The organism is Sphingomonas oligoaromativorans, assembly GCF_011762195.1.
In the GTDB taxonomy this organism is placed as follows: domain Bacteria; phylum Pseudomonadota; class Alphaproteobacteria; order Sphingomonadales; family Sphingomonadaceae; genus Solisphingomonas; species Solisphingomonas oligoaromativorans.
In genome coordinates this window covers 1-54,303 of record NZ_JAASQK010000007.1, presented here as the reverse complement: position 1 = coordinate 54,303, position 54,303 = coordinate 1, and the positions used below count along the sequence as shown (strand labels likewise).

General features: G+C 68.1%; 59 protein-coding genes and 1 rRNA gene. 36 read left to right on the top strand and 24 right to left on the bottom strand.

What is annotated here, in order from left to right:
- Positions 1–83: 83 nt before the first annotated feature.
- Positions 84–377 (bottom strand): 50S ribosomal protein L28, encoded by a 294-nt coding sequence (gene rpmB / locus FHS98_RS14090; RefSeq protein ID WP_167106271.1) that lies wholly within the window; start codon positions 375–377, stop codon positions 84–86.
- Positions 378–478: 101 nt separating this feature from the next.
- Here rpmB and FHS98_RS14085 point away from each other — a divergent pair, with 101 nt between their 5' ends.
- From FHS98_RS14085 to FHS98_RS14070, 4 genes are all read left to right on the top strand, one after another.
- Positions 479–763 (top strand): YciI family protein, encoded by a 285-nt coding sequence (locus FHS98_RS14085; RefSeq protein ID WP_167106268.1) that lies wholly within the window; start codon positions 479–481, stop codon positions 761–763.
- Positions 764–824: 61 nt separating this feature from the next.
- On the top strand, positions 825–1,049 hold the full coding sequence (locus FHS98_RS14080; RefSeq protein ID WP_167106265.1) for a hypothetical protein: 225 nt from the start codon (positions 825–827) through the stop codon (positions 1,047–1,049).
- Between the two features lie 49 nt (positions 1,050–1,098).
- Positions 1,099–1,551, top strand: coding sequence for a nucleoside deaminase (locus tag FHS98_RS14075; protein ID WP_167106262.1), 453 nt, complete (start codon positions 1,099–1,101; stop codon positions 1,549–1,551).
- A 64-nt stretch (positions 1,552–1,615) separates the two neighbouring features.
- Positions 1,616–2,944, top strand: coding sequence for a hemolysin family protein (locus FHS98_RS14070; RefSeq protein ID WP_167106259.1), 1,329 nt, complete (start codon positions 1,616–1,618; stop codon positions 2,942–2,944).
- Here the strand turns inward: FHS98_RS14070 and FHS98_RS14065 are convergent.
- Both FHS98_RS14065 and purD read right to left on the bottom strand, forming a co-directional pair.
- Positions 2,941–3,444, bottom strand: a complete 504-nt coding sequence (locus FHS98_RS14065; RefSeq protein ID WP_167106256.1) for a hypothetical protein — start codon at positions 3,442–3,444, stop codon at positions 2,941–2,943. The two genes, FHS98_RS14070 and FHS98_RS14065, sit on opposite strands and share 4 nt — an antisense overlap.
- A 60-nt stretch (positions 3,445–3,504) precedes the next feature.
- Entirely contained in the window at positions 3,505–4,773 is a 1,269-nt protein-coding gene (gene purD, locus FHS98_RS14060; protein WP_167106253.1) for a phosphoribosylamine--glycine ligase, read from the bottom strand.
- Between purD and xseA the strand changes: the two genes are divergently transcribed.
- From xseA to FHS98_RS14045, 3 genes are read left to right on the top strand one after another with little or no spacing between them, the layout of a single operon-like run.
- On the top strand, positions 4,772–6,289 hold the full coding sequence (xseA, locus tag FHS98_RS14055) for an exodeoxyribonuclease VII large subunit (RefSeq protein ID WP_167106249.1): 1,518 nt from the start codon (positions 4,772–4,774) through the stop codon (positions 6,287–6,289). The genes purD and xseA overlap by 2 nt on opposite strands.
- A 28-nt stretch (positions 6,290–6,317) precedes the next feature.
- The gene (locus FHS98_RS14050) at positions 6,318–6,518 is read left to right on the top strand and encodes a DUF2093 domain-containing protein (RefSeq protein WP_167106790.1); all 201 of its coding nucleotides are present in this window, start codon (positions 6,318–6,320) and stop codon (positions 6,516–6,518) included.
- Positions 6,518–7,435 (top strand): M23 family metallopeptidase, encoded by a 918-nt coding sequence (locus FHS98_RS14045; protein ID WP_167106246.1) that lies wholly within the window; start codon positions 6,518–6,520, stop codon positions 7,433–7,435. The genes FHS98_RS14050 and FHS98_RS14045 overlap by 1 nt, the downstream gene beginning before the upstream one ends.
- 29 nt (positions 7,436–7,464) lie before the next feature.
- Here the strand turns inward: FHS98_RS14045 and FHS98_RS14040 are convergent, their stop codons facing one another.
- A complete protein-coding gene (locus FHS98_RS14040) occupies positions 7,465–7,989 on the bottom strand; it encodes a hypothetical protein (protein WP_167106243.1) in 525 nt (174 codons plus the stop codon).
- 505 nt (positions 7,990–8,494) lie between these two features.
- Here FHS98_RS14040 and FHS98_RS14035 point away from each other — a divergent pair.
- Positions 8,495–11,413, top strand: coding sequence for a TonB-dependent receptor domain-containing protein (locus tag FHS98_RS14035; RefSeq protein WP_341786071.1), 2,919 nt, complete (start codon positions 8,495–8,497; stop codon positions 11,411–11,413).
- Between the two features lie 172 nt (positions 11,414–11,585).
- Here FHS98_RS14035 and FHS98_RS14030 read toward each other — a convergent pair whose 3' ends face one another.
- The 4 genes from FHS98_RS14030 to FHS98_RS14015 all read right to left on the bottom strand — a co-directional run bounded on the left by FHS98_RS14030 (position 11,586) and on the right by FHS98_RS14015 (position 17,153).
- Positions 11,586–12,626: a hypothetical protein gene (locus FHS98_RS14030; RefSeq protein WP_167106240.1), complete on the bottom strand. Its 1,041-nt coding sequence runs from the start codon at positions 12,624–12,626 to the stop codon at positions 11,586–11,588.
- A gap of 14 nt (positions 12,627–12,640) precedes the next feature.
- Positions 12,641–13,939, bottom strand: coding sequence for an aspartyl/asparaginyl beta-hydroxylase domain-containing protein (locus tag FHS98_RS19100; RefSeq protein WP_167106237.1), 1,299 nt, complete (start codon positions 13,937–13,939; stop codon positions 12,641–12,643).
- Positions 13,940–13,997: 58 nt separating this feature from the next.
- The gene (gene clpB / locus FHS98_RS14020) at positions 13,998–16,577 is read right to left on the bottom strand and encodes an ATP-dependent chaperone ClpB (RefSeq protein WP_167106234.1); all 2,580 of its coding nucleotides are present in this window, start codon (positions 16,575–16,577) and stop codon (positions 13,998–14,000) included.
- Between the two features lie 66 nt (positions 16,578–16,643).
- Positions 16,644–17,153, bottom strand: a complete 510-nt coding sequence (locus FHS98_RS14015; RefSeq protein ID WP_167106231.1) for a DUF1003 domain-containing protein — start codon at positions 17,151–17,153, stop codon at positions 16,644–16,646.
- A gap of 130 nt (positions 17,154–17,283) precedes the next feature.
- On the opposite strand from FHS98_RS14015, the gene FHS98_RS14010 reads away from it, so the two are divergent.
- Together FHS98_RS14010 and FHS98_RS14005 are read left to right on the top strand one after the other, a co-directional pair.
- Positions 17,284–20,115, top strand: a complete 2,832-nt coding sequence (locus FHS98_RS14010; protein WP_167106228.1) for a M16 family metallopeptidase — start codon at positions 17,284–17,286, stop codon at positions 20,113–20,115.
- Positions 20,116–20,152: 37 nt separating this feature from the next.
- The gene (locus FHS98_RS14005; RefSeq protein ID WP_167106225.1) at positions 20,153–20,458 is read left to right on the top strand and encodes a hypothetical protein; all 306 of its coding nucleotides are present in this window, start codon (positions 20,153–20,155) and stop codon (positions 20,456–20,458) included.
- A 51-nt stretch (positions 20,459–20,509) separates the two neighbouring features.
- Here the strand turns inward: FHS98_RS14005 and FHS98_RS14000 are convergent, their stop codons facing one another.
- The 3 genes from FHS98_RS14000 to gpmA all read right to left on the bottom strand — a co-directional run bounded on the left by FHS98_RS14000 (position 20,510) and on the right by gpmA (position 22,960).
- Positions 20,510–21,574 (bottom strand): 5-(carboxyamino)imidazole ribonucleotide synthase, encoded by a 1,065-nt coding sequence (locus FHS98_RS14000; protein ID WP_167106223.1) that lies wholly within the window; start codon positions 21,572–21,574, stop codon positions 20,510–20,512.
- Positions 21,571–22,056, bottom strand: coding sequence for a 5-(carboxyamino)imidazole ribonucleotide mutase (gene purE / locus FHS98_RS13995; protein WP_167106220.1), 486 nt, complete (start codon positions 22,054–22,056; stop codon positions 21,571–21,573). Before purE ends, FHS98_RS14000 begins: the two co-directional genes overlap by 4 nt.
- Positions 22,057–22,273: 217 nt before the next feature.
- Entirely contained in the window at positions 22,274–22,960 is a 687-nt protein-coding gene (gene gpmA, locus FHS98_RS13990) for a 2,3-diphosphoglycerate-dependent phosphoglycerate mutase (protein WP_167106217.1), read from the bottom strand.
- 103 nt (positions 22,961–23,063) lie between these two features.
- Between gpmA and FHS98_RS13985 the strand changes: the two genes are divergently transcribed.
- A complete protein-coding gene (locus FHS98_RS13985; RefSeq protein WP_167106214.1) occupies positions 23,064–23,768 on the top strand; it encodes a dienelactone hydrolase family protein in 705 nt (234 codons plus the stop codon).
- A 47-nt stretch (positions 23,769–23,815) separates the two neighbouring features.
- Here the strand turns inward: FHS98_RS13985 and FHS98_RS13980 are convergent, their stop codons facing one another.
- Together FHS98_RS13980 and FHS98_RS13975 are read right to left on the bottom strand one after the other, a co-directional pair.
- The gene (locus FHS98_RS13980; RefSeq protein WP_167106211.1) at positions 23,816–24,937 is read right to left on the bottom strand and encodes a M14 family metallopeptidase; all 1,122 of its coding nucleotides are present in this window, start codon (positions 24,935–24,937) and stop codon (positions 23,816–23,818) included.
- Entirely contained in the window at positions 24,934–25,569 is a 636-nt protein-coding gene (locus FHS98_RS13975) for a DUF4136 domain-containing protein (protein WP_167106208.1), read from the bottom strand. Before FHS98_RS13975 ends, FHS98_RS13980 begins: the two co-directional genes overlap by 4 nt.
- 228 nt (positions 25,570–25,797) lie before the next feature.
- On the opposite strand from FHS98_RS13975, the gene ykgO reads away from it, so the two are divergent.
- From ykgO to FHS98_RS13960, 3 genes are read left to right on the top strand one after another with little or no spacing between them, the layout of a single operon-like run.
- Complete coding sequence (ykgO, locus tag FHS98_RS13970; RefSeq protein WP_004210176.1) at positions 25,798–25,923, top strand: type B 50S ribosomal protein L36; 126 nt, start codon at positions 25,798–25,800, stop codon at positions 25,921–25,923.
- Positions 25,924–25,947: 24 nt separating this feature from the next.
- Entirely contained in the window at positions 25,948–26,559 is a 612-nt protein-coding gene (locus FHS98_RS13965; RefSeq protein WP_167106784.1) for an HAD-IA family hydrolase, read from the top strand.
- 47 nt (positions 26,560–26,606) lie between these two features.
- Positions 26,607–27,968: a serine hydrolase domain-containing protein gene (locus tag FHS98_RS13960; protein WP_167106205.1), complete on the top strand. Its 1,362-nt coding sequence runs from the start codon at positions 26,607–26,609 to the stop codon at positions 27,966–27,968.
- Between the two features lie 30 nt (positions 27,969–27,998).
- Here FHS98_RS13960 and pyk read toward each other — a convergent pair whose 3' ends face one another.
- Positions 27,999–29,471: a pyruvate kinase gene (gene pyk / locus FHS98_RS13955; RefSeq protein ID WP_167106202.1), complete on the bottom strand. Its 1,473-nt coding sequence runs from the start codon at positions 29,469–29,471 to the stop codon at positions 27,999–28,001.
- 84 nt (positions 29,472–29,555) lie between these two features.
- Here pyk and FHS98_RS13950 point away from each other — a divergent pair, with 84 nt between their 5' ends.
- From FHS98_RS13950 to ruvB, 7 genes are all read left to right on the top strand, one after another.
- A complete protein-coding gene (locus FHS98_RS13950; RefSeq protein ID WP_167106199.1) occupies positions 29,556–29,861 on the top strand; it encodes a DUF1244 domain-containing protein in 306 nt (101 codons plus the stop codon).
- 55 nt (positions 29,862–29,916) lie between these two features.
- On the top strand, positions 29,917–30,159 hold the full coding sequence (locus tag FHS98_RS13945) for a DUF2312 domain-containing protein (protein ID WP_019834504.1): 243 nt from the start codon (positions 29,917–29,919) through the stop codon (positions 30,157–30,159).
- A 127-nt stretch (positions 30,160–30,286) separates the two neighbouring features.
- Positions 30,287–31,030, top strand: coding sequence for a YebC/PmpR family DNA-binding transcriptional regulator (locus FHS98_RS13940; protein WP_167106196.1), 744 nt, complete (start codon positions 30,287–30,289; stop codon positions 31,028–31,030).
- 10 nt (positions 31,031–31,040) lie between these two features.
- Positions 31,041–31,538: a crossover junction endodeoxyribonuclease RuvC gene (gene ruvC, locus FHS98_RS13935; RefSeq protein ID WP_167106193.1), complete on the top strand. Its 498-nt coding sequence runs from the start codon at positions 31,041–31,043 to the stop codon at positions 31,536–31,538.
- A gap of 16 nt (positions 31,539–31,554) precedes the next feature.
- Positions 31,555–32,154: a Holliday junction branch migration protein RuvA gene (ruvA, locus tag FHS98_RS13930; RefSeq protein WP_167106781.1), complete on the top strand. Its 600-nt coding sequence runs from the start codon at positions 31,555–31,557 to the stop codon at positions 32,152–32,154.
- A 63-nt stretch (positions 32,155–32,217) separates the two neighbouring features.
- Positions 32,218–32,706, top strand: a complete 489-nt coding sequence (locus FHS98_RS13925) for a homogentisate 1,2-dioxygenase (protein WP_167106189.1) — start codon at positions 32,218–32,220, stop codon at positions 32,704–32,706.
- A 44-nt stretch (positions 32,707–32,750) separates the two neighbouring features.
- On the top strand, positions 32,751–33,773 hold the full coding sequence (ruvB, locus tag FHS98_RS13920; protein ID WP_167106186.1) for a Holliday junction branch migration DNA helicase RuvB: 1,023 nt from the start codon (positions 32,751–32,753) through the stop codon (positions 33,771–33,773).
- On the opposite strand, the gene FHS98_RS13915 is transcribed toward ruvB, so the two are convergent.
- From FHS98_RS13915 to FHS98_RS13905, 3 genes are read right to left on the bottom strand one after another with little or no spacing between them, the layout of a single operon-like run.
- Entirely contained in the window at positions 33,770–34,069 is a 300-nt protein-coding gene (locus FHS98_RS13915; RefSeq protein WP_167106183.1) for a hypothetical protein, read from the bottom strand. The two genes, ruvB and FHS98_RS13915, sit on opposite strands and share 4 nt — an antisense overlap.
- A 1-nt stretch (position 34,070) precedes the next feature.
- Positions 34,071–34,277 carry a helix-turn-helix transcriptional regulator gene (locus FHS98_RS13910; RefSeq protein WP_167106180.1) on the bottom strand — a complete coding sequence of 69 codons (207 nt, stop codon included), beginning with the start codon at positions 34,275–34,277 and terminating at the stop codon, positions 34,071–34,073.
- On the bottom strand, positions 34,270–34,692 hold the full coding sequence (locus FHS98_RS13905) for a hypothetical protein (protein ID WP_167106177.1): 423 nt from the start codon (positions 34,690–34,692) through the stop codon (positions 34,270–34,272). The genes FHS98_RS13910 and FHS98_RS13905 overlap by 8 nt, the downstream gene beginning before the upstream one ends.
- A gap of 104 nt (positions 34,693–34,796) precedes the next feature.
- Between FHS98_RS13905 and FHS98_RS13900 the strand changes: the two genes are divergently transcribed.
- From FHS98_RS13900 to pal, 6 genes are all read left to right on the top strand, one after another.
- Positions 34,797–35,261, top strand: a complete 465-nt coding sequence (locus tag FHS98_RS13900; RefSeq protein ID WP_167106778.1) for a YbgC/FadM family acyl-CoA thioesterase — start codon at positions 34,797–34,799, stop codon at positions 35,259–35,261.
- Complete coding sequence (tolQ, locus tag FHS98_RS13895; protein WP_167106174.1) at positions 35,258–35,947, top strand: protein TolQ; 690 nt, start codon at positions 35,258–35,260, stop codon at positions 35,945–35,947. Before FHS98_RS13900 ends, tolQ begins: the two co-directional genes overlap by 4 nt.
- Positions 35,947–36,393, top strand: a complete 447-nt coding sequence (gene tolR, locus FHS98_RS13890; protein WP_167106171.1) for a protein TolR — start codon at positions 35,947–35,949, stop codon at positions 36,391–36,393. Before tolQ ends, tolR begins: the two co-directional genes overlap by 1 nt.
- Before the next feature lie 3 nt (positions 36,394–36,396).
- Entirely contained in the window at positions 36,397–37,281 is an 885-nt protein-coding gene (locus FHS98_RS13885) for a TonB C-terminal domain-containing protein (protein ID WP_167106168.1), read from the top strand.
- 53 nt (positions 37,282–37,334) lie between these two features.
- Positions 37,335–38,672, top strand: coding sequence for a Tol-Pal system beta propeller repeat protein TolB (gene tolB, locus FHS98_RS13880; RefSeq protein ID WP_425057349.1), 1,338 nt, complete (start codon positions 37,335–37,337; stop codon positions 38,670–38,672).
- A gap of 87 nt (positions 38,673–38,759) precedes the next feature.
- A complete protein-coding gene (pal, locus tag FHS98_RS13875) occupies positions 38,760–39,281 on the top strand; it encodes a peptidoglycan-associated lipoprotein Pal (RefSeq protein WP_167106162.1) in 522 nt (173 codons plus the stop codon).
- Positions 39,282–39,354: 73 nt separating this feature from the next.
- On the opposite strand, the gene FHS98_RS13870 is transcribed toward pal, so the two are convergent.
- Both FHS98_RS13870 and FHS98_RS13865 read right to left on the bottom strand, forming a co-directional pair.
- The gene (locus tag FHS98_RS13870; RefSeq protein ID WP_167106774.1) at positions 39,355–40,248 is read right to left on the bottom strand and encodes a S1/P1 nuclease; all 894 of its coding nucleotides are present in this window, start codon (positions 40,246–40,248) and stop codon (positions 39,355–39,357) included.
- A 154-nt stretch (positions 40,249–40,402) separates the two neighbouring features.
- Positions 40,403–41,320: an isoaspartyl peptidase/L-asparaginase gene (locus tag FHS98_RS13865; protein ID WP_167106159.1), complete on the bottom strand. Its 918-nt coding sequence runs from the start codon at positions 41,318–41,320 to the stop codon at positions 40,403–40,405.
- An 87-nt stretch (positions 41,321–41,407) separates the two neighbouring features.
- On the opposite strand from FHS98_RS13865, the gene ispG reads away from it, so the two are divergent.
- On the top strand, positions 41,408–42,535 hold the full coding sequence (gene ispG, locus FHS98_RS13860) for a flavodoxin-dependent (E)-4-hydroxy-3-methylbut-2-enyl-diphosphate synthase (protein WP_019834522.1): 1,128 nt from the start codon (positions 41,408–41,410) through the stop codon (positions 42,533–42,535).
- 37 nt (positions 42,536–42,572) lie between these two features.
- Positions 42,573–43,058: a GNAT family N-acetyltransferase gene (locus FHS98_RS13855; protein WP_341786070.1), complete on the top strand. Its 486-nt coding sequence runs from the start codon at positions 42,573–42,575 to the stop codon at positions 43,056–43,058.
- Here FHS98_RS13855 and FHS98_RS13850 read toward each other — a convergent pair.
- Entirely contained in the window at positions 43,055–43,720 is a 666-nt protein-coding gene (locus tag FHS98_RS13850; protein ID WP_167106156.1) for a DUF1345 domain-containing protein, read from the bottom strand. The two genes, FHS98_RS13855 and FHS98_RS13850, sit on opposite strands and share 4 nt — an antisense overlap.
- Positions 43,721–43,788: 68 nt before the next feature.
- On the opposite strand from FHS98_RS13850, the gene FHS98_RS13845 reads away from it, so the two are divergent.
- On the top strand, positions 43,789–44,106 hold the full coding sequence (locus FHS98_RS13845) for a DMT family transporter (RefSeq protein WP_167106153.1): 318 nt from the start codon (positions 43,789–43,791) through the stop codon (positions 44,104–44,106).
- 45 nt (positions 44,107–44,151) lie between these two features.
- Here FHS98_RS13845 and FHS98_RS13840 read toward each other — a convergent pair whose 3' ends face one another.
- Entirely contained in the window at positions 44,152–46,092 is a 1,941-nt protein-coding gene (locus FHS98_RS13840; protein WP_167106150.1) for a M61 family metallopeptidase, read from the bottom strand.
- A 187-nt stretch (positions 46,093–46,279) separates the two neighbouring features.
- On the bottom strand, positions 46,280–46,849 hold the full coding sequence (gene ppa, locus FHS98_RS13835) for an inorganic diphosphatase (RefSeq protein WP_167106147.1): 570 nt from the start codon (positions 46,847–46,849) through the stop codon (positions 46,280–46,282).
- Positions 46,850–46,951: 102 nt separating this feature from the next.
- On the opposite strand from ppa, the gene hisS reads away from it, so the two are divergent.
- The 4 genes from hisS (at position 46,952) to FHS98_RS13815 (ending at position 51,150) form a co-directional block, all read left to right on the top strand.
- On the top strand, positions 46,952–48,211 hold the full coding sequence (hisS, locus tag FHS98_RS13830; RefSeq protein ID WP_167106144.1) for a histidine--tRNA ligase: 1,260 nt from the start codon (positions 46,952–46,954) through the stop codon (positions 48,209–48,211).
- On the top strand, positions 48,211–49,290 hold the full coding sequence (gene prfA, locus FHS98_RS13825) for a peptide chain release factor 1 (protein ID WP_167106141.1): 1,080 nt from the start codon (positions 48,211–48,213) through the stop codon (positions 49,288–49,290). Before hisS ends, prfA begins: the two co-directional genes overlap by 1 nt.
- Positions 49,280–50,104, top strand: a complete 825-nt coding sequence (gene prmC, locus FHS98_RS13820; protein WP_167106138.1) for a peptide chain release factor N(5)-glutamine methyltransferase — start codon at positions 49,280–49,282, stop codon at positions 50,102–50,104. The genes prfA and prmC overlap by 11 nt, the downstream gene beginning before the upstream one ends.
- Positions 50,105–50,400: 296 nt before the next feature.
- Positions 50,401–51,150 carry a DUF4167 domain-containing protein gene (locus FHS98_RS13815; RefSeq protein WP_167106135.1) on the top strand — a complete coding sequence of 250 codons (750 nt, stop codon included), beginning with the start codon at positions 50,401–50,403 and terminating at the stop codon, positions 51,148–51,150.
- A 70-nt stretch (positions 51,151–51,220) separates the two neighbouring features.
- On the opposite strand, the gene FHS98_RS13810 is transcribed toward FHS98_RS13815, so the two are convergent.
- A complete protein-coding gene (locus FHS98_RS13810) occupies positions 51,221–51,520 on the bottom strand; it encodes a hypothetical protein (RefSeq protein ID WP_167106132.1) in 300 nt (99 codons plus the stop codon).
- A gap of 70 nt (positions 51,521–51,590) precedes the next feature.
- On the opposite strand from FHS98_RS13810, the gene FHS98_RS13805 reads away from it, so the two are divergent.
- Complete coding sequence (locus FHS98_RS13805) at positions 51,591–52,019, top strand: CBS domain-containing protein (RefSeq protein ID WP_167106129.1); 429 nt, start codon at positions 51,591–51,593, stop codon at positions 52,017–52,019.
- Between the two features lie 19 nt (positions 52,020–52,038).
- Here FHS98_RS13805 and FHS98_RS13800 read toward each other — a convergent pair whose 3' ends face one another.
- Positions 52,039–53,484: a lipopolysaccharide biosynthesis protein gene (locus tag FHS98_RS13800; protein ID WP_167106126.1), complete on the bottom strand. Its 1,446-nt coding sequence runs from the start codon at positions 53,482–53,484 to the stop codon at positions 52,039–52,041.
- Between the two features lie 487 nt (positions 53,485–53,971).
- On the opposite strand from FHS98_RS13800, the gene FHS98_RS13795 reads away from it, so the two are divergent.
- A 16S ribosomal RNA gene (locus FHS98_RS13795) occupies positions 53,972–54,303 on the top strand; the annotation flags it as partial.

The window sequence follows — 54,303 nt, the reverse complement described above, 5'->3', positions numbered from 1 at the left end:
CGCAGACACACGAAAAGGCCTGCCGAACCTTGGTTCGCAGGCCTTTCGAGAACGATGCGGCCGGGCGGACCCGGCCGGCCGAATCAGGCGGCGACAGCCGCCTTCTTCTTGACGATCTCGCGCTTCAGGCGACGGACGCGCAGGCTGAGGTCGGCGTCCGACGCCTTCACCAGCCAGTTGTCGAGGCCGCCATTATGCTCGACCGAGCGCAGGCCGTGGGTCGAGACGCGAAGCTTGACCGACTGGCCGAGCGTGTCGGAAATCAGCGTCACATTCTGCAGGTTGGGCAGGAAGGTGCGCTTGGTCTTGTTGTTGGCGTGGGAGACATTGTGTCCCACTTGGCGGCCCTTGCCGGTCAGCTCGCAGATGCGCGACATGATTTCGTGTCCCAAAAAGAATCTGTTGCCGGGAAAGTCGGCGTCCCTAGTGGACACAGGCGGTTCGGTCAACCCGTTCGCCCCGAAGAGGAGTCGCCAGAGTGCCCAAATTCGCCATTATCGCCCGTGACCGTGCCGATGCGGGCAGTCTGCGCGCCGATACGCGGCCGCGCCATCTCGACCATCTGCGCTCGATTGTCGAGAGAATCGCCGCCGCCGGCCCGATCGACGACGAATCGGGCAAGCCGGTGGGCTCGATCATCATCGCCGAGTTCGACGACATCGCCGCCGCCCGCGCCTTCGCCGATGCCGACCCCTATGCCGAGGCCGGCCTCTTCTCGTCGGTGACGGTGGAGCCGTGGAGGCAGGTCTTTCCCCAGGCGTAACGTGCAACCGCTCTTCGCGTCGGGACGTTGACCCCGTTCCAAATGGGAGAGGGGTGAGGTCATGCGTGCCATCCTCGTGCTGCTGGTGATCGTGGTGCTGGTCGGCATCGCGGCGATTTCGCTGGGCTATGTCAACGTCAGCCAGACCCGCACTGCGGAGCTGCCGAAGATCGACGTGAAGGGCGGCGCCGCGCCGGCGTTCGATGTGCGGACCGCCAATGTCAGCGTCGGCCAGAGGAACGAGGTGGTGGCGGTGCCCACCGTCAACGTCCAGAAGCCGCGCTGAGGCGCACAACGGGCCTGACGCGCGGCCGCCGGTCGGTTAAGGCCGCCGCATGGCCTTTCCGCTTCCCGAACCCATGCGCCTCGCGCTCGACGCCGCCGCCCGTGCCGCCGAAGCCGGCGAGGTGCCGGTCGGCGCGGTGGTGACGCGCGGCGGCGGCGTGATCGCGGTGGCCGCCAACCGGATGCGCGCGCTCGGCGATCCCACCGCCCATGCGGAGATGGAGGCGATCCGCATGGCGCTGGCGGAGCTCGGCACGGGGCGGCTCGACGGCTGCGACCTGTGGGTGACGCTGGAGCCGTGCGCGATGTGCGCGGGCGCGATCGCCCATGCGCGGATCGACCGGCTCTATTATGGCGCGGGCGACGAGAAGGGTGGCGCCGTGGCGCACGGCCCCCGCTTCTTCACCCAGCCGACCTGCCATCACCGCCCCGAAATCTATGCGGGGCTGGGCGAGATCGAATCGGCGGCGATGCTCAGGGATTTCTTCGCCGGGCGCCGCTGACGCCGCGAAGCTTTCACGGGCCATTGTCGAAGCCCGCGATTTTCGGCAAGGGATGCACAGCGCCATGCCGCATCTTGACCCCTTCCCCTGGATCGACGTCGTCATCATCCTCGCGCTGGTCGTGCTGAACGGCCTGTTCGCGATGAGCGAGCTGGCGATCGTCTCGTCGCGCGGGGCGCGGCTGGAGGCGATGGCGCGGACCGGGCGGACCGGCGCGCGCGTCGCCATCCGCCTGCGCGAGGATCCCGGCAAGTTCCTTTCGACCGTGCAGATCGGCATCACGCTGATCGCGATCCTGTCGGGCGCCTTTTCGGGCGAGGCGCTGGGCGGGCCGGTGGCGGCGCGGCTGGAGCTGTATGCCGGCATCTCCCACGCCCATGCCGAGCATCTGGGCTTCGCGCTGGTGATCGCCGTCACGACCTATATCTCGCTGATCGTCGGCGAACTGGTGCCCAAGCAGATCGCGTTGCGCTCGCCCGAGCCGATCGCGGCGGTGGCGGCGCGGCCGATGGCGTGGCTGGCGCGCGCCACCGCGCCGCTGGTCTGGGTGCTCGACAAGACCAGCCTGCTGATTTTCCAGCTCATCGGGCTGGAGCGCGAGCGCGACGATCATGTGACGGCGGAGGAACTCCACCTCGTCGTCGCCGAGGCCTCGTCCGCGGGCGTGATCGAGGAGAGCGAGCGCGCGATCATCTCGGGCGTCGTCCGCCTGGCCGATCGTCCGGTGCGCGAGGTGATGACGCCCCGCACCGATGTCGACTGGATCGACATCGACGCCAGCCACGACGAGATCCGCGAGATCGTCGGCGAGACGCAGCATAGCCGCCTGCCGGTGGCGGAAGGTTCGGTCGACAGCATCGTCGGCGTGGTGCGGCTGCGCGATCTGCTGATGGCGCTGATGGAGGGCCGGTCCATCGATCTGCGCGCGATGATGCGCCCCGTCCCCTCGGTGCCGGATCGGATGGACGCGATGGACGCGCTCGCCGTGCTGCGCGACGCCGAGGTGCCGCTGGCGCTGGTCCATGACGAATATGGCCATTTCGACGGGCTGGTGACGCCGGGCGGCCTGCTCGCGGCGATCGCGGGCACCTTCGCGTCCGATCAGGAGGAGGGGCATGATCCCGCGCTGGTCGAGCGCGAGGATGGCAGCCATCTCGTCTCAGGCGCGCTCTCGGCCGATGCGATGGCGGAGCGGCTCGGCATCGACCTGCCCGAGGATCGCGATTATGCGACGGCCGCCGGCTTCGCTTTGTCGGTGCTGCGCCATCTGCCCGAGACGGGCGAGCATTTCGACTATGGCGACTGGCGCTTCGAGATCGTCGACATGGACGGCCGGCGCGTCGACAAGCTGCTGGCCAGCCCGCGCCGCCGCGCCGATCGGGTCGAGGCTTAGCCGAGCTTCCCGAAGGTCGCTTCGAAGCCGGCGATGTCGCCGTCGGCCAGCAGGCGGGCCTGCTCCACCCAGCGATCACGGACGATGCGGCCCTTGAAATTGCCCATCTGCGCATCGACGCGGGCGATGTCGCCCTCGCTCCAGGTCGCGATCTGCTCGTAGCGGCTGACGCCCAATCCGTTCAGCGCCGCTTCCGCCTTGGGGCCGAGGCCCTTCAGCCGGGTGAGCGGATCGGCCGGGCCGGCCGGCGCCTCGGCGACGGGAACGGGGGCCGGTGCCAGTTCGGCGGTGGCGAGGCCGGTGGTCGTGCCCGGCGCGCCGGGCTCGGGAAGCGGTTCGTCGGTGGCGATCGGCGACAGCTCGGTCGCGGGCTTCACCATGGCGATGCCGTCGTCGGCCGGCCCCTCGGCGGACTTGCGACCGGTGCGCGCGAGCAGCACCAGCACAAGGACCAGGAGGACAAGCGCGGCGCCGATGATGACGAGCGTGCTAGCGGACATACTCTACCCCGTTGGAATGGTCGTTTCCGAGACTGCCGCGCGACGGCCGCGCGCGCAACCTCAGCCGCGCGCGATCTCGCGCCAGCCGATGTCGCGACGGCAGAAGCCGGTCGGGAAGTCGATGCTGTCCACCGCGCGATAGGCGGCGGCCTGCGCTTCCGCCACGCTATCGCCCAGCGCCGTCACCGCCAGCACGCGCCCGCCCGCCGCGACCAGCCCCGAGGCTTCGGCGCGGGTGCCGGCATGGAAGACCTGTGCGCCGTTCGCCGTGGCGATGTCGACGCCCCTGATCGCGCCGCCCGTCTCGGGCGTGTCGGGATAGTTGTTGGCGGCCATCACCACGGTGAGCGCGGCCTTGTCCTTCCAGCGGATCGGGCGATCCTCCAGCGTGGCGGTCGCCGCGGCGTGGAGCAGCGGCAGCAGATCCTCGTCCAGGCGCATCATCAGCACCTGGCATTCGGGATCGCCGAAGCGGACATTATATTCGATGAGCTTCGGCCCCTGCGCCGTCAGCATCAGGCCTGCGAACAGCACGCCGGTGAACGGCATCCCGGCCTCCGCCATGCCCGCGATCGAGGGGCGGACGATCTCCGCCATCACGCGCGCTTCGAGTTCGGGAGTCAGCGCGCGGGTGGGCGAGTAGGCGCCCATGCCGCCGGTGTTGGGGCCGGTATCGCCGTCGCCGACGCGCTTGTGATCCTGCGCGGAGCCCAGCGCGACCACGGTCTTGCCGTCGGACAGCGCGAAGAGCGAGACTTCCTCGCCCTCCAGAAACTCCTCGATGACGAGGCTCGCGCCCGCCGATCCGAAGCGGCCGCCGATCATGTCGTCGATCGCGGCCTCTGCCTCTTCCCGGGAGATGGCGATGATGACGCCCTTGCCCGCCGCGAGCCCATCGGCCTTGATGACCACCGGAAGCCCGAAGCGCGGCAGCGCGGCCTTGGCCTCGGCGGCGTTGGTGAAGGCTGCATAGGCGGCGGTGGGGACGTTCGCCCGGTCGCACAGCGCCTTGGTGAAGCCCTTGGACCCTTCGAGCTGGGCGGCGGCCTTCGATGGACCGAACACCGCGATGCCGGCGGTGCGCAGCGTGTCGGCGAGGCCTTCGACCAGCGGCTGCTCGGGGCCGATCACGACCAGATCGATCTCCGCCTCGCGGGCGAAATCGAGGATCGCGGCCTGATCGCTGAGCGGCAGCGGCACGAGCGCCGCATGATGCCCTATTCCCGGATTGCCCGGCGCGGCATAGAGCGTGCCCAGCAGCGGCGATTGCGCCAGCTTCCAGGCGAGCGCATGTTCGCGGCCTCCCGAGCCCAGTAGCAGGACGTTCATGGTCACCCCTTCCGATTATCCCAATGGCGCGCTCCTAGCGGACGAGGCGCCGGGCGACAACGCGCCCGCCCTCTCTGTCTCCGAACTCTCGGGCGCGCTCAAGCGGACGGTGGAGGATCGTTTCGGCCATGTCCGCGTGCGCGGCGAGATCTCGGGGTTCAAGCGCCACGTCTCGGGCCATTGCTACATGGCCTTGAAGGACGACAAGGCGGTGATCGACGGCGTGATCTGGAAGGGACAGGCGGCGAGCCTGCGCTTCCGCCCCGAAGACGGCATCGAGGTGATCGCGACGGGCAAGCTCACCACCTATCCGGGGCGCTCCAAATACCAGATCGTCATCGACCGGATGGAGCTGGCGGGTCAGGGCGCGCTGATGGCGCTGCTCGACAAGCGCCGCCGAATGCTCGCCGCCGAGGGGCTGTTCGACGAGGAGCGCAAGGTCGCCCTCCCCTTCGTGCCGCGCGTGATCGGGGTCGTCACCTCGCCCACCGGCGCGGTGATCCGCGACATCCTCCACCGCCTCGCCGATCGCTTCCCGAGCCGCGTGCTGGTGTGGGGCGTGCCGGTGCAGGGCGAGGGCGCGGCCGAGAAGGTGGCGGCGGCGGTCAACGGCTTCTCCGCCATGCCGGAGGATGGCCCCCTGCCCCGGCCCGACCTCGTGATCGTCGCGCGCGGCGGCGGCTCGATCGAGGATCTGTGGGCGTTCAACGAAGAGGTGGTGGTGCGCGCGGTGGCCGCCTGCTCGATCCCGATCATCTCGGCGGTGGGCCACGAGACCGACACCACGCTTTGCGACTTCGCCGCCGATCGCCGCGCCCCGACGCCCACCGCCGCCGCCGAGATGGCGGTGCCGGTGCGGGCCGAGCTGCTCGGCTATCTCGACACGCTAGGCCATCGCGCGACGCGGTGCGCGCGGCGCTATCACGAGCGGGGGCTGGAGCGCTTCACCGCGACCGCCCGCCGCCTGCCGACGCCGGACACGCTGCTTGGGGGCCAGCGCCAGAAGCTCGACGATCTCGGCGAGCGCCTGCCGCGCGCGCTGTCGCAGCGGCTGGCGGTGGCGCGCGGTGATCTTGCCCATGCGGCGGGCGCGCTCCGCCCTCGCCTCCTGGCCTCGCGCGTCGAGCGCGAGCGGGCGACGCTCGATCGGCTCGGCCGCGATCTGGCGCGGGCGGCGGCGGTGCCCGTGGCGGATGCCGCGCGCCGGCTCGATCGCGTGCCGCTCCGTCCCACGCTTGTCACCGGTCGGCTCGCCGAGGCGCGGGCGACGCTCGATGCGCTGTGGCGCGTGGCGCAGAGCCTCAACCCCGATCTCGTGCTCCGGCGCGGCTATGCGCGGGTCGAGGCGGACGGCCATGTCGTCGACAGCGCGCACAAGGCGCGGGAGGTCGGCACGATGCGGCTGATCTTCGCCGATGGCGGGGTGGATGTCGTCACCACCGACGCATCGCCACCGCCGTCGCGCCCGAAGCCCCGGCCGCCGCGTGACCCTTCCCTTCAGCCGCAGCTCTTCTAAATCGGGGTTTCAGGAAAAGGATATGTCCATGCTCATGTCGCAAAGTGGCCGGGAGGCCCGGCTGCGCTATCTCGCCAACAGCTTCCGGGTTCTCGTCCCCGGCGATCATGTCACCTGCGCGGTGTCGGGCGAGGCGATCCCGCTCGACCGGCTGCGCTACTGGAGCGTCGAGCGGCAGGAGGCCTATGCCTCGGCCGAGATGTCCACAAAGGCGGAACTGAAGGGCTGATGCGGGTGAAGGGGGCGATCGCCGCCGGCACGCTGCTCGCCCTGGCGGCGTGCGCGGCCTCCCGGCCCCAGGCGAAGGCGCCGACGGAGCCGCCGCCCGCGCCGCGCCCGGCCGTGCAGCTCCCGGTGGCGCCGGCGAGCGGAGGCACGAGCTTCTCCTTCAAGGGAGCGATGAGCCAGGGCGGGATGCTGATCGGCACCGCGCCGGGCGGGACCATCTCCCTGGTGCTCGACGGGGCGGACGTGCCGCTCGGCGCCGACGGCCGCTTCCTGATCGCGTTCGGGCGGGATCATGGCCCGACGGCCACCCTCACCGCGACGCGGCGCGACGGCACCACCGTCGTGGACCATCTCGCGGTGGCGCCGCGCGAATGGCGGATCGAGTCGCTTCCGATACCCAAATATCGGCAGCCGCCGGCGGAGTTCCTCCGCATCCGTGCGGGCGAACTGGCGCAGATCAAGGCGGCGCGCGTGCAGGCCGCCAGCATCGTCAGCGACGGCTGGCGGCAGAGTTTCATCTGGCCCGCCAACGCGCGTGTCAGCGGCCTGTTCGGCGCCCAGCGCGTCTATAAGGGCGAGAAGGGCAGCTATCATTCCGGCCTCGACCTCGCCGTGCCGCAGGGCACGCCGATCCGGGCTCCGGCCGATGGCGTGGTGCTGCTCGCGGCCTCGGGCGATCCGTTCACGCTGGAGGGGCATCTGCTGATGGTCGGCCACGGCATGGGGCTCGACAGCGCCTTCCTCCACCTCAGCCATATCGACGTGAAGGTGGGCGACGTGGTGCGTCAGGGACAGGTGATCGGCGAGAGCGGCATGACCGGCCGAGCCACCGGCCCGCATCTGCACTGGGCGCTCACATGGCGGGGCGAGCGCATCGATCCGCTGCTGGTCGAGTCGACGTCCCCCGTCCCCGAATAGGGATATTCCCGGCGATCCCGGAAGGCGGATCAGCCGACCCGGCGCGCGCGCACCGCTCGGGCGCCGTCGATCGTCATGAAGTAACTGCCGAGCGTGCCGCGCTTCAGGTGGATCTTCGATCCGGCGTGCGGGCCATCCCACTCGACCGCCTCGGTGGTCTCCCAGAGGGCGCCGTCGTCGAGGCGCATCCGCCATATGCCGTATCCCAGCGAGCTGGCGGTCGTGACCTTCGCATCGATTTCGGAGACGTCGTCATGCTCGCTGTCGCTGCCCGAGCGGCCGAACAGCGAGGTCTTGGGCAGTGTGAAGCCGAAAAGTCCGCGGCGGGTGGCCCGCATGTCGTCGCGGTTGAGCACCAGCACGTCATGCTTGTTCACGGCCGCTTCGAGATGCGCGGTGGCGGCGTCGTAGCAGGCGAGGCGCGCGCCGTTGTCCGCCATCGCCCGGCAGGCGGCGAGGCCCTGAAGCTCGGTGGGAAGGGCCGGGGGCGCCGCCGCCGCCGAGGCCGCCGTGCCGAATGCCATTGTGGCGACGATCAATCCGACACGCATCATCGACGCTCCCACCTTACCTTTCCCGCGCGATCATGAGCCGGGAAGCCGGCTTCGGTTAGCAGCCCTCTTCCCCTCTTCTCCACAGAAATATCGGCCAGCGGCGGCGACCTGCCGAACGGCCAGGTGGGCGCTTTTGATATATTCAGTCGCGTGTCGCTTGGCCCCGGCCCTCTCTGTGTCGCACTCGCGCAACAACCGCGTTTCGGGGCAGGGGTGTCGCCGCCGGGGTGAAACCCGACGAATTTCCGTGGATTTAGCCGCTTTCTGGCGCATCGGGAGGGCATTTCGATAGCGATCGATTACGGGAAATACCCGCCTCCGGGACGATTGTTGCATCAAAGAGACAGTTTGCGAGCTTTTGCATCGTGAACCCCGCGGTCCGCTTCCTTCCGGGCCTGTTTCCAGCATAGGTGACACTTATGGAGCCGTGCGGACGCTAAGATCCGTAGGCTGCCGGGTATATCCGGGGGGCACGGCCCGCCGGTCTGAATAAGGGGATTCGCTCGTGATATCCGTCGCTCTCTCTCGCTTCCGCACCAGCTCGGCTCTGGTCGGCGGCCTCGCGCCCCTGATGCTGGGCCTCGCTTCCCCGGCGGTCGCTCAGGACGCGCAGCCCGCTCCGGCCGCTCCGGCCGCCGCGCCTGACGCCAACGCGATCGTCGTCACCGGCTCGCTCATCAAGAATCCGAACCTTGTGTCGGCGGCGCCCGTGCTGGTGACGGACCGCAAGGAAATGCAGCTCAAGCAGTCGAACACCGCCGAGTCGCTGATCCGCGACATCCCGGGCGTGGTTCCAGGCATCGGCAACGCCATCAACAACGGCAGCGGCGGCTTCTCGACCGTCAACCTTCGTGGTCTCGGCGACAACCGCAACGTCGTCCTGCTCGACGGCACGCGCATCGTGCCGGCGACCCTCACGGGCGTCACCGATCTCAACGACATTCCGCTCGCCCTCATCGAGCGCGTCGACGTTCTGACGGGCGGTAACTCGACCACCTACGGCGCGGACGCCGTGTCGGGCGTCGTCAACTTCGTCACCCGCAAGAACTTCGCCGGCCTCGAGGTCGACGCCTCGCAGCAGCTCACGCAGCGCGGCGACGGCCATGTCCAGCGCATCGACATCACGACCGGCGCGAACTTCGACGACGGCCGCGGCAACGTCGTGCTCGGCATCGGCTATCAGAAGTCTGATGCCGTCTATGACGGCGATCGCGGCTTCTCGCATGACGCCATCGCATCGGCTGATGGTTCGGCTGGCGGCTCGGGCACCACACCGGTGACCGGCTTCAATTTCGGCCAGGGTTACCTGCGGTTCGACCCGACCACGGGCGTCTTGGGGTCGGCGTTCACGCCCTACAACTTCAATCCGTTCAACGTCCTCCAGACGCCGTTCAAGCGCTACAACATTTTCGCGCAGGGGCATTACGAGGTTACCGACCACATCGAAGTCTATACTCGTGGCCTGTATTCGCAGAACACGGTCAATACGATTGTCGCGCCATCGGGCGCGTTCGACAACACGGTGAACATTTCACTCAGCAACCCGTACCTCACGGATGCGCAGCGCACCGCGCTTTGCGATGCCGCGGGCATCGGGGCTTGCACGTCGGCTGACACGCTCAATAATGTCACCCTTCGCCGTCGTACGCCTGAGGTCGGCAATCGCGTTTCGAACTATGTAACGAGTGTCTTTGATTATCAGCTCGGCGTGCGTGGCGACATCAACAGTCACCTCAAGTTCAACGCATATGGTTCGTATGGCAACAGCACGAACACCCAGACGCTTCAGGGTTACACCGACATCAAGCGTCTCCAGCAGGGGCTGGCGCTGAATCCCGATGGCACCTGTGTCGATCCGTCGAACGGCTGCGTCCCGATCGATATTTTTGGCCCCCCGGGCAGCATCTCGGCTGAGCAGGCCGCATTCCTGCAGGTCAAGAGCACCACGGCGGTCAAAACTTCGCTGGCCCAGGCTCATGCGGACATCAGCGGCGACTTCGGCGTCGCCAGCCCGATGGCGAATGATCCGATCAACTTCGCCGTCGGTGCTGAGTATCGCAAATACAAGGCTTCGCAGGAAGCCGATCAGCTGGCGGAGAGCCCGGGCGAACTCGGCGGGTCCGGTTCGGCGGTTATTCCGTTCAGCGACAGCTATGACGTCTATGAAGGCTTCGGCGAGCTGAACGCACCGCTCATCCAGGATCGCCCGGGCTTCCATAGCCTGAGCATCGACGCCGGCATTCGCTATTCGCACTACAAGATCTACGGCACCGAAAACCGCTTCAACACCACCACCTACAAGGGCGGCGGCGTTTGGGAGCCGGTTCAGGGCGTCAAGCTGCGTGCGGAATATTCGCATGCCGTCCGCGCGCCGAACCTCAACGAACTGTTCTCGCCGGCTGCCGTCGGGTTGACCAACCTCAACTTCGACCCCTGCGCCGGCGCAGCGCCGACCAACAATGCGAATCTGGCTGCCGTCTGCGTGGCTCAGGGCGCGCCGCAGAGCAGCCTTGGTACCATCGAGCAGCCTTCGGCGGGTCAGTCCAATGCCCTGTTCTCGGGCAACCAGAATCTGAAGCCGGAAAAGGCCAACACCTATACGCTAGGTGCGGTGTTGCAGCCGCGTAACCTCATTCCGGGCTTCACCGCGACGATCGATTATTATCATATCAAGATCACCAATGCGATTTCGAGTCAGACGTCGGGGAACTCGATCGCCAACTGCTTTGGTCCGGATCCTCTTAATCCGTCCGCGGCAGCCGCTTCGAGTGCGGCGTGCCTTCTGATCCATCGTGACCCGAACACGGGCAGCCTCAATGGCGATCAGGCAGGTCCGGGTAGCGGTCTCCCAGCCTTCCTGACCAACAGCGGCACGCTGCTGACCGACGGTATCGACCTCTCGCTGAACTATAACCGCGACCTCGGCTTTGCTCACCTTGGGCTGAGCTTCAACGGGAACTATACCTTCCGTTCGAAGTTCCAGGCATCGGCGTTCGACGTCAATCGTGAGTGCGTCGGCTATTACAGCTCGAACTGTGGTATCGGTGGTGGTGAATCCGTTGGTTCGCCGATTCCGAAGTTCCAGTGGAGCCAGCGTACCACTCTCGACTTCGGCAAGTCCGAGCTGTCACTGTTGTGGCGTCATATCGATAGCCTCGACTACGAGCCGCTGGCCCTCGAGGTCAACAAGGTTGCTCCTCAATTCCAGCATATCAAGCCGGCTGATTATTTCGATCTGACGGCACAGACCACGGTGAATGAGCACCTGACCCTCACCTTCGAGGTTCAGAACCTGCTCGACCGCGATCCGCCGATCGTCGGTTCGGATATCGGTTCCACCACCTATAACAGCGGCAACACCTACCCGGCGACTTACGACACGCTGGGCCGCCGCTTCGTGATGAGCGCGAAGGTCAACTTCTGATCCTTCGCATCGTCAGCGAGGAAAATAGGGGCGGTTCCTTCGGGAGCCGCCCTTTTTTCATGGGCGCGATGAAAGCGGCGCCGAATGGCGCGGGCAGGCGGGAACGGCCGCGCGAGGCGGCGTCCGCAAAGTATCGCGATAGGAAACGCCCGCGGATCGCGCGGCGCGGGGATCAGTCGAGCAGCGGCGCGCCGAGCTGAAGCGGGATACCGGCATGGGCGGCGACCGCCTCGGCCCAGACGGTGACCTTTTCGATCTCCTCGCGCTGGCTGGCGGGGAGGGCCTCATGCTCGCGCTCGCGCTGGCCCGCGCCGAACGGCGTCGCGAATTTCGAGTGGCGCGCGAAGATCGGGCCGTCGGCGATGGCATCGGTCTGCTCGCGGGTCATCGCGAGGCCGAACAGACGCGAGAGCGCGGCCAGCGCCTCGCCCTTCCGGGCCAGCAGCGTGTCGCTGTCGAGCGTGCGGACGCGGCCCGGCCCGAAGCGCTTCACCACTGCCTCGAACACCGCATGTTGCGCAAGCCAGCCGGCGGCGGCGATCTGGAGATCGGTCTGCCCCAGATAATCGTCGGCCTGAAAGCCGAGCTGGACGATCCCGTCCTTGAGCGCCCCGCGGAAATGCTCGCGCACCCAGAGCGCCCCCCACATCCCCTTCTTGGCGATCGAGGCGAGATAGACCGGCAGCGGCGCGTGCAGCAGCAGCGCGTGCGTTTCCGGGCGCATTGCCAGGATCGGCATGGCAAGCCCGTTGAGCACGTTGGAGGGCTTGGCGATCACCGCCTCGCCGGTGGCGAAAGGCTGGGCGAGCAGCGTCATCACGTCGCTCAGTACAGCGGCCACCCGCTGTGGTCCGGCGCCACGCCTCCGCCAGCCGACGATGTCGTTGAAGATGGTCGGTTCCTTGAGCCCCATCGCGATGCCCGGCTGGTTGAAGGCGCGGGCGAGCAGCGTTGAACAGCAATAGGCCGAGTGGAAGATGAAGTGCAGCGGCGCCGCACCGGATGCGGCGGCCCCGACGCTGAGCGCGCGCTCCAGCACCAACTTGTCGAGGCCGGCGGGCAGTTCGCTGTCGATGAGGAAGGTCAGCGCGTCATGCTGCGCCCGGTCGAGGCGCAGATAATGGATCGCGTCATAACCCGGATCATAGCGATGCGGCAGCCAGAGCGGATCGCGGGCGATGGTCTCCACGGCGGAGGCTCGGCTGTCGGTCATCGCGTCCTTACCGCCTAGAAGCCCGGTGCGGGCTCTGGATTGAGGCCGCTCGTATCCGCCGAGGCATAGAAGGTGCGGAGCAACGCACGCTCCTCCTCAGCCAGATGCGGATTCCACACGTCGAAGATCAGGATCGCGCGCATCTGGTCGCTGTCGTTCCACGCCTCATGCTCGATCGTGTCGTCGAACGCCCAGGCCCGGCCGATCTCCCACTCGCGTGTCTCGCCGCCGACGCGGAAGCCGCAGCCGGGCGGCAGCATCAGCGGCAGATGGATGATCGCGCGCGTGTTGCTGACGCCGGTATGCGGCGGGATGCGCGTGTGCGGTTCCAGCAGCGAGAAGAAGACGGTCGGCGCGCGGCCCGAATGATCGGCCAGCGGGAGCCCGTCGAGCAGCGCCGCCGTCTCCGGGCAGCGCGCGCAGGCGGCGTCGTTCCGCACGCCGTAGCGCCACAGATAATAGGCGCTCCACCGCGTCGAGCGGCTGAGTTCGCTCCAGACATTCTCGGCCGCGCCCGAGGGCAAGTCGACATAGGGCCTGAACCCTCCGCCGTCGCTTTCGAGCAGCGCCTCGAACTCGCGCCGGATGGCGGGCGTCGCAGCCTCGAGCTTCTCCATCCACGGGAAATGATGGCGCGGGAAGAACTCGTCCATCGGTAGGAAGGGGAAGTACAGCCCCGAACATTGCGAGATGTAGACCTTGCGCTTGCCCCGCGCATGATCGAGGCAGGCATCGAAGCGCCGGGTGGCATCGGCGGAGAGGCCGGCGCGCACCGTGGCGAGGCCTTCGATGAGATGCTCGTCCAGTCGCGCCGCCCGCTCCTCGACATAGGCCTGCGCGCGGCGGGCGAGATCGAGGATGATCGGCGACGGCTGCTGCTGACGGGCGCAGAGCATCAGCACCGCCTGCCACGCGGCGGTCGCGGCATGTTCCTCGCCCAGCCGCTCGTGCAGCTCGGCTTTGCGCACCTGCGCGGTGAGCGCGTAGGGATCGCGATCCAGCACCGCGTCCAGTGCCGTCCGCTCGCCTTCGTCATCCCCCAGCGCGCGATGCGCGGTCGCGAGATTCTGCCACAGCGGCGCCGCGTCGGGGTCGGCCTCGGTCGCACGGACCAGCAGGGCGCGACCGGCCTCCGCCTGCTGCTCGCCGAGCAGCATCAGGCCGAGCATGTTGAGGGCGTGCGGATTGGCGGGTTCTTGCGTCAGGGCCGCTTCGAGATGGCGCCGCGCGACGTCGGGGCGCCCCGCGCGCTGGGCCGCATTCGCTTCGGCGATCAGTTGGGAGACGGCGGCGGATGCGGGGGGAGGGCTCACGATGGGCCGAGCTTTGCCTAAAATCGGTCGGCCATGCAATCCTCACCCCCGCACCTGTTCAGGCGACCGAGAGCTTCAACGCCCCGTCGCCTTCGTCGACCTTCACCATCGATCCGTCGGGCACCTCGCCTTGCAGGATCATCTCGGCGAGCGGGTCTTGCAGATAGCGCTGCACCGCGCGCTTGAGCGGCCGCGCGCCATAGACCGGATCATATCCGACCCGGCCCAGCCAGGCCCGTGCCGCGTCCGAGAGGCTGAGCGCGATCTTGCGATCCTTGAGCAGCTTGCTGATGCGCGCCACCTGGATGTCGACGATCGGCGCCATATGCCCCGCGCCCAGCCGGTGGAAGAGGATGATCTCGTCCAGACGGTTGAGGAATTCCGGGCGGAAATGGCTGCGGACCACCTCCATCACCTGCGGCTCGGCATCCTTGACCGGCTGATCCTCGCCGAGCGAGGTGAGGAATTGCGAACCGAGGTTCGAGGTCAGGATGATGAGCGTGTTGGTGAAGTCCACCGTGCGGCCCTGACCATCGGTCAGCCGCCCGTCGTCGAGCACCTGAAGCAGGATGTTGAAGACGTCCGAATGCGCCTTCTCCACCTCGTCGAACAGCACCACCTGATAGGGCCTGCGCCGCACCGCCTCGGTCAGCACGCCGCCTTCCTCATAGCCGACATAGCCCGGAGGCGCGCCGATCAGGCGGGCGACCGAGTGCTTCTCCATGAACTCGCTCATGTCGATGCGCACCATCGCGCTGTCGTCGTCGAACAGGAAGCCGGCGAGCGCGCGGGTCAGCTCGGTCTTGCCGACGCCCGTCGGCCCGAGGAACAGGAAGGAGCCGAGCGGACGGTTCGGGTCTTGCAACCCCGCCCGCGCACGGCGGACGGCGCGCGACACGGCGGCCACCGCCTCGGACTGGCCGATGACGCGCTTGCCGAGCACCTCCTCCATCTTGAGCAGCTTCTCGCGCTCGCCCTCCAGCATCCGGTCGACCGGGATGCCGGTCCAGCGGCTGACGACCGAGGCGATATCCTCGCTCGTCACCTCCTCGCGCAGCATCGCGCCGGCGGAGGCGGCCTGCGCGTCGGCGAGTTGCTTCTCCAGCGTCGGGATCACGCCGTAGCTGAGCTCGCCCGCGCGCCCGAGATCGCCCGAGCGCTGCGCCTGATCGAGCGCGATGCGCGCCTCGTCGAGCTGCGCCTTGAGCTTGGCCTCGCCCGCGATCTTCTCCTTCTCGGCCTGCCAGCGCGTGGTGAGCGCGGCCGACTCCTCCTCCAGCCGGGCGAGATCATATTCGAGGCCGCCGAGGCGATCCGCGCTCGCCTTGTCGGTCTCCTTCTTCAAGGCCTCGCGCTCGATCTTGAGCTGGATGATGCGGCGATCGAGCGTCTCGATCTCCTCGGGCTTGGATTCGACCTCCATGCGCAGGCGTGAGGCGGCCTCGTCCATCAGGTCGATCGCCTTGTCGGGCAGGAAGCGGTCGGTGATGTAGCGGTTGCTGAGCGTCGCCGCCGCCACGATCGCGCCGTCGGTGATGCGGACGCCGTGGTGCAGCTCATATTTCTCCTTGAGCCCGCGCAGGATCGAGATCGTGTCCTCGACCGTGGGCTCGCCGACGAAGACGGGCTGGAAACGGCGCTGCAACGCCGGGTCTTTCTCGACATATTTGCGATATTCGTCGAGCGTGGTGGCGCCGATGCAGTGCAGCTCGCCGCGGGCCAGCGCGGGCTTGAGCAGGTTGCCCGCGTCCATCGCGCCTTCGGATTTGCCCGCGCCGATCAGCGTGTGCATCTCGTCGATGAAGAGGACGATGTCGCCCTCGGCCTGGCGCACCTCGTCGAGCACGCCCTTCAGCCGCTCCTCGAACTCGCCGCGATATTTGGCGCCGGCGATCAGCGCGCCCATGTCGAGCGCCATCAGGCGACGATCCTTGAGCGTGTCCGGCACGTCGCCATTGGCGATGCGCAGCGCGAGCCCTTCGGCGATGGCGGTCTTGCCGACGCCGGGGTCGCCGATCAGCACGGGGTTGTTCTTGGTGCGGCGGGCGAGGATCTGGATGGTGCGGCGGATTTCCTCGTCGCGGCCGATCACCGGGTCGAGCTTGCCGTCGCGGGCCGCCTGCGTGAGATCGCGGGCGAACTTCTTGAGCGCGTCGTAGCGATCCTCGGCCGAGGACGTGTCGGCGGTGCGGCCGCCGCGCAGCTCGTTGATCGCGGCGTTGAGCGCTTCCGCCTTCACGCCGGCCTCGGCCAGCGCCTTGCCGGCGGCGGTGTTGGTCGCCAGCACGCAGGCGAGCAGCAGCCGCTCGACCGTGACATAGGAGTCGCCGGCCTTCTTCGCGATCTGCTCGGCCGAATCGAGCAGGCGGACGGTGTCGTTGTCGAGCCCCGGAGGCGCGCTGGCGCCGGCACCCGAGACCTGCGGGATTTTCGCGAGCGCCGCGTCCGTCTCGCGCAGCGCGACGGCGGCCTGTCCGCCCGCCCTGGCGATCAGCCCGGAGGCCATGCCCTGCTCATCCTCCAGCAGTGCTTTCAGCAGATGCTCCGGCGCGATGCGCTGGTGGTTCATACGGATGGCGACGGTCTGCGCGGACTGGAGGAAGCCTTTCGCGCGATCGGTGAATAGTTCGAGATTCATGCATCTCCCCTCATACTGTCCGCCATCATATGGTGTTGCCCAAAAGCAACACAAGTGGGTGGCCGGTCACGCTTCCACTTCGGTCCGATCGAGCCGGGCGAGCAGCAGGTCGATCTTCTCGTGCAAACGCATGATCTCCAGTTCGGCCCGCAGATTCACCTCATAATCATGGCTGGCGGCGATGCGATCCCGGTCGGAGGCGCGGTTCTGGCTCATCATGATGATCGGCGCCTGGATCGCGGCCAGCATCGACAGCATCAGGTTGAGGAAGATGTAGGGATAGGCATCGAAAGGGTGGCCCCAATGGGTGAGGATGCCGCTGTTGAGCAGCATCCAGCCGAACAGCACGGCCATGAACGCGATGATGAAGCCCCAGGAGCCGCCCACTGCCGCCACACGATCGGCGAGCCGGTCGCCGACGGTCGCTTCGGCCTCCTCGATGTCGGCGGCATCGCGGCTGATCGGGCGGCGCGCCTCGAAGCTCTGGAGGACGTTGCGTTCCTCGGGATCGAGGGCGTGGGGCTCCTTCGAAAGATAGCGGCGGGCGAGTTCGGGTAAAGGCGGGCGCTTGCGCATCGATGGCTCCGGCAATGGTCGTCGCGCCCAGACGTGCGCCAAAGCGGGGGCATCGCCAAGCGCCGAGGCCGTTGCGGCGGCGAATCGGCGCTCTATGGTGGCGGCACTTCGAGCCGTGAGGTGTGACCCGATGCGTTTCCGTCTGACCGCCCTGCTGCTGGCCACCGCGGCGCTGAGCCCGCTGGCCGCCGCGCCCGCTCCGGTGCAGCCCGCGCCGCTCGCCGAGATCGCGCAACAGGTGAAGCTGCCCTATCAGCAGTTCACGCTCCCCAACGGCCTGCGCGTGGTCGTCTCGACCGATCGCAAGGCGCCGGTGGTGGCGGTGTCGGTCTGGTATCACACCGGCTCCAAGGACGAGCCCGCCGGCAAGACCGGCTTCGCGCATCTGTTCGAGCATCTGATGTTCAACGGATCGGAGAATGCACCGGGCGACTTCTTCGGCCCGCTCGAGAAGGTCGGCGCGACCGATTACAACGGCACCACCAGCTTCGATCGCACCAACTATTTCGAGACGGTGCCGACGCCCGCGCTGCCGCTCGCGCTGTTCCTAGAAAGCGACCGGATGGGCCATCTGCTCGGCGCGGTCGGCCAGCAGACGCTCGATCGCCAGCGCGGCGTCGTCCAGAACGAGAAGAGGCAGGACGACAACCAGCCCTATGGCCTCGTCCAATATGCCCAGCAGCAGGCGCTGTTCCCGGATGGCCATCCCTATCAGCACACCACCATCGGCTCGATGGCGGATCTGGACGGGGCGAGCCTGGAGGATGTCCGCGCCTGGTTCCGCGGGCATTATGGGCCGAACAACGCCGTGCTGGTGTTGGCCGGCGACATCGACGTGGCGACCGCGAAGCCGCTGGTCGAGAAATATTTCGGCGACATCGCGCGTGGCCCGCAACCGACGCCGACCATGGCCAGCGTGCCGACGCTGAAGGCGCGCAAGGACGAGACGCTCCACGATCAGGTCGCGACCACGCGCCTTTATCGCGAATGGACGATTCCCGGCCTCACCGATCCCGACACCGTGCCGCTCGATATCGCGGGCAGCATCCTGGGCGGGCTCGCCAGCTCGCGGCTCGACAATATCCTCGTCCGCAAGGAAGGGCTGGCGGTCGGCGTCAGCGCCAATGCCGAGCCGCTGGAGCGGGTCGGCGAGTTCGAGGTGACGGTGGACGTGAAGCCGGGGCTCGATCCCGTGATGGTCGGCAAGCGGCTCGATGCGATCATCGCCGATTTCGTCGCCAACGGGCCGACGGCGGACGAGATCCGCCGTGCGGTGACGCAGGAGGTCGCCGGCCGGCTGTTCGCGCTGGAGAAGGTGGGTGGCTTCAACGGCCGCGCTGCCGCGCTGGCGATGGGCGCGGTCTATGCGAACGATCCGGGCTTCTACGAGAAGCAGCTCGCCCAATATGGCAAGGCGACGCCCGCCTCGGTGAAGGCGGCGCTTCAGAAGTGGCTGTCGCGCCCGGTCTATGCGCTGACCGTCGCGCCGGGCGACCGCGCACCCTATGAGGAGGCCAAGGCCGTGCAGGCCGATGCCGCCGCGCCCAAGCCGGGGGTGAAGCCGACGCCCGCCAGCGGCGCCGCGCCTGTCGTGGCGTCCCGGCGTGTCGAGCCGCCGGTGGGCGATATCGTCCATCTCACCTATCCGACGATCCAGCGGGCGACGCTCTCCAACGGCGTGAAGCTCGTCTATGCCCAGCGCACCGGCCTGCCGCTGACGCGCGTGTCGCTGACCTTCGACGCCGGCCATGCCGCCGATCCCAAGACGGCGCTCGGCACCGAATCGCTGATGCTGGCTCTGCTCGACGAGGGCACGACCACCCGCTCGGCCGCCGACATCGCGGCCGAGCAGGAGCGGCTGGGCTCGCGCATCTCGGCGGGCGCGGAGATGGACACGGCGGAGATCGGGCTGGCCAGCCTCTCGGCCAATATCGATCCCGCGCTCGATCTGCTGGCCGACGTCGCGCTCCATCCGAGTTTCGCGGAGATCGAGCGGCTGCGCGTTCAGCAGCTCACCGGCATCAAGGCGGAGATGTCCGATCCGGCCTCGCTCGCCTCGCGGCTCGTGCCGGGGCTGATCTATGGCCCGCAGCATCCCTATGGCGTGCCGGCGAGCGGCTCCGGCGATCCGGCGGTGGTGGCGAGGCTCGGCAAGGCCGATCTCGCCGCCTTCAAGGATCGCTGGTTCCGGCCTGACGACTGCACCGTGTTCATCGTCAGCGATCTGCCGCTGGATCGCGTGAAGGCGATGCTGGAGAGCCGCTTCGGCCATTGGAAGGAGCAGGGCGCGCCCGCGCCTGCCAAGGCGGTCGACGCCGCCGTCCCCGCGCCGCATGGCCGGATCGTGCTGGTCGACCGGCCGGGCTCGCCGCAATCGGTGATCGTCGCGGGCGAGGTGCTCGCCGCCAAGGGCACGGACGAGCTTCTGCCGCTCATCACCGCCAACGATCCGCTGGGCGGCAGCTTCCTGTCGCGGCTCAACATGGACATCCGCGAGACCAAGGCCTGGTCCTACGGCGTCGAGGCGGGCTTCTCGCGCTATGTCGGGCGCGTGCCCTATTATGTCTCGGCGCCCGTGCAGACCGACAAGACCGGCGCCTCGATCCAGGCGATGCTGGGCGACATGAACGCCTTCCTCACCACCCGGCCGCTGACGCTGGCGGAGCGGGATCGCACCGTCCAGCGCAGCATCCGCCAGCTTCCCGGCAGCTTCGAGACGGGCACGCAGCTCATCAACGCGATGCAGCGCAACGATCTGCTCAAGCGGCCGGACGATTATTACACCCACATCGCGGACAAATATCGCGCGCTGACGGTCGACCAGCTCAACGCCGTGGCCCGCGCCAAGATCAAGCCGGCCGATCTCGTCTGGGTGGTGGTGGGCGATGCCGCCAAGGTGAAGCCGCAGCTCGGGGCGATCGGATTGCCGGTCGAGGTGGTCAAGGCGCCGGGCGCGCAGTAATAGGCAATTGGTTGACGTAATGGGAAAGGATGAGTTGATGGCGAGCATCGATGGTCAGTGGGATTGCACCGCGCAGTCGCCGATGGGCGAGCAGCAATCCGTGCTGACGCTGACCAGCAAGCCGGACGGCAGCTTCGCGGGCACCAATGCCGGCCCGCTCGGCGCGCTCGACGTGACCGAGGGTCAGGTGACGGGCGATCATGTCAGCTTCAAGATGGAGCTGAAGGTGCCTTTCCCGATGACGCTGACCTGCGAGGGCGAGCTGAACGGCGATGTGCTGGAAGGCACGATCGACACGGGCGCCTTCGGCCGCTTCCCGGTCAAGGCGACGCGCCGGGCCTGATCGGCCACCTCGTCATCCCGGACTTGATCCGGGATGACCCAGGAAGGAAGATCAGCGCTTCACGCGCGTGACATGCCCCATCTTGCGGCCGGGGCGGACGCTCTTGCCGTAGAGGTGGAGATGGGCGTCGCGCTCGGAGAGGAAGTCCGCCCAGCGATCGGCGTCATGGCCGATCAGATTCTCCATCGCGACCGACGCGCCCGTGAGCGCGGTCGATCCGAGCGGCAGGCCGCAGATCGCGCGGATATGGTTCTCGAACTGCGAGGCGACCGCGCCTTCGATCGTCCAATGGCCGCTATTGTGGACGCGCGGCGCCATCTCGTTGAAGATCGGGCCGTCGGGGCCGGCGAAATATTCGACGGCCAGCACGCCGACATAATTCAGCGCATCGGCCAGCGCGCGCGTGTGGCGGATCGCCGCCTCGGCCTGCGCGCGCACCAGCCCTTCCGGCGGCACGGTCGACAGCGAGAGGATGCCGTCGGTGTGGGCGTTGGTGACGGCGTCCCACGCCACGCTCCGCCCGTCGGCCGAGCGGGCGAGCAGCACCGAATATTCGACGTCGAAACGCACGAAGCCTTCGAGAACGGCCGGCTGCTCGCCGATCGCTTCCCACGCCGCGGCGGCGTCCCCGGAAGCGCGCAGGCGGGCCTGCCCCTTGCCGTCATAGCCGAAGCGGCGGGTCTTCAGGATCGCGGGCGCGCCGATGCGGGCGACGGCTTCCTCCAGCTCGCCAAGCGTCTCCACCGCCGCCCAGGGCGCGGTGGCGAGGCCCTGACGACCGGCGAACTCCTTCTCCAGTGCGCGATCCTGCGCGATGCGCAGCGCGGCGACCGGCGGATGGAAGGGTTTCAGCCCCTCGGTCGCGGCGAGCGCCTCGACGGGGAGATTCTCGAACTCATAGGTGACGACGTCGCAGGCCGCGACGAAGCGGCGGAGCGTGGCCTCGTCCTCATAGCCGCCCTGCGTCCATTCGGCGGCGACCTCGGTCGCCGGGCCGCTCGCCTCGGGGGCATAGACATGGCTGCGATAGCCGAGCTGCGCGGCCGCCATCGCCAGCATCCGGCCGAGCTGGCCGCCGCCGATGATGCCGATCGTCGAGCCGGGCGGGATCATCATTCGGGCGCTTCGTCCACCGCCGCGGTCTGCCGCGCGCGCCAGTCGGCGAGGCGGGCGGCGAGCGCCTTGTCCTGAAGCGAGAGGATCGAGGCGGCGAGCAAACCGGCGTTGATCGCGCCCGCCTTGCCGATCGCCAGCGTGCCGACCGGGATGCCGCCCGGCATCTGCACGATCGAGAGCAGGCTATCCATGCCCGAGAGCGCCTTGGACTCGACCGGCACGCCCAGCACGGGCAGCGCCGTCATCGAGGCGCACATGCCGGGAAGGTGGGCGGCCCCGCCCGCGCCCGCGATCACCACCTGCAGGCCACGGCCCGCCGCGGACTTCGCATAGTCATAGAGGCGCTCGGGCGTGCGGTGGGCGGAGACCACCTTCGCTTCGTGGGGCACGCCGAGCGCATCGAGCGTCTCGGCCGCGTGGCGCATCGTCTCCCAATCGGAGCGACTGCCCATGATGATACCTACGAGGGGCTGGTCGGTCATCGGCCTGCCATAGCCAGGAGGAATGGAGCGGGACGCTTAGCGGCGCGAATCCCGCGAGGCAATCGGAACTGTGCCCGTGGCCTCACGGAATCGGCCATTTCGTAGCGTCTCAAACACCCCCATCGTCATCCCGGACTTGATCCGGGATCCAGAGCCGCAGGCGGTGCCGCCCTTGGCTCTGAATCCCGGCGTGCACCAGGATGACGGGGAGGGGGGCTTATCGCTCGCTCAGATAATAACGGTCGGTGGGGACCAGATCGTCGGTAAGCTCGTAGATGATCGGCTGGCCGGTCGGGATTTCGAGGCTGACGATGTCCTCGTCCGAAATGCCCGAGAGATGCTTCACCAACGCGCGCAGCGAATTGCCGTGCGCGGAGATGACGACGCGCTTGCCGGCCTTGAGCACCGGGGCGATCCGCTCCTCCCAATAGGGCAGCACACGGGCGATCGTGTCCTTCAGGCTCTCGGTCTGCGGGATGGCGATGCCGTCGTAGCGGCGGTCCTTCGCCAGATCGAACTCGGAGCCCGGCTCCAGCACGGGCGGCGGCACGTCGAAGCTGCGGCGCCAGATCTTCACCTGCTCGTCGCCATGCCTGGCGGCCGTCTCGGCCTTGTTGAGGCCGGTGAGGCCGCCATAATGGCGTTCGTTCAGATGCCAGTCCTTCTCGACCGGCAGCCACAGGCGGCCCATCTCCTCCAGCGCGAGGTTGAGCGTCTTGATCGCGCGGGTCTGCACGCTGGTGAAGGCCTGATCGAAATCGAAGCCCTTCTCCGCGAGCAGCCGGCCGGCGGCCTTGGCCTCCTCGACGCCCTGATCGGTGAGGTTCACGTCCCACCAGCCGGTGAAGCGGTTTTCCAGATTCCAGGCGGACTGGCCGTGGCGGATGAGGACGAGGCGAGGCATGGGCGTCTCCGTAAAGCTGTCGATGCGCTCCCTAGCCAAGGCTTGCCGTTCCGTCATCCCCGCCGCATGTCGCGCGGGGATTCCTTGATCGAGGAGAGTCGCGGTGGCGATCGTGAAGCAGACGGTGCGGTATGAAGTGGGCGGCGTGGCGTTCGAGAGCCTCGCGGTGTGGGACGATGCGCTGAGCGGCCCGCGCCCGGCGGTGGTGATCGCGCCGACCTTCATGGACAGGTCCGCCTTCGAGGATGGCAAGGCCGAGAAGCTGGCGGCGCTCGGCTATGTCGGATTCGCGATCGATCTGTTCGGCGTCGACGTGCAGCCCGCGAATTTCGAGGAGGCTGGCGCGGCGATGACCGTGCTCAACGCGGATCGCCACGCGGTCGCGGCGCGGATGCTGGCGGCGGTGGAGCAGGTCCGCGCGCTGGATGTGACGGACAGGGCGCGGGTGGCGGCGATCGGCTTCTGCTTCGGCGGCAAGTGCGCGCTCGATCTCGCCCGCACCGGCACGGACGTGAAGGGCGTGATCGCCTTCCACGGCCTGTTCGACGCACCGCCGTTCGAGACAGCGGAGACCATCCCCGCCAAGGTGCTGGCGCTGCATGGCTGGGACGATCCGCTCGCCAAGCCCGAGGCGGTGATCGCCTTCGCCGCCGAGATGACCGCGAAGAAGGCCGACTGGCAGCTCCATGCCTATGGGCATACCCAGCACGGCTTCACCAATTATGCCCGCCCGGAGATGTTCCAGCCCGACGCCGACCGGCGCTCGTGGCAGGCGATGCAGAATTTCCTCGCCGAGATTTTCGGCTGATCGGAAAGGCCCCCTCCCTTGTCGGAAGGGAGAGGGCCTGACCGGACTTAGATTTCGTCGATCACGTCGTGGAGCGCGGCGAGGCAGTCGCGCCCCAATTTCTTCGATCGCTCGGGCGACCAGCCGAACTCGGCGTCGGGCAGGTCGTCATTGTCCTTGAACGGCATCTCCAGCGTCATCGCCACGCAGCCGAAGCGCTCGGCGAGCTGGTTGGTGGACATGGAGAGATTGGCCTTGCCGACGCCCGCCGTCGCATAGCCATGCGCCTTCTGGAAATCCGGCGTGCGGGCGACCAGCGCGTCCTGATAGCGGGCATAGAGCGTCGTCTGGCGCGGCTGGAGCGAGGGGATGCCCTCGAAACCGGCGAGGAAGACATGCGGGATCGCCTCGTCGCCATGCACGTCCATGGCGAAATCGACGCCGGTCTTGTCCATCGCATTGCGGACGCACAGCACCTCGGGCGAGCGCTCGGGCGTCGGCTCGTGCCATTCGCGGTTGAGGTTCACGCCGACGGCATTGGTGCGCAGATGGCCCCGGAAGCTGCCGTCCGGGTTCATGTTGGGGACGATGTGGAAGGTCGCCTTCTGGCGGAGCGATCGGGCGATCGGATCGGCCGGATCGGTCAGCGCTTCGAGCGCGCCTTCCATCCACCATTCGGCCATCGATTCGCCGGGATGCTGGCGGGCGTAGAACCACACCTTCTTCGGGCCGGTGCCAAGCGTCAGGCAATCCATCTCGCGCCCGTCGAGCGTCTGGCCGAGCGAGGCCAGCGTCACGCCCGGCCGGCCGCCGATGCGCGCCACGAGATCATTGTGCCGCTCCATCGAATAAGGCGCGAAATAGGCGAACCAGATCGAATCGCTCGTCGCCTCATGCGTGAAGCGCAGCACGCCGCCGGCATAATGCGTGTCCGCCACGCGGCGCCACGTCACCCGGTCCTCGGACCAGCAGGCGTGATAGCCCGGCCAGCCGTCGGGATAGGCGGACTGGCCGGCATTGGTGATCTCATAGCTGATCCGACGCCCACGCACGCCCAGCGCGCGGAAGTGGAACCATTGATAGAAGTCCGAATCCTTGTCGCGCGCGATCTCCAGCGTGATGCGATCGTCGAGGATGGACGTCAGGCGGATATTGCCGCTGTCGAAGGCGGCCGAAATGCGGATCGTCATTTCACCGTGATAGTGCGACCCGATTCGCCGGGGAAGCCCGTGAAGAGCGCATGGGCGAGCTTGGCGACCGCCGCCTGCGGAGACGCATCGGGCGACTGGCCCTTCGCCTCGGTCATCGCGCGGCCTTCCCAGATCACGGTGCCGTCCGAGTGGCGCTTGATCTGCACCATCATGCGCGTGCCGACGATGAAGCGCTCCCGGCTGCCGATCGGCACGGTGGTGCCCACCCCGCCGCCGAATCCGGTATGCCGGCCGAAGCTCGCGCCGCCGACGCCGAAGCTCACCGACGAGCCCGGCCGCGGATCGGGCCGGGTGCCGCGATCGGTCATCACCGAGACGGTCAGTTCCGAATTGGCGGGCGAGGCGGCGCGGGTGAAGCCGTAATGGGTGAGTTCCTGCGCGACGATGTCGCCATAGGCGGCGAGTTCGAGGCTGTCGGGCGCGAGCGGCGAGCCGGGGCCGGCCATCGGCACCGATTCGACCGAGAAGCTGCCCGCCGCGATCGGCTGGGCGAGGTGGAAGCGCGTCACCTGCACGGGGTTGGTCGTCTGGCAGCCGGCGAGCGCGAGCCCCGCGCCGAGCGCGAGGCCTGCGGCGGCGAAGCGAAGGGCGGAGATGCGCGACTGGAACATGGCTGGCCTTTCTGCGGGCGCGATTCGCACGCGCGTGATCGATCCATGAGCGTAACGCTCTGACATGCGTTTTGCTTCACCCAGGCCGGCTTTCCAATGCGTGAACGATGCATTTCGCATCATCGAATCGGGCGCCGGTCTTGACTTCGGGGGCCGGCTCTCATAGGCGGACGCCTCGTTTTTCCGGGCCATATGGCCTCCAGACATAGAGAAGCAGGGCGCCCCGCCATGAAGATCCGTAACTCGCTCAAGTCGCTCAAGGGGCGTCATCGCGACAACCGCGTCATCCGTCGTCGCGGCCGCACCTACGTCATCAACAAGACGAACCGTCGCTTCAAGGCCCGCCAGGGCTGATCCGGCGTGGCCGCCGATCGCTCGGTGGCCCGTTTGAAGAGCGTCGTTTTCGATGTCGGCAACGTGCTTGTCGACTGGAATCCGCGCGCCTTTTTTCAGCGACATATCGCCGATCCCGCGCGCCTCGACCGATTCCTCGGCGAGGTGGCGACGCTGGAATGGCACACCCAGCATGATGCTGGCCGCAGCTTCGCCGACACGTCGGCGGAACTGATCGCGCGTCACCCCGACGAGGCCGAGCATATCCGGCTGTGGGGCGAGCGGTTCGACGAGCAGATCGGCGATTGGCTGCCCGGCATGGCGGCGCTCATGGCCGATCTCGATTCGGCCGGCGTGCCGCTCTACGCCATCACCAATTTCAGCCATGAGTTCTGGCCGTCCTTCCGGGCGCGCGAGGCGGTGCGGCTCGATCGCTTCCGCGACATCCTCGTCTCGGGCGAGGTGAAGCTGGTGAAGCCCGATCCCGCCATCTACGCGCTGGCGCTGGATCGATTCGGGCTGGCGCCGGGCGAGGCGCTGTTCGTCGACGATCGGCCTGAGAATGTCGAAGCGGCCGAACGTTCGGGCTTCGCCGGCCATGTCTTCCGCGACGCCGATACGCTGCGCGCTGCTCTCCAAGGTTCCGGCTTGCTCTGAGGCCCGCGCGGGGACAGGTTCCGGGCCTGTCACGAACCGGAGCTTCCATGCGCCTTGCCCTTGCTTCCTTCGCCGCGCTGATCGCGGCGACGCCCGCTCTTTCCGCCCCGCTCGACACCGCCGCGATCGACCGCGCCGTGACCGGGATTCTCAAGACGACGCAGGTGCCCTCCGCCTCGATCGCGATCGTGGAGGATGGGCGGATCGTCTATTCGAAGGCCTATGGGCAGCAGGGGCCGGGCAGGCCGGCGGTGACGGGCGCGCGCTATCCGATCGCCTCCATCTCCAAGCAGGTCACCGCGACGGCGATCCTGATGCTGGCCGACGAAGGCAAGCTCTCGCTCGACGACACGGTGGGCAAGTGGCTCCCCGCGCTGACCGACGCCGACAAGATCACCATCCGGCAGGTGCTGAGCCATACGTCCGGCTATCGCGATTACTGGCCGCAGGATTTCAGCTTCGCCGCGATGGAGCATCCGGTGACGCCGATGGAGATCCTCGATCGCTGGGCGAAGGCGCCGCTCGACTTCGCGCCGGGCAGCCAGTGGCAATATTCCAACACCGGCTATGTCGTCGCCGGCCGGATCGTCGAGAAGGTGTCGGGCGAGGGGCTGATGCCCTTCCTGACGAAGCGGGTCTTCCAGCCGCTCGGCATGAAGAGCGCGGTCGACGCGGACACCGGCATGACGGCGGCCGACGCCGTGCCGCACATGCGCTATGCGCTGGGGCCGGTACGGGTCGAGAAGCCGGCGGCGCCGGGCTGGCTGTTCGCGGCGGGCGAGCTGGCGATGACCGCCGACGATCTCGCCCGCTGGGATATCGGCATGATCGACCGGAAGCTGCTCACCCCCGCGAGCTACAAGGCGCAGCAGACGCCGGTGGTACTGACCGACGGCAAGTCGAGCGGTTACGGGCTCGGCATCGAGGTGGGTGAGGTCGATGGCCATCGCGTGCTGGAGCATGGCGGCGAGGCGGTGGGCTTCCTCTCCGAGAACCGCGTCTATCCCGACGACAAGGCCGCGATCGTGGTGATGGTGAACGGCGATTTCGGCAACGCCCAGACCGCGATCGCCGATCGCATCGAGGGGCAGCTCTTCCCGCAGGCCGACAAGACGGCGCGGGCGCGCAAGGTGTTCGACATGCTGCGCGCGGGCAAGATCGATCGCAGCCTGTTCACCGTGAACGGCAATTATTATTTCACGCCGACGGCGATCGCCGATTATCGCGCCAGCCTCGCGCCGCTGGGCCAGCCGACCAGCATCCGTCAGCGCTCGGCCAAGCTGCGCGGCGGTTTCACGGCAGAGGCCTATACGGTCACCTATCCGGGCCGCACCCTCACCATCGTGCTGCGCGCCGAGCCGGGCGCCCATGGCAGGATCGAGCAGTTCACCGTCTACCCGGCGGGCTGAGCCTTGCAGCCTCTCCCGCCGGGGAGGGGCTCATTCCTCGTTCTGATAGCCCTTCAGCTCGTCGCCGGTGAGGCGGACGACGTGGAGCACATTGGTCGAGCCCGGCGTCCCGAACGGCACGCCGGCCATCAGCACCGCCGCCTCGCCGGCACCGGCGACGCGGGTGCGCAGCGCCATCCGCTTGGACTTGGCGACCATCTCCTCGAAGTTCTCGACGTCGCGGGTATGGACCGCGTGCGCGCCCCACAGCAGGCCGGTGCGGCGCGCCGTGCGGATGTCCGGGGTCAGCACCAGCAGCGGCGCCGACGGCCGCTCGCGCGCGATGCGGCGCGCGGTCGAGCCCGAGGTGGTGAAGCAGATGATCGTCGCGGCCGACACGGTTTCCACGATCTCGGCGGCGGCGGCGGCCAGCGCGTCGGCGGTGGTGGCGTCCGGCCGCATCTGGGTGAAGTGGATGCGGGCGCGATAGTTCGGGTCCGATTCCACCGAGATGGCGATGCGGTCCATCATCGCGACGGCTTCCTCCGGCCAGCTTCCGGCGGCGGATTCGGCCGAGAGCATGATCGCGTCGGCGCCGTCATAGATGGCGTTGGCGACGTCCGACACCTCGGCGCGGGTCGGCGAGGGCGAGGTAATCATCGATTCGAGCATCTGCGTCGCCACCACCACCGGGCGGCCGAGGCGGCGCGATGTCTCGACGATGCGCTTCTGGATCGGGGGAACCTGCTCGGGCGGCAGCTCGACGCCGAGATCGCCGCGCGCGACCATCACGCCGTCCGACAGCTCGATGATCTCGTCGAGGCGATCGATCGCGGCCGGCTTCTCGATCTTGGAGAGCAGCGCCGCCTTGCCGCCGATCAGGCGGCGGGCCTCGGCCACGTCATCCGGGCGCTGCACGAAGGAGAGCGCGATCCAGTCGACATTCTGCTCCAGCGCGAAGGCGAGATCCTTGCGGTCCTTGTCGGTCAGCGCGGGGAGGGGGACGACCACGTCGGGCACGTTCACGCCCTTGCGGTTGGAGATCACGCCGCCGACCTCGACGGTCGTCTCGATCAGGTCGAGGCTGGCGGTCTGCACGCGCAGCACCAGCTTGCCGTCGTCGACCAGCAGGCGGGCGCCGGGCTCCAGCGCCTCGAAGATCTCCCGGTGGGGGAGCGAGACGCGGGTGGCGTCGCCCGGCGTCGAGTCGCGGTCGAGCCGGAAGGCGTCGCCGGTGTGGAGCGTCACCGAGCCGTCCGCGAAGGTGCCGACACGCAGTTTCGGCCCCTGAAGATCGGCGAGGATGGTGGTCGGCCGGTTGAGTTCCTTCTCAAGCTGGCGGATCGCCGCGATCGACTGGGCATGGTCCTCATGCGCGCCATGGCTCATATTGACGCGGAAGGCGTCGGCGCCGGCGAGGAAGAGCTTGCGGATCATTTCCGGCGAACGGCTCGCAGGCCCCAATGTGGCCAGCACGCGAACCTTGCGGCGACGGGGCGCAAATGCGCTCGTGCTGATCGACATGGGGGTACAAAGCTCCTTGTGCGCGCGGGAAGGCTTGCCCATTAGCCCGTCCATTCATCAGATCAACCAGGGAATGACAGCGCTATGCAGCTTGATGATGTCGATGATGCGATCGCAGCCGCCGTTTTCCGCCGTCTGGTGCGTCATCTGCGGCATCGTTCCGACGCCGAAAATATCGATTTGATGGGCCTCGCCGGCTTCTGCCGCAACTGCCTGGGCGACTGGACGGCCGAGGCATCGGACGGAAGGATCGGCAAGGAAGAGGCGCGCGAGGCGGTCTACGGGATGCCCTACGCGCAGTGGAAGGCCGAGCATCAGGGCGAGGCGACGCCCGCGCAGCTCGCCCGCATGGCCGAGAGCCTGAAGAAGAACCCGCCCGCGGACGCTTGAGCCTGACCGCCGGCTCTTCTATCTCGGCCCGTTCCTACCGAATCGGGAGCGGACTATGAGTGACGGCAACGTCGCGGCCGACCAGCTGCGGCTCTTCATCGAGCGTATCGAACGCCTCGAGGAAGAAAAGAAGGGCATGCAGGACGACATCAAGGACGTCTATCTCGAAGCCAAGTCGCAGGGTTACGACCCCAAGACGATGCGGACCATCGTGCGCCTGCGCAAGATGGAGAAGAATGCGCGCGACGAGGCCGAGGCCCTGCTCGAAACCTACAAGGCGGCGCTGGGTCTGAACTGACCTTCTCGCCGGCGGTCGGCAGGTGCCGATCGCCGGCCGCCCCTCCTGTTGGCGGGATTGCGCAAGGGCCGTCGGAAGGCCTAGAGACGCCCACTCCCATTTCGCAAGCAGCAGGACGATCACGGCGATGGCCGGCCATTCCAAATTCAAGAACATCATGCATCGCAAGGGCGCGCAGGATAAGAAGCGTTCGGCGCTCTTTTCCAAGCTCAGCCGCGAAATCACGGTGGCGGCGAAGATGGGCCTGCCCGATCCGGCGATGAACGCGCGCCTGCGCTCCGCCATCATCGCGGCCCGCGCGCAGTCGATGCCGAACGACAATATCAAGCGCTCGATCGATAAGGCGGCGGGCAGCGACGGCGCCAATTATGAAGAGGTCCGTTACGAGGGCTTCGGCCCGGCCGGCGTGTCGCTCATCATCGAGACGCTGACCGACAACCGCAACCGCACCGCCACCAACGTGCGCACCGCCGTCTCCAAGAATGGCGGCAATCTCGGCGCGGGCGGCTCGGTGAGCCATGGTTTCGACCGCATGGGCCTGATCTCCTACCCGGAGAAGGCGGGCGATGCCGAGAAGGTGTTCGAGGCCGCTCTGGAAGCCGGCGCCGAGGACGTCACCTCCGACGAGGGTCACGAGATCTGGACCGCGACCGATTCGCTCCACGAGGTCGCCAAGGCGCTCGAAGCGGTGCTCGGCGAGCCGGAGGGCGTGAAGCTCGCCTGGCGCCCGCAGAACCAGGTGACGCTCACCACCGTCGAGGAGGCCGCTCTGCTGATGAAGCTGATCGATACCCTCGAAGAGGATGACGACGTCCAGACCGTGTGGGGCAATTACGACGTGCCCGACGAGATCATGGAGAAGCTCGGTTGAGGCTGACGGGGTGCTGATCCTCGGGCTCGATCCGGGGCTTGGCACCACCGGCTGGGGGGTGATCGCCGCCGACGGCAATCGCCTCAGCCATGTCGCCAACGGGCAGATCCGCACCGAGGTGTCGATGCCGTTGCCGCGCCGCCTCGCGCTGCTGCATGGCGCGCTGATCGAGGTGATCCGCGCCCACCGGCCCGAAGGTGCGGCGGTGGAAGAGGTGCTCGGCAACTCCAATGCGCAATCGACGCTGAAGCTGGGGCAGGCGCGGGGAGTCGTGCTGCTGGCCGCCGCGCAGGCGGAGATCGTGATCGGGGAATATCATCCCTCGATCGTCAAGAAGGCGGTGGTCGGCACCGGCGGGGCGGACAAGAAGCAGGTGCAGGCGATGGTCTCGCGGCTGCTGCCCGGCGTGAAGCTCAGCGGCGCGGACGCCGCCGACGCGCTCGCCGTCGCCATCACCCACGCGCATCATGTGGCGAGCCAGCGCGCCATGCTGCGCCGCGTTTCGTGAGGACACAGGGGGCATGATGATCGCACGGCTGACCGGTGTGCTCGCCGAGGCAGGGGCCGACCATGGCGTGATCGACGTCAACGGCGTCGGCTATCTCGTGCAGCTTTCGGGCAAGACCTTGCAGGCGCTGGGCGGCGTCGGCTCGGAGGTGAAGATCCTCACCGACATGCAGGTGCGCGAGGATGCGATCACGCTGTTCGGCTTCGGCTCGACCACCGAGCGCGACTGGTTCCGCCTGCTGACCCAGGTGCAGGGCGTGGGCGGGCGGCTGGCGCTCGCCATCCTCTCGACGCTGGCGCCGGACGAGCTTTCCCGCGCGGTGGCGTCGGGCGACAAGGCGATGGTGGCGCGGGCCAACGGCGTCGGGCCGAAGCTGGCGCTGCGGATCGTGACCGAGCTCAAGGACAAGGCCGGTCCCGCGCTCGGCCCGGTCGGAACGGTTGCGGCGGCGCCCAAGGGCAGCGCCGTCAACGACGCGCTCTCCGCGCTCGGCAATCTCGGTTTCCGCCCGGCCGAGGCGTCTGCGGCGGTGGGCGCGGCGGCGGAGGAGCTGGGGGAGGGCGCCACGCTCGACGCGCTGGTCCGCCTTGCGCTGCGCAAGGCGTCCAAGGCTTGAGGGCGCGATTGAGCGATCCCTCTCGCAGGGCTACAGATCGGCGGCGGACAAGAGGGGGCTGATATGCGGATCGTCGGGCCGATGCTGGCCATCTTCTGCTGGGCGGGCATGGCGCAGGCCCAGACGCCGGCCTGCCCCGAGGCGCCGACGCTGTGGCGGGGGGCGGCCGACCTGCCCGCGGCGCATTCGCTCGCCGGCAATCCCAATCCGATGCTGACGCTCGCGGTGCCGGCGATCGCGGCGCTCGCCCCGGCCGAGGGGGTGAGCTTCGCCGCGCCGCTCGGCAAGCCGGTGGCGGCGGGCGACGAAGGCGGACTGCTCGTCTTCCATATCGCGCTGAGCGGCACCTATCGCGTCGCGCTCGGCGGCAAGGCGTGGATCGACGTGGTGCAGCGGGGCAAGTCGCTGCCGTCCGCCGCCCATGCCCATGGCGAACCCTGCTCGGGCATCGCCAAGCAGGTCGATTTCGCGCTCGCGCCGGGGGATTACATCCTCCAGCTCAGCGACAGCAAGGCCGGCCATATCCCGGTGCTGCTCACCCGGCTTCCCTGAGCGCTGGCGCGGCCGGCGTGGAACGGCTAGGGAACGGATCGACCATGAGCGAACCCGACCGCCTCCTCGCCGCCGAGCGCCGCCCCGAAGATATCGACGCCGCGCTGCGGCCCAAGACGCTCGACGATTTCGTCGGCCAGAAGGCGGCGCGCGAGAATCTCCGCGTCTTCATCGGCGCCGCCAGGGCGCGCGGCGAGGCGATGGACCATGTTCTGTTCTTCGGCCCTCCCGGCCTCGGCAAGACGACACTCGCCCAGATCGTCGCGCGCGAGCTGGGCGTGGGCTTCCGCGCCACCTCCGGCCCGGTGATCGCCAAGTCGGGCGATCTGGCCGCCCTGCTCACCAATCTGGAGGAGGGCGACGTCCTCTTCATCGACGAGATCCACCGCCTCGCGCCCGCCGTCGAGGAGGTGCTGTATCCAGCGATGGAGGATCGCGTCCTCGACCTGATGATCGGCGAAGGGCCGTCGGCGCGCTCGGTCCGTATCGAGCTGCCGCGCTTCACGCTGGTGGGCGCGACGACGCGGCAGGGGCTGCTGACGACGCCGCTGCGCGATCGCTTCGGCATCCCGGTGCGGCTGCAATTCTATACGGTCGAGGAGCTGGAGCTGGTCGTCTCGCGGGCCGCCCGGCTGCTGGCGCTCGATCTCGCGCGCGACGGGGCGACCGAAATCGCGCGCCGCTCGCGGGGCACGCCGCGTATCGCCGGGCGCCTGCTCCGCCGGGTGCGGGACTTCGCGCATATGGCGGGCGATCCGGTGGTGGACGCCCGCGTGGCGGATGCCGCCCTCACCCGGCTGGAGGTGGACGCGATCGGCCTCGACCTGATGGACCGGCGCTATCTGATGATGATCGCCGACGTCTATCGCGGCGGCCCGGTCGGCGTCGAGACGCTGGCCGCCGGCCTTTCCGAACCGCGCGACACGGTGGAGGAGGTGATCGAGCCCTATCTCATCCAGCTCGGCCTGCTTGCCCGCACGGCGCGGGGGCGCTGCCTGACGGGGCGGGCATGGACCCATCTCGGCCTGCCGATGCCGGCGGGCGCGCAGGACGGCCTGTTCGACTAACCCGCCTTCCGCCGGCCGAAGAGCAGCGCCAGCCCTATGCCCGTGCCGACGAAGCCGACCGCGAGGATCGGGAGGCCGTGGGGGATGTTCTTCGGGAAGATGCGGTCGATCAGGAAGGCGGACAGCAACAGATTGGCCGATCCCCACAGCACATTCTCCAGCGGCGAGGACATCCCGTTCCCGCGTGGCCGAGCCCACGGCGTGTAGAAGCGCTCGCCCTGCAAGCCGGCCAGCAGGTGCGGCAGGGCATTGCTGAGCAACATGCCGGCGAACAACAGCCCGAGATAGGCGATCATGTCAGTCCTCCAACGCGAACAGCGCCTCCACCGACTGGCCTAGCACGCGGGCGAGGCGCAGCGCGAGGATGGTGGAGGGGACGAACACGCCATTTTCCACCGTGTTGATCGTCTTGCGGCTGACGCCCGCGCGCTCGGCCAGCTCGGCCTGCGTCCAGCCGCGCCGGGCGCGCTCCTCGCGCAGGCGGTTGCTCAGGCCTTCAGCCATCGTGCATCGACGTCCGTTCCAGCGCGGCGAAGGCAATCAGCGCCGCCGAGATGCCGGCGGTCACGATCGAGAGGAGGGCGGTCTGCACGTCGATCGCCACCATGCGCACCAGCAGCGACAGGATCAGCGCGGAGGCGAGCGCCGCGAAGAAGCCGATCGACAGGCTCCGGGCGCGGTTGGCGCGGGTGCCCTCGTCCTCCATCAGCCGCCGCGTGCCGCGCGGCACCAGCCAGCCGCCGACGCCGGCGAGGTTGAGCAGCAGCAGCGTCGCCCACAGCACCCAGATCGCCGTGAAGGACCAGGAGCGCCGCGCCGGGAAATCCATCAGCGACACGAGGATGAACAGCCCGGCGGACAGGTAGAAGAGGATGGTGCGCTTGCGGCTCAGGCGTTCGGCCTTGTCGGCATCGGACATGCTCGCCTCTCATGTAACCTATAGGTGATTTGTAACCTATGGGTATCATGCTCGTCAAGCGGGCGGGGTTGCGCGGGCATGGCGAAGCGTTAGACCCCGCTCTCATGGTAAACCACGCCACCGATCTGCCGGCGAACGGGCGCTTCGTGGGGAGCGAGCATCGCTTTCCCCTGCGCGTCTATTTCGAGGACACGGATTTTTCGGGCGTCGTCTATCATGCCAATTATCTGCGCTATCTGGAGCGTGCCCGCTCCGACATGCTGCGCGCCGCAGGGATCGACCAGCGTGGCGCATATGAGGAGGGCCTGGGCGTTTACGCGATCGCCGATCTCGCTATCCGATATCGGCGCCCGGCGCGTCTGGATGACGACCTGCTCGTCGTCAGCCGGGTGATGGATACGAAGGCCGCTTCCTGCGTCATTCATCAGAGAGTCATGCGTGGGCATGTGTTGCTCACCGACGCGGAGGTCACCGCGGCGTTCCTTTCGCCGGAAGGAAGGCCGAGGCGGCAGCCGGACGCCTGGCTCGACATATTCCGCCGCCTCAAAGGGGATGAAGTAGCATCATGATTCCGCACCTGGCGACCGACGCCGCGACGATGTCGCCGCTCGCCCTCTTCCTCCAGGCCGATATCGTGGTGAAGGTCGTGATGATCGGCCTGCTCTGCGCCTCGGTGTGGACCTGGGGGATCATCGTCGGCCATGGCGTCCGGCTGAAGCGCATCAGCGCGAAGAACGCGAAGTTCGAGCGGGATTTCTGGGCCTCGCAGGATATCGACAATTTCTACACCGTGCATCGCAGCGACGATCTGCCTCTCGCCAGGGTGCTGGCGGCGGGCGTGAACGAGTGGCGCCGCTCGACCGCGGGCAAGAAGATCGACCGGGACGGCACGCGCGCGCGCCTCGCCACCACCATGGGGGCGGCGACCGGCGTCGAGGTGGATCGCCTGTCGGATCGGCTGAACATCCTTGCCACCATCGGCTCGGTGGCGCCCTTCGTCGGCCTGTTCGGCACGGTGTGGGGGATCATGCGCAGCTTCACTTCGATCGCGGCGCAGCAGAACACGTCGCTCGGCGTCGTCGCGCCCGGCATCGCCGAGGCGCTGTTCGCCACCGCGCTCGGCCTGTTCGCGGCGATCCCGGCGGTCATCGCCTATAATCGCCTGTCGCACGGCATCAACAAGATGGAGGCGCGCCTCCACCGCTTCGCCGACAATTTCCACGCGACGCTGAGCCGCGAGCTGGAAGCCGACTGATGGCGATGGGGCCGACGCCGAGCGGTGGCCGGGGCGGCCGCCGCACGCCGATGGCGGAGATCAACGTGACGCCGCTCGTCGACGTCATGCTGGTGCTGCTCATCATCTTCATGATTACCGCGCCGCTGCTGATGACCGGCGTGCCGATCCACCTGCCCGACAGCCGCGCCAAGGCGCTGGAGCAGCCCAAGAAGCCGATCCAGATCTCGATCGACGCGCAGGGGCAGGTGTTCGTCGACGACGATCAGGTGGACGACGCGGCGCTGCCCGACCGGCTCGCCCGGATCGCGGCGCAGGGGCCGGTCGGCGGCGAGCCCCAGCAGATATTCCTGCGCGCGGATCGCGGGATCGACTATGGCCGGGTGATGGCGGTGATGGGCGAACTCAATCGCGCCGGCCTCAACAAGGTCGCGCTGGTCTCCACGCCGGCCGACGAGCGCCGCTGAGCCATGGAACGGGCCGAACGCTATGGGCTGGGAGTGGCCGCGGCCGGGCATGTCGCCCTGTTCGTGGTGCTGTCGCTGAGCCTGTTCTCGGCGCGCATCCCGAAGCCGCCGGTCGCCGACACGATGGACGTGCAGCTTGTCGACAAGGTCGGGCTGACGTCGGCCGCGCCGAAGGTGTCGCAGGAAGCGCCGGCTCCGTCGGTCGCGCCGGAGCAGGGGCCGCCCGAGGAGGCCGCGCCGCCGCCACCCGCGCCGGCCCCCAAGGCCGAGCCCCGGCCGACCCCGCCGCCGCCCAAACCCGAACCCAAACCCGAGGTGAAGCCGGAGCCCAAGCCGAAGCCGGCGCCGGCCAAGCCCGAACCCAAGCCGAAGCCGGCGCCGGAGAAGCCGGCCAAGCCGACACCCCAGAAGCAGCCGCCGAGGAAGGCGGGCCTTTCCGCCGATTTCCTGAAGGATCTGCCCAAGGATACGCCGGGCAAGGCCAAGCCCAAGGGTTCGCGCCTCGGCGCCGATTTCCTGAAGGGCCTGTCGCCCGACAAGGCGCCGGGCAAGGCGACCGCGCCGCGCGCGGCGGCGGTGTCGGCGCAGTCGATGGCCGGGCTGGCGGCGCTGCTGCTCCAGCAGGTGAAGCCCTGCTACAATCCGCCGGCCGGTGGCGCCGACGCGGGGCAGATCGCGACCGTGCTCAATCTGCGCATGAACCGTGACGGCTCGGTCGCATCGGTCGAGATCGGCGAGCAGAGTGGCGTCAACGGGCAGAACCAGGCCTATGCCCGGCAGATGGCCGATGCGGCCCGCCGCGCCGTGCTGCGTTGTGCGCCATTCAAGCTGCCGCCCGAAATGTATCAGGGCGGCTGGGACGATTTCGGGTTCCGGTTCCGTCCATGACGGGCGCCGGCAGGAGGGAGATGAGCATGATGGTCCGTCGCATGATCGCCGCGATGCCGGCGCTGTTGCTGTCGAGCGCGGCGCTGGCGCAGGTGCCCGCCACGCAGGCCGCGCCCGGCGCGGGGCCGCAGCCTGGCCAGCGCCTGATCGTCGACGTGACGGGCGGCATCTCGCAGCCGATGCCGATCGCGATCCCCGCGATGCCGACGCCGGCCTCCGCCAAGACGCCCGCCGGCCAGACCGACGCGCTCGGCCGTCAGGTGGCGCAGATCGTCACCAACGACCTCAAGGGTTCGGGCCTGTTCAAGCCGGTGTCGGGCGATCATGCGGTGGCCTATCCGCAGGTGACGGCGCCCGACTATAACTACTGGACCACCACCGGCGCGTCGGCGCTGGTGCAGGGCTTCGTGCAGGCCAATGGCGACGGCACGCTGACGGTCGGCTGCTATCTCTACGACGTCTATCAGAAGCAGGAACTGACCCGGCAGGGCTTCGTCGTCTCGCCCGCCCAGTGGCGCCGCGCCGCGCACAAATGCGCCGACACGGTCTATACGCGGCTGACCGGCGAAGGCCCCTATTTCGACAGCCGCGTGGCTTACGTCTCCGAGACCGGCCCCAAGAATCACCGGACCAAGCGGCTGGCGATCATGGATCAGGATGGCGCCAACCACCACTTCCTGACCAACGGCCAGTCGATCGTGCTGACGCCGCGCTATTCGCCGAACCAGCAGTCGATCGTCTACATGTCCTACACGGGCAACCGGCCGCGCATCTACACCTACAACCTCAGCACCGGCCAGCAGAGGCTGGTGGTCGATTCGCCGAACATGACGCTTTCCCCGCGTTATTCGCCGGACGGGCGCTCGATCATCTATTCGCTCTCGGTCGGCGGCAACACGCAGATCTATCGCGTCTCGGCCAGCGGCGGCTCGCCGACGCGGCTCACCAACGCGCCCGGCATCAACACCGCGCCCTGCTATTCGCCGGACGGCAGCAAGATCGTGTTCGAGAGCGATCGCTCCGGCACGCAGCAGATCTACGTCATGAACGCCGACGGTTCGGGCCAGCATCGCATCAGCTTCGGATCGGGCCGCTATGCCACCCCGGTATGGAGCCCGCGCGGCGATCTCATCGCCTTCACCAAGCTTGGCGGCGGCTTCTCGGTGGGCGTGATGTCGCCCGACGGCAATGGCGAGAAGATCCTGACGCACGGCTGGCAGGACGAGGGGCCGAGCTGGTCGCCCAACGGCCGCGTCATCATGTTTTTCCGCACCGCGCAGGGTTCGGGCCGCGCCGATCTCTGGTCCGTGGACCTGACCGGCGTCAACGAACGGAAAATTCCCACCCCCCTCGATGGGTCCGATCCGGCCTGGTCACCGTTGTTGCCGTAACGATGGGCCGGGCTTGACCATCGCCGAAACCATCCTAAGCCTGAAAGGGCATAGGGGGCCGCCATTGAAAACCAAGGAGACTCCAAGATGACTGTGAAGACTGCCACGGTATTGACCGTTGCCGCGATGGTGGCGCTGGCGGGTTGCGCCAAGAAGAAGCCGGCCGAACTGCCGCCGCCCCCGCCCGCCTCGACCGCGCCGGAAACGGACACGGGCACGCAGGCCCCCGTCGGCAGCTCGATCATCCCGGGTTCGCGCGCTGACTTCCTCCAGCAGGTCGGCACCGACACCGTCCACTTCGGCACCGACAAGTCGGACGTCGACAGCGAGGCGCAGGGCATCCTGACCGCGCAGGCCAAGTGGCTGGTGGCGCATCCCGCCGTCCGCGTGACGCTCGAAGGCCATTGCGACGAGCGCGGCACGCGCGAGTACAACATCGCGCTCGGCGATCGTCGCGCCACCGCCGCCAAGAACTTCCTGGTGAGCCAGGGCGTGTCGGCCGATCGCATCAACACGATCAGCTACGGCAAGGAACGCCCGGTCGCGACCGGTTCGGACGAGAGCGCCTGGGCGCAGAACCGTCGCGCCGTCACGGTCGTGCCGCAATAAGCGGAACGCTCACCAACGGGGCATGGGGAAAGGGGCTGGCCGAAGGGCCGGCCCCTTTTTCGTCGAGCGGGCCTCAGCCATATTTCGGACGGGGCGGGACATGGCCGGCGAAGGCGTCGTCCAGCATCTTCGCAAGCCGCAGCCCGCCACGCAGAACCTGCTGACGCAGCACGGGAATGAGCTGCTGGATCGCCGCTTCGTCGAGCCCCGCGTCGGCGGGCCTGGTCGGCGGGCAGGCGGGGGCGTGGGTGGCGGTGGGGTAGACGGTGTCGCGAGCCAGCGCCCAGCTCTCCTTCGCCCAGTCGGTGACGGTGCCGGTCTGCATCGCGGCGCGGCTGGCGGGCGTGGTGCCGGCCAGCAGGCCCTTCGCATCGCCCGGCGGCGTCGAGATGGCGCGGTCGGCGAGCAGGCCGTCCCAGATGGAGTGGAGGTTGGTCCGCCCGGCCATCACGCCATAATGCGCGCGGACCTTGTTGCCGCCCTGATCGCCGTCGCGCTCGGCCGCATGGAGCGGCTGGTGCAGATCGCCGACGAAGTGGACCAGGAAGATCAGTGCCATCAGCCGCTCGCGCGGGTTGAGGTGCCTGTCCGCCAGCAGCCGCTGGTTGCGCTCGATCTGGGAGATCACGCAGTTGCCGCCGGCGCACGGCCCTTTGGGATCGAAGGGCCTGCACACGTCGATGTCGACGAAGTGCCAGTTGTACGCGTAGCTGAAGCGGTCGCCGAGCGTCTTCACGCAATCGGGCCAGACCGAGGCCTCCGCGATCGTCTTCGCGGGGCAGGTCGGCGTGTCGAGCAGCTTCGACTGGCGAAGCAGCGCGTCGATGCCGGCGCGGGTCTGCGGGTTCACCTCCAGATAGGCGATGCGGGCGACCGTCTCATGGCCATATTCCCACCAGGCGGCGGCGGGCGACAGCGGAAGCAGGAGCGCCACGATCGCGGCGAGCAGGAGTTGGAGGCGGTTCATCATCGTCTCGGGGCAGGAGGGTTGCCGCCCCCTGGCGAAGGCAGCGGCCCGCCAGCAGCGCGAAGACCGGATGCCATTTCCGCCGGGGAGCGACCGGGAACGGGCATTAGCGGCCCAGTCTCTCGGCAAGATTGCCGGATCGCAACATGACGCTTCAATCCTCGCCGTAGATCGCGACCTTGAGCGGGCGATCCCGGCCGACCACGCCGCGATACATGCCCGGCGTGTTGAACGCCCAGCGCGCCTCGCCCTGGGGCGTCACGGTGATGAAGCCGCCCTTGCCGCCGAGCGCGGTGAGTTCCTCCACCATCGCATCGGCGGTGGCGTCGAGCCCCGCGTCGGTCAGCCGCAGGCGGGCGCACAGCTCATGGGCGAGGCCGAGGCGGATATAATGCTCGCCCGAGCCGGTGCAGGAGATGGCGGCAGCCCGGTCGTCGGCATAGGTGCCCGCGCCGATCAGCGGCGAATCGCCGATTCGGCCCCAGCGCTTGGCGGTGAGCCCGCCGGTCGAGGTGGCGGCAGCGACATGGCCGGCCTCGTCCACCGCGACCGCGCCGACGGTGCCATACTTCATCGCCGAATCGAACGGCATGTCGGGATGGGCCTTGATCTCGTCGAGCTGGCGGCGGCGTTCGGGGGTGGCGAACCAGTCCTGCGTCGCCTGCTCCTGCCCGACATGGGCGGAGAAGGCATCGGCCCCGGCGGACGACAGCAGCACATGCGGGCTTTCCGTCATCACCGCGCGGGCGAGGCTGACCGGGTGGCGCGTCGCGGTGACGCCGGCGATGGCGCCGGCCTCGCGGCCCCGGCCGTCCATGATCGCGGCGTCGCACTCGATGCGGCCCTCCCAGGTGTAGACCGAGCCGCGCCCCGCGTTGAAATGCGGATCATCCTCCAGCACGCGCACCGCCGCTTCCACGGCATCGACCGCATCGCCGCCGTCGCGGAGAATCGCAGCTCCCGCTTCGAGCGCCGCCGTAAGGCCTTCGCGCGCGCCCTGATCCTCGGCATCGGTCAGCACGCCCGGACGCATCGAGCCCGCTCCGCCATGAATCATCAGGGTCCAGCCCACGCATTGCTCCTTCTTCATGTGCTGGCGCTTATCATCCTGCGCCGCAGCGCCTATAGAGGCTCTCGACCACAATCGCGAAGGCTTCCCATGTCCATTCGTCCGTGGCGCGACATCACGCGCCGCCAATCCCGTCAGATCATGGTGGGCAACGTCCCCGTCGGCGGCGACGCGCCCGTCACCGTGCAGACGATGACCAACACGCTCACCACCGATGTGAAGGGCACGATCGACCAGATCCGCCGTTGCGAGGAAGCGGGCGTCGACATCATCCGCGTCTCCTGCCCCGACGAGGAATCGACCGTCGCGCTCAAGCAGATCGTGCGCGCCGCCCGCGTGCCGATCGTCGCGGACATCCACTTCCACTATAAGCGCGCGCTTGAGGCGGCGGATGCGGGGGCGGCCTGCCTGCGCATCAATCCGGGCAATATCGGCTCGGCCGCGCGCGTGCAGGAGGTGGTGAACGCGGCCAAGGCCAATGGCTGCGCGATCCGCATCGGCGTGAACGGCGGCTCCCTCGAAAAGGATCTGCTGGAGAAGTACGGCGAGCCTTGCCCCGAGGCGCTGGTCGAATCCGCGCTCGATCATATCAAGCTGCTCCAGGACGCCGACTTCCACGAATATAAGGTGGCGGTGAAGGCGTCGGACCAGTTCCTCGCGGTGGCCGCTTATCAGCAGCTCGCCGAGGTGGTGGACTGCCCGCTGCATCTCGGCATCACCGAGGCCGGCGGGCTCATCGCCGGCACCGTGAAGAGCGCGATCGGCATCGGCTCGCTGCTGTGGTTCGGCATCGGCGACACGATCCGCGTCTCGCTCTCGGCCGAGCCCGAGGAAGAGGTCCGCGTCGGCTACGAGATCCTGAAGGCGCTCGGCATCCGCACCCGCGGCGTGCGCGTCGTCTCCTGCCCGTCCTGCGCGCGGCAGGGCTTCGATGTGATCCGCACCGTCGAGAAGCTGGAGGATCGCCTCAAGCATATCTCGACCCCGCTCTCGCTCTCGGTGCTGGGCTGCGTGGTGAACGGCCCCGGCGAAGCGCGCGAGACCGACATCGGCGTCACCGGCGGCGGCAACGGCAAGCATATGATCTATCTGTCGGGCGTCACCGATCACACGATCGACGATGATGCGATGGTCGATCATGTCGTGAAGCTGGTCGAGGCCAAGGCGGCCGAGATGGAGGCGGCGAAGGCGGCGGCCGAGGTGCAGGCGGCCGAGTGAGCGCGCCTGCCGGATCGTTGGTGGCGGCGGTGATGGCGTGAGCGTCACCGTCCGCACCGCCCGCCCCGGCGACGAGGCGGAAATCCTCCGCATGATCCGCGCGCTCGCCGCCTTCGAGCGCGAGCCCGATGCCGTCGATGCGACGGAGGCGATGATCGGCCGCGCACTGTTCGCGGACAGCGCCCATGTCCACGCGCATCTCGCCGAGCGGGATGGGCGGGCCGTGGGCCTTGCGCTCTGGTTCCTCAATTACTCCACCTGGACGGGGAAGCCCGGCCTCTATCTGGAAGACCTGTTCGTCGATCCGTCCGAGCGTCGTTCCGGCGTCGCCCGCGCGCTGATGACGGCGCTGGCGCGGGAAGCGAGGGCGCGGGGCTGCGCGCGGATGGACTGGGCGGTGCTCGACTGGAACGAGGAGGCGATGCGCTTCTACCGCCGCATCGGCGCGCGCCGCTCCGAAGGCTGGCAGCCGTGGCGGCTGGAGGCGGACGGCATCGCCCGGCTCGCGGCAGGGGACGCCTAGCTTCCGCCGCCCAGCACGTTGATCGTGAAGGCCAGCACGCCGAGATTGAACACGAACGCCGCGAGGCAGTGGAGCGTCGTGATCCGGCGCATCTGCGTGGTGGTGAGCGCGGTGTCGGATGTCTGGAAGGTCATCCCCAGCGTGAAGCTGAAATAGATGAAGTCCCAATAATTGGGCTCTTTGGTCTCCGGGAAATCCAGCCCACCGCTGTCCTCCCTGGTGCCGTCCTCGTCGGTATCGGACTGGACGTAGAAGACATGCGCATAATGCAGCGCATAGACCATGTTCGAGAAGAGCCACGCCAGCGACAGGGTGGCGATGATGAGCGCCACCGCCGCGGGCCGGGGCGCGGCCTTCTCCAGCAGTTCGGAAAACACCGCCACCAGCACCACCAGCGAGACCGCGACGCTGATCGTCAGCAGCAGCGCGCGGTTGGCGTCGTTGTGCGCGGCATGGACACGCATCTCGTCGGCGTGCGGCGTCTGGAGCAAGCGCCAGAGCGAGAGCAGGAACACCGCCGCGGCGCAATCGAAGGCGAGCATCGTGCCGTGCCGCCAGCCGATCGTGCTCCCCAGCAGCGGGATGCCCGCCGCCAGCAGGAGGAGGAAGACGAGAAAGCGCACCGGCGCGACGCGGTTGCCGAGATCGAGCTTCATGGCCATGAGGCGGAGGATAGCGCGCCGAACCGGAAAGGCGCGCGAAATATGCTCAAACCGGAAGGGCAAGCGAAATGGCGTGGATCTGGCTGCTGCTGGGCGGATTGGGGGAGGTGGGCTTCACCACCTGCCTGCGCTTCGTCGACGGCTTCCGCAATGTCGGCTGGACGCTGGGCTTCCTCGCCTCGGTGACGCTCAGCATGGGGCTGCTGGAGCTGGCCTCGCGCTCGATCCCGATGGGGACGGCCTATGCGGTGTGGGGCGGCATCGGCGCGCTCGGCACGGTGGCGGTGGGCATCCTCTTCTTCGAGGAGCCGCTGGGCGCGGCGCGGTTGCTGCTGATCGTCGGGCTTGTCGGCTGCATCGCCGGGCTCAAGCTGGTGAGCCATTGAGGAAAGCCCCTCCCGCGATCCGCGCGGGAGGGGCCTCCGTCGCGCTTACTTCTTCGGTTCGAGCAGCTTGTCGAGGCCGGCCTCGCCCTTCGCCACCTTCACCAGCGTCGGATAGCGCAGGCCGCCGTTCCACTGGACGACGGCGTCGCGATATTCCGAGCCCTGCTTGACCAGCAGATGGATCGGCTGGGTGCCGCCCTTGGCCGCGGTAATGACGCTCTTGAGCAGATCCTTGTCATAGGCGCGGCCATCGACGGCGACGAGCTTGGAGCCCGTGGTGATGCCCGCCTTGAACGCCGGGCTCCCCCAGAACACGCTGCTGATCGCCCCGTCCTTGCCGAGCGTGAGGCCGATCGAATAGCTGTAGTCGGAAACCCCGCGCTCCTTTTCGCGGGATTTCCAATAGCCGGTCGGCGTATCCTGATAGTCGAGCCTGTAGCCGCCGCGCGCGATCCAGCCGAGCGTCGCCTCGGGCTTCACGGCATTGATGCGCTCGTTGAGGAAGGTCGCCCAGTCATAGGGCATGACCGAGTTCAACGCCGCGACGACATCGTCGAAGCGATAGGTCAGCACGCCCCAGTCGCGATCCCTCATGCCGAAGAAGGTGCGGGCGAAATCGTCGAGCGACTTCTTGCCGCCGGTCTTCTCGCGGATGAGCTGGTCGGCATCGAGCCACACCAGCTTGCCGGCCTCATAATAATCCTCGGACCATTGATAGCTGGTCCAGGCCTTGGGGCGGCGCTGCGAGATGCTCGGATCGTTGGTGGTGTCCTCGACCGTGCGCCACGCCTTGGCGGGGGTGTTCTGGTAATAGGCCGCCGTCGAGGCGAGGGCGTCGAGCGTCTCCTGCTTGGTGGCGAGGCCCGAGCGCGCCTGGAGGATGTAGCCCCAATATTGGGTCTGGCCCTCATAGACCCAGAGCAGCGTGTCCTGCATCGGCGTGCGATAGTCGGGCGTCCACAGGTCGGCCGGGCGGCGATACTTGCCGTTCCAGCTATGCGTGAACTCGTGTGGCAGCAGGTTGCGGGCGGCGACGCTCGAATCCCAATCGGTGAAATAGTCGGCGTCGGTGCCGTCCTCGGACGAGCGATGGTGTTCCAGGCCCTCGCCGCCGAGATTGTCGGAGAGCGTGAACAGGAAATCGTAATGGTCGTAATGCTGCGCGCCGAACAGCTTCACGGCCTGATCGACCAGGCGCTTGTGCGCGGCGAGCTGCTCGGGCGTGGCCTTGAGCTGGTCGGGGCGGTCGGCGGCGATGTCGAGCTTCACCCCCGGCGCCAGCTCGTGGCTCACCATGTTGCGGCCGGCGATCGCGGGCGAATCGACCAGCGTCTCGAAATCCACCACCGGATAGGTGACGGTGTCGCCCGACAGGCCCGGCGCCAGCGCGGTCGCGGACTTCCAGCCCTTCGGATAGGCGACGCTCGCCTCGAACGGGATCTGGCGGACGAAATAGCCGGCCGGATAGAGCGCGACGCAATCCCACTGGAGGCTCAGCATGTCGGGCGTCGCGACGATGCGGCCCTGATTGCCGGTGGTCGGCGAGAGATACTGGAAGCTGGCGGTGATTTCCCTGGCGCCCGCCGGAACGTCGATGTGGAAGGCGTACACGTCGATGGTGTCGCGCACCCAGGGCAGGGTCTTGCCGTCGGCGGTGATGACGAGGCCCGCGATCTTGGAGATCTGGCCGGTCGGGCTGTGGTTGCCGGGCAGCCATTTGGGGAAGAGCAGGGTCTGCTTGCCGGCTTCCGCCACGGGAATGACTTCCTTCACCGTGAAGATGCCACGCGTCACGTCGGTGGCGTCGACCGCGAGCTTGATCGTGCCGCCGGGATAGGGAACATCCTTGGGCGCGGGGATCGTGTCGTTGATCGCGATCGGCTGCGGAAAGCTGTTGGTGGCGGGCTGCACGGCGTGGGCCGGGGCGAGGCCGAGGAACAGCGCGATCGGTGCGGCGCCGGCGAGCGCGCGGGCGAACTTGGTCATCGAACGGGAAACTCCCTGTCAGAAATCTGCCGCAGAGCGATGCCGCGCCCGGATGAAAAGGTCCAGACGGCGCAAGAATATTTCAGATATTTCACGACTGTCCGATTGCCGGCGCCCCAACGAAAAGCGGGCCGGAAGCGCTGTCCGCGCCCCGGCCCGCCCTGTGTGCGTCGATCGGACGATCGGATCAGAGGTGCTTGGCGCCCGCGTCGTCGCCGGTCTCTTCCTTGGCCTTCTTGGCGGCCTCGATCGCCTCGATGATGATCTGGCGCGCTTCCTCGGCATCGCCCCAGGTGCCGATGCGCACCCACTTCTGTTTTTCCAGATCCTTGTAGTGGGTGAAGAAATGCTCGATCTGCTGCATCACGATCTCGGGCAGATCGCCCTTCTCGCCGACTTCGTTGTAATAAGGGAAGGTCTTGTTGTCGGGGACGGTGATGAGCTTTTCGTCGCCGCCGGCCTCGTCTTCCAGGCGCAGCACCGCGATCGGGCGGACGCGCACCACGCTGCCCGGCACGAAGGGCGAGCGCGCGATGACCAGCGCATCGAGCGGATCGCCGTCCGGCGACAGCGTGTGCGGCACGAAGCCGTAGTTGGCGGGATAGCGCATCGGCGTGTGCAGGATGCGATCGACGAAGAGCGCGCCCGACTTCTTGTCGAACTCGTACTTCACCGGCTCGCCGCCGACGGGCACCTCGATGATGACGTTAAGCTCGTGCGGCGGGTTCGCGCCAACGGGGATGAGATCGATGTTCATAGCGGCTGCGAAATAGCCCCCGCGCGATTATGCCTCAAGCCGCCTTGTGCGCGTGCGAAGTATATTTTCGGATGGCCTGTTTTCCATTAGGGACCGGCCCCCATGAGCCGATCCGACACTCCCCAGCGCATTCGTGGCACCCAGGATCTCTTCGGGGAGGCCGCGCGCCGCCATCATGCCGTGGTCTCGGCCTTCGACCGGGTGCGGGGTCTGTACGGCTTCCAGCGCGTCGAAATCCCGATCTTCGAGGCGACGGCCGTGTTCGCCCGCTCGATCGGCGAGACCACCGATGTGGTCTCCAAGGAGATGTACACGTTCGAGGATCGCGGCGGGGATTCGCTGACGCTGCGCCCGGAGTTCACGGCGGGCCTGAGCCGTGCCTATCTCACCGAGGGCTGGCAGCAGTTCGTGCCGCTGAAGCTCGCGACGCATGGCCCCGTGTTCCGTTACGAGCGCCCGCAAAAGGGCCGTTATCGCCAGTTCCACCAGATCGACGCCGAGATCATCGGCGCGGCCGAGCCGCAGGCGGATGTCGAGCTGCTGGTGATGGCCGACCAGCTTCTCCGTGAGCTGGGCATCGCCGACGGCGTGACGCTCCAGCTCAACACGCTGGGCGACGCCGAGACGCGCGATGCGTGGCGGGCGGCGCTGGTCGCGCATTTCGAGGCGCATCGGGGTGAGCTTTCCGAGGACAGCCTCGTCCGCCTCGACAAGAATCCGCTGCGCATCCTCGATTCCAAAGACCCGCGCGACCGCCCGATCGCGGACGCGGCGCCGGGCATCGACGCGCATATGTCGAGCGAGGCGGGTGCCTTCTTCGAGGCCGTCACCAAGGGGCTCGACGCGGCGGGCGTCGCCTGGACGCGCAATGCTCGGCTGGTGCGCGGACTCGATTATTATCGCCACACCGCTTTCGAGTTCGTCACCGATCGGCTCGGCGCGCAGGGCACGGTGCTGGCCGGCGGCCGCTATGATGGCCTGATCGAATCGCTCGGCGGCCCGGCTACCCCGGCGGTCGGCTGGGCGGCGGGCATCGAGCGGCTCGGGATGTTGATCGACGAGCCGGCGAAGCCGACCATCGATGTCGCCGTGGTGCCGATGGGCGCCGCGGCCGAGGCGGCGGCGGGCGGCGTGATCGCCACGCTGCGCCGCGCCGGCGTCGCCTGCGACATGGCATACAAGGGCAATATGAAGAAGCGGATGCAGAAGGCCGATGCGGCCGGCGCGCGCTTCGCGGTCATTCTCGGCGAGGATGAACTGGCGCGCGGCGAGGCCTCGGTGAAGCGGCTCGCGACCGGCGAGCAGGCCGCCGTGCCGCTCGATCGCATCGCTGCCTGGATCGGGGTGGAGACCGCCGCCTGATGGTTTCGATCACGTCCGAGCGCATCGCCGCGATCGAGGCGCGGCACCATGAGCTTCAGTCGGCGATGGCGCGCGCCGATCTGCCGGCCGACCAGTTCGTCCGCCTCTCGCGCGATTATGCCGAGCTTGAGCCGGTGGCCGTCGCCGCCGCCGAGGTTCGCCGGCTGCGCGCGGAGCTGGGCGTGCTCGGCAACATGGCGGAAGATCCTGACGCCGACATCCGTGCCATGGCGGCCGAGGAGATGGAACTGCTCCGCACCCGCCTGCCCGATGCGGAGCGGCACCTCGCGATCAGCCTGCTCCCCAAGGACGCGGCGGACGAACGCTCGGCCATCCTCGAAATCCGCGCCGGCACCGGCGGCGACGAGGCGGCCTTGTTCGCGGGCGACCTGTTCCGCATGTACCAGCGCTATGCCGATACGCAGGGCTGGCGCGTCGAGCTGATGTCGGCGAGCGCGGCCGAGATGGGCGGCTTCAAGGAAGTGGTCGCCAGCGTCACCGGGCAGGGCGTGTTCGCCAAGCTCAAGTTCGAGAGCGGCGTCCATCGTGTCCAGCGCGTGCCCGTCACCGAGAGCGGCGGGCGCATCCACACCTCGGCGGCGACGGTGGCCGTGCTGCCCGAGGCGGAGGAAGTCGACGTGAAGATCGACGAGAAGGATCTGCGCATCGACGTGTTCCGCTCGTCCGGCCCCGGTGGCCAGTCGGTCAACACCACGGACTCGGCGGTGCGCATCACCCACCTGCCGACCGGCCTCGTCGTCAGCCAGCAGGACGAGAAATCGCAGCACAAGAACAAGGCGAAGGCCATGAAGGTGCTGCGCGCGCGCCTCTATGAGCTGGAGCGCGAGCGGCTGGCCTCGGCGCGGGCGGGCGCGCGCAAGTCGATGGTCGGCTCGGGCGATCGTTCGGAGCGCATCCGCACCTACAACTTCCCGCAGGGGCGCGTGACCGACCACCGCATCAACCTGACGCTCCATCGCCTGCCCGAAATCCTCGAAGGCCAGATGGACGAGCTGCTCGGCGCGCTGATCGCGGAGGATGAGGCGAGCCGCCTCGCCGCGCTCGACGATGCCGCCTGACGTGCGGGCGGCGCTGGCGGAGGCTGCCGCCCGCCTCGCCGATCGCTCGGAGACGCCGCGCCTCGACGCCGAGCTGCTGATGGCGCACGCGCTGGGCGTGAGCCGCGAGGCGCTGCTGCTCGGCGGGCTCGACCGGCCGGCGCCCGAAGGTTTCGTGGCATTGCTGGAACGGCGCGTGGGCGGCGAGCCGCTCGCTTATATCACGGGCACACGCGCCTTCTGGACGATCGACCTCGCGGTGGCGCCCGGCGTGCTGATCCCGCGCCCCGACAGCGAGACGCTGATCGAGGCGGCGGTCGATCATTTCCGCGGTACGGCGGGGCCGAAGCGCGTGCTCGATCTCGGCACGGGATCGGGGGCGCTGCTGCTCGCCGCGCTCGCCGAATGGCCGGAGGCGTCGGGCGTCGGCATCGATCGATCTTCGGCGGCGCTCGCCATCGCGTCGGCCAATGCCGAGGCGCTCGACATGGCGGGACGTGCGCGGATGATCGAGGGCGGCTGGGCCGGCACCGGCGAGGCGTTCGACCTCATCCTCTGCAACCCGCCTTATATCGGGACAGACGAGCTCCTTCCCCGCGACGTGATCGAGCATGAGCCGCACTCGGCGTTGTTCGCGGGCGCCGACGGGCTCGACGATTATCGCGCCATTGCCCCGCTGCTTCGCGCGCAGCTCGCGCCGGGCGGGGCCGCCTGCATCGAGATCGGCGCGACGCAGGGGGCTGCCGTCTCGGCACTGGTCGCGGCCGAAGGGCTTGCCACGCGGGTCCGCTCCGATCTTGCCGGGCGGGACCGTTGCATCATTGCGACGCATTGAAGCGCATATTCCACTTGGTTTTGCGGTTGCGGCACACTACATGAGGAGCAGGAACGGGGGCCACTCAGCATCGGAACATCGTGTTCGAACGCTGCGGCCCCATGCCGAAACCGATGGCCTGCCGCTCCGCATGGCGGGGCAGCGACGCGGAATGGAGCATGTGATCTTCCACATGCTCGAGGCCGGCGCGCAGATCATGGACGGCGCCTGCGAATCGTCCGGGAGGGCCGGGCGAATGCCGGACGCGACCGGCGGGAGTGGTGACTAGGACCACCAGGAACGAGGACTCGGAAACGTTGATCAACAATCGGCAGAACGGCCGTCGCCGTGGCCGCGGCGGCGCGCAGGTGCGAGGCCCCGGCGGTAATGGCTCCGATCGAGGCAACCGGATCGACAACCGGGCGCGCGGCAACGCGGCCCAACTGCATGAGAAATATCGCAATCTCGCGCGGGACGCCCAGACTCAGGGCGATCGCGTGATGACCGAATATTATCTCCAGTTCGCGGACCATTATTTCCGCGTCCTCAACGAGAATCGCGCCCGGTTCGAGGATCAGAACCCGCACCAGAACCAGCAGCGCCGCCCGCGCTTCGAGAATGACGAGTTCGAGGAAGGCGGCGACGAGGGCGAGGGCGGCGAGGAAGCGGCCGAGTCCGAGCAGCCCCGCCGCGAGGAGCGTGAGCCGCGCCGTCAGGAGCGTCAGGGCCAGGATCGCCAGGATCGCGAACCGCGCCGCCGCGAGCGCGAGCCGGTGGCCGCCGAGGCCGAGGCTCCCCGCGAGGAGGTGAGCGAGGACGAGGGCGATCGCCGTCCGCGCCGTGGCCGCCGCCCGCGTCGTGCCGAGGGTGAGGCGCAGGCCGAGGGCGCTCCGCAGCGCATCGAGATCGACCGTCTGCCGCCGGCCTTCGGTTCGTCGGACGATGAGGGCGCCAACGGCCATGCCGCCGCTCCGGCCGAAGGCGATGCCGGTGACGAGCCCGCGCCGCGCCGTCGTCGCACCCGCCGCGTCGCGACGCCGAACGAGGACAGCCCGGTCGCGGCCTGATCCGCCACCGGTCTGACGGAAACAGGAAGGGCGCCGTTCCGCTGGGATGGCGCCCTTTCCTTTTCGGGGTTCAGTGCCGCTTGTCGAACGGGTCGGCCGCATCCTCGTCATGGCCTGTCCCCGAGGACAGGAAGGCGAGGCTCATCAGCCCGGTGCCGACCATCACGGTCAGGAACACGCCCAGCGAGGTGGCGATCACCATATGCACCGGCACGGGCGATTCGCCGGTCTTGAAGTAGATCAGCGCCACCGCCACGCAGGCCAGCGCGAGCAGCGTCATCCACCGCATGATCCGCCAATAGCGAGCCCAGGCATGGGGATTGGCGATCCGGCGCCGCGGCGTTGGGTCGGGTTTCGGCATGGCTTCCATTTGGCCTCCGGTCATGGAATCATCAACCCGGCCGGAGCGGTCCAGCCCGGCCTAAAAAGAGGAGGCCGGCATGACGATCGCTGCGATTCTCCAATCGAGGAACGGGGAGGTGATCTCCGTCGATCCAGACATGCCGGTGAGCGCGGTCGTGAAGCTGCTCGCGGAACGGCGTATCGGTGCGGTGCCCGTGATTCAGGGCGGGCGTGTCCTCGGAATCTTCTCCGAACGCGACGTGATCTACAGGCTGGGCGCGGAAGGGCCGGCCACGCTGGATCGCAAGGTCGGCGAGGTGATGACGGCCCCCGCGCTCACGGTCGAGCGCAGCGCGCGGATTCTGTCCGCCCTCGCGCTGATGACGCAGCGGCGCATCCGCCATCTGCCGGTGGTGGAGGATGGGGCGATGGTCGGCTTCGTGTCGATCGGCGATCTCGTGAAGCAGCGCATCGACCGGATCGAGGCGGAAGCCGAGGCGATGCGCCTCTACATCGCGGGGAATTGAGCGCGCGGGTCGGCGGCCGTCAGGCGGCCGCCGGCTGGCTCCGGCCGCGCACCATGGCGAGCGCCTGCGTCACGAGGGACCGGGCGACGAGCAGAATGAGCGCCGCATAGGCCGCCACGCCGGCCGGAACGAGGATCGCCAGCCGCATGGGCGGCGCCATCGCCGGCAGCAGCCGGTCCACGCCGGTCACCACCAGCCCCATGCCCAGGGCCGCGACCAGAGGCGGCCAGATCGCGCCGCCGAGCCGCCGCCAGCTCAGCCCGATCACGGGCAGCGACAGGCTGCTCGACACCAGCACCAGCAGCGGCGTCGCCACCACCCAGGCCGCCGCCATGCCGAGTGGCCCGTAATACACGCCGACCGCGAAGGCGGCTGGCAGCAACAGCGCGCCCGCGCCTGACGAGATCGCCCCGATGCGCGGCTTGCCCAGCGCATTGGTGGCCGGCGGATAGAGGATGTGCAGCGTCACGAACGGCATGGCGAAGGCGAGCAGCCGCACCAGCGGCACCACCTCGGCCCATCGCGGCCCCATCGCAGTCAGCACCAGGGGCTCGGCGGTGGCGGCCAGCCCGACATAGCAGGGCAGCGCCACCAGCATGATGAGCCCGAGCGCGCGGGAGAAGCTCCACGCGACCGCGCCCTTGTCCGCCTGCATCCGCGCATAAGCGGGGAAGGCGACGTCGTTCAGCGCGGGCACGAATTTGTTGACGAGGATCTGGGTGAGGAAAAGCCCCTCGGAATAGAGCCCGAGCATATGGGCGTCGAAGCGGCGCCCGGCGATGAAGACGTCGGCCTGGTTCTGCACGAACCACAGGATGTCGCTCACCAGCACGGTGCCGCCATAGCCGAGCGTCGCGCCCGCGCCCGAGAGGCTGAAGCGGGGCCATACCCACCAACGTCCGAGAATGCCGAGCAGCAGCGCCCGCGTGGTGAAGAGCGCGAGCGGCGCCAGCACCAGCGTCCACACGCCGAGCCCCGCCAGCGCGCAGGCCGGCGCGGTGATCGCCCCCGCCAGTGCCGCCAGCAGATTGGCGCGCCCCTGCGTGCGGAAATCGATATTCCGGCTGAGCAGCGCCTGCGGCATGATGATGAACGGCGTCGTGATGTGCAGCAGGCTCTGCACGCGCAGCAGCGCCACCAGCATGGGCTGATGGAAATAGTCGGCAGCCAGCGGGGCGGCGAGGAACTGCGCGGCCGCGATCGATCCGTTCATCAGGATCAGCACGCCGAACACCTGGCCCACGCGCTCCTCGTCGAGCCTTTCGCTCTGCACCAGCGAGGCGGCGAAGCTGAAGCCGTTCATGAGCTGGGCGAGAGCGAGGACGAACTGCGTCATCGCGAACAGGCCATAGTCCGCGGGCGTGAGCAGGCGGAGCACGAGGAAGGTCGAGCTCCACATCACGAGCTGGCCGATGATCTGGCTGCCGGAGCGCCAGAGCACCGCGCTGCGGATGCGGGCGGCCATTCCCGCATCCGATCCCGTCCGTTCCTCATCCTCACGAATCGCAGGCACTCGATTCCCCCACCTCGAACCGGCTGCTTGTGCCGTGCAGGCGTTAAAGAATCGCCGGTTTTCGCGGTGTTGCAAGCGTACCGAAACAATTTTGCAAAATGGTGTTGACGCCAGCGATGAGTGGGCATAGACAGCGCCTCGTCAACGGCGCTTCGCCACTTGGTGCGGCGCGGTTTACCGCGACATTGATGCCTGGTTTGCCCTTCTCTGCAGAGGGAGGGGGAGATTGGCGTCGGCGGTATCTTTCTCATTGTTGGTTGGATGAAGGGACATGTGGGCGGCGGCTCCGGTCTTTGCGAACCTCTAGGTCGCGAAGTATCGGTAAAGCTTAAGTCGTTCACTGTCTCGATATGCATACACACTTGTATATTGTGCAGGAACGGCTCCTGGAGATGCTGTTATTGCCGTGACGTTTTCCCGTTGCGGTGGTGATGGACATGAACATGAGAGTTTGATTCTGGCTCAGAACGAACGCTGGCGGCATGCCTAACACATGCAAGTCGAACGATGCTTTCGGGCATAGTGGCGCACGGGTGCGTAACGCGTGGGAATCTGCCTTGGGGTACGGAATAACTCAGAGAAATTTGAGCTAATACCGTATGATGTCTTCGGACCAAAGATTTATCGCCCTGAGATGAGCCCGCGTTGGATTAGCTAGTTGGTGGGGTAAAGGCCCACCAAGGCGACGATCCATAGCTGGTCTGAGAGGATGATCAGCCACACTGGGACTGAGACACGGCCCAGACTCCTACGGGAGGCAGCAGTGGGGAA

Bases quoted from the DNA above. Each gene is read 5' to 3' on its own strand.
- rpmB (WP_167106271.1), bottom strand. From the start codon at position 377: ATGTCGCGCATCTGCGAGCTGACCGGCAAGGGCCGCCAAGTGGGACAC.
- FHS98_RS14080 (WP_167106265.1), top strand. From the start codon at position 825: ATGCGTGCCATCCTCGTGCTGCTGGTGATCGTGGTGCTGGTCGGCATC.
- FHS98_RS14075 (WP_167106262.1), top strand. From the start codon at position 1,099: ATGGCCTTTCCGCTTCCCGAACCCATGCGCCTCGCGCTCGACGCCGCC.
- FHS98_RS14070 (WP_167106259.1), top strand. From the start codon at position 1,616: ATGCCGCATCTTGACCCCTTCCCCTGGATCGACGTCGTCATCATCCTC.
- FHS98_RS14065 (WP_167106256.1), bottom strand. From the start codon at position 3,444: ATGTCCGCTAGCACGCTCGTCATCATCGGCGCCGCGCTTGTCCTCCTG.
- xseA (WP_167106249.1), top strand. From the start codon at position 4,772: ATGGTCACCCCTTCCGATTATCCCAATGGCGCGCTCCTAGCGGACGAG.
- purD (WP_167106253.1), bottom strand. From the start codon at position 4,773: ATGAACGTCCTGCTACTGGGCTCGGGAGGCCGCGAACATGCGCTCGCC.
- FHS98_RS14050 (WP_167106790.1), top strand. From the start codon at position 6,318: ATGCTCATGTCGCAAAGTGGCCGGGAGGCCCGGCTGCGCTATCTCGCC.
- FHS98_RS14045 (WP_167106246.1), top strand. From the start codon at position 6,518: ATGCGGGTGAAGGGGGCGATCGCCGCCGGCACGCTGCTCGCCCTGGCG.
- FHS98_RS14040 (WP_167106243.1), bottom strand. From the start codon at position 7,989: ATGATGCGTGTCGGATTGATCGTCGCCACAATGGCATTCGGCACGGCG.
- FHS98_RS14030 (WP_167106240.1), bottom strand. From the start codon at position 12,626: ATGACCGACAGCCGAGCCTCCGCCGTGGAGACCATCGCCCGCGATCCG.
- clpB (WP_167106234.1), bottom strand. From the start codon at position 16,577: ATGAATCTCGAACTATTCACCGATCGCGCGAAAGGCTTCCTCCAGTCC.
- FHS98_RS14015 (WP_167106231.1), bottom strand. From the start codon at position 17,153: ATGCGCAAGCGCCCGCCTTTACCCGAACTCGCCCGCCGCTATCTTTCG.
- FHS98_RS14010 (WP_167106228.1), top strand. From the start codon at position 17,284: ATGCGTTTCCGTCTGACCGCCCTGCTGCTGGCCACCGCGGCGCTGAGC.
- FHS98_RS14005 (WP_167106225.1), top strand. From the start codon at position 20,153: ATGGCGAGCATCGATGGTCAGTGGGATTGCACCGCGCAGTCGCCGATG.
- FHS98_RS14000 (WP_167106223.1), bottom strand. From the start codon at position 21,574: ATGATGATCCCGCCCGGCTCGACGATCGGCATCATCGGCGGCGGCCAG.
- purE (WP_167106220.1), bottom strand. From the start codon at position 22,056: ATGACCGACCAGCCCCTCGTAGGTATCATCATGGGCAGTCGCTCCGAT.
- gpmA (WP_167106217.1), bottom strand. From the start codon at position 22,960: ATGCCTCGCCTCGTCCTCATCCGCCACGGCCAGTCCGCCTGGAATCTG.
- FHS98_RS13980 (WP_167106211.1), bottom strand. From the start codon at position 24,937: ATGACGATCCGCATTTCGGCCGCCTTCGACAGCGGCAATATCCGCCTG.
- FHS98_RS13975 (WP_167106208.1), bottom strand. From the start codon at position 25,569: ATGTTCCAGTCGCGCATCTCCGCCCTTCGCTTCGCCGCCGCAGGCCTC.
- ykgO (WP_004210176.1), top strand. From the start codon at position 25,798: ATGAAGATCCGTAACTCGCTCAAGTCGCTCAAGGGGCGTCATCGCGAC.
- FHS98_RS13960 (WP_167106205.1), top strand. From the start codon at position 26,607: ATGCGCCTTGCCCTTGCTTCCTTCGCCGCGCTGATCGCGGCGACGCCC.
- pyk (WP_167106202.1), bottom strand. From the start codon at position 29,471: ATGTCGATCAGCACGAGCGCATTTGCGCCCCGTCGCCGCAAGGTTCGC.
- FHS98_RS13950 (WP_167106199.1), top strand. From the start codon at position 29,556: ATGCAGCTTGATGATGTCGATGATGCGATCGCAGCCGCCGTTTTCCGC.
- FHS98_RS13945 (WP_019834504.1), top strand. From the start codon at position 29,917: ATGAGTGACGGCAACGTCGCGGCCGACCAGCTGCGGCTCTTCATCGAG.
- FHS98_RS13940 (WP_167106196.1), top strand. From the start codon at position 30,287: ATGGCCGGCCATTCCAAATTCAAGAACATCATGCATCGCAAGGGCGCG.
- ruvA (WP_167106781.1), top strand. From the start codon at position 31,555: ATGATCGCACGGCTGACCGGTGTGCTCGCCGAGGCAGGGGCCGACCAT.
- FHS98_RS13925 (WP_167106189.1), top strand. From the start codon at position 32,218: ATGCGGATCGTCGGGCCGATGCTGGCCATCTTCTGCTGGGCGGGCATG.
- ruvB (WP_167106186.1), top strand. From the start codon at position 32,751: ATGAGCGAACCCGACCGCCTCCTCGCCGCCGAGCGCCGCCCCGAAGAT.
- FHS98_RS13915 (WP_167106183.1), bottom strand. From the start codon at position 34,069: ATGATCGCCTATCTCGGGCTGTTGTTCGCCGGCATGTTGCTCAGCAAT.
- FHS98_RS13910 (WP_167106180.1), bottom strand. From the start codon at position 34,277: ATGGCTGAAGGCCTGAGCAACCGCCTGCGCGAGGAGCGCGCCCGGCGC.
- FHS98_RS13905 (WP_167106177.1), bottom strand. From the start codon at position 34,692: ATGTCCGATGCCGACAAGGCCGAACGCCTGAGCCGCAAGCGCACCATC.
- FHS98_RS13900 (WP_167106778.1), top strand. From the start codon at position 34,797: ATGGTAAACCACGCCACCGATCTGCCGGCGAACGGGCGCTTCGTGGGG.
- tolQ (WP_167106174.1), top strand. From the start codon at position 35,258: ATGATTCCGCACCTGGCGACCGACGCCGCGACGATGTCGCCGCTCGCC.
- tolR (WP_167106171.1), top strand. From the start codon at position 35,947: ATGGCGATGGGGCCGACGCCGAGCGGTGGCCGGGGCGGCCGCCGCACG.
- FHS98_RS13885 (WP_167106168.1), top strand. From the start codon at position 36,397: ATGGAACGGGCCGAACGCTATGGGCTGGGAGTGGCCGCGGCCGGGCAT.
- tolB (WP_425057349.1), top strand. From the start codon at position 37,335: ATGCCGGCGCTGTTGCTGTCGAGCGCGGCGCTGGCGCAGGTGCCCGCC.
- pal (WP_167106162.1), top strand. From the start codon at position 38,760: ATGACTGTGAAGACTGCCACGGTATTGACCGTTGCCGCGATGGTGGCG.
- FHS98_RS13870 (WP_167106774.1), bottom strand. From the start codon at position 40,248: ATGAACCGCCTCCAACTCCTGCTCGCCGCGATCGTGGCGCTCCTGCTT.
- ispG (WP_019834522.1), top strand. From the start codon at position 41,408: ATGTCCATTCGTCCGTGGCGCGACATCACGCGCCGCCAATCCCGTCAG.
- FHS98_RS13850 (WP_167106156.1), bottom strand. From the start codon at position 43,720: ATGGCCATGAAGCTCGATCTCGGCAACCGCGTCGCGCCGGTGCGCTTT.
- FHS98_RS13845 (WP_167106153.1), top strand. From the start codon at position 43,789: ATGGCGTGGATCTGGCTGCTGCTGGGCGGATTGGGGGAGGTGGGCTTC.
- FHS98_RS13840 (WP_167106150.1), bottom strand. From the start codon at position 46,092: ATGACCAAGTTCGCCCGCGCGCTCGCCGGCGCCGCACCGATCGCGCTG.
- ppa (WP_167106147.1), bottom strand. From the start codon at position 46,849: ATGAACATCGATCTCATCCCCGTTGGCGCGAACCCGCCGCACGAGCTT.
- hisS (WP_167106144.1), top strand. From the start codon at position 46,952: ATGAGCCGATCCGACACTCCCCAGCGCATTCGTGGCACCCAGGATCTC.
- prfA (WP_167106141.1), top strand. From the start codon at position 48,211: ATGGTTTCGATCACGTCCGAGCGCATCGCCGCGATCGAGGCGCGGCAC.
- prmC (WP_167106138.1), top strand. From the start codon at position 49,280: ATGCCGCCTGACGTGCGGGCGGCGCTGGCGGAGGCTGCCGCCCGCCTC.
- FHS98_RS13810 (WP_167106132.1), bottom strand. From the start codon at position 51,520: ATGGAAGCCATGCCGAAACCCGACCCAACGCCGCGGCGCCGGATCGCC.
- FHS98_RS13805 (WP_167106129.1), top strand. From the start codon at position 51,591: ATGACGATCGCTGCGATTCTCCAATCGAGGAACGGGGAGGTGATCTCC.
- FHS98_RS13800 (WP_167106126.1), bottom strand. From the start codon at position 53,484: ATGGCCGCCCGCATCCGCAGCGCGGTGCTCTGGCGCTCCGGCAGCCAG.